At 76.6% G+C, this 50,463-nt stretch carries 48 protein-coding genes; 27 read left to right on the top strand and 21 right to left on the bottom strand.

The annotated features are described in order from the left end of the window. Window positions 1-91 precede the first annotated feature (91 nt). From ACI8AA_RS20460 to tatC, 5 genes are all read left to right on the top strand, one after another. Entirely contained in the window at window positions 92-661 is a 570-nt protein-coding gene (locus ACI8AA_RS20460) for a helix-turn-helix transcriptional regulator (protein WP_457046209.1), read from the top strand. Further along, entirely contained in the window at window positions 658-1,623 is a 966-nt protein-coding gene (locus tag ACI8AA_RS20455; protein WP_457046207.1) for a helix-turn-helix transcriptional regulator, read from the top strand. The genes ACI8AA_RS20460 and ACI8AA_RS20455 overlap by 4 nt, the downstream gene beginning before the upstream one ends. Window positions 1,624-1,646: 23 nt before the next feature. Continuing rightward, window positions 1,647-1,856: a hypothetical protein gene (locus ACI8AA_RS20450; protein WP_457046206.1), complete on the top strand. Its 210-nt coding sequence runs from the start codon at window positions 1,647-1,649 to the stop codon at window positions 1,854-1,856. Between the two features lie 85 nt (window positions 1,857-1,941). Continuing rightward, window positions 1,942-2,244, top strand: coding sequence for a Sec-independent protein translocase subunit TatA (tatA, locus tag ACI8AA_RS20445; protein WP_457046205.1), 303 nt, complete (start codon window positions 1,942-1,944; stop codon window positions 2,242-2,244). Between the two features lie 19 nt (window positions 2,245-2,263). Further along, complete coding sequence (gene tatC / locus ACI8AA_RS20440; protein ID WP_457046204.1) at window positions 2,264-3,199, top strand: twin-arginine translocase subunit TatC; 936 nt, start codon at window positions 2,264-2,266, stop codon at window positions 3,197-3,199. Here the strand turns inward: tatC and ACI8AA_RS20435 are convergent. Continuing rightward, window positions 3,187-4,596, bottom strand: a complete 1,410-nt coding sequence (locus ACI8AA_RS20435) for an FAD-dependent oxidoreductase (protein ID WP_457046203.1) — start codon at window positions 4,594-4,596, stop codon at window positions 3,187-3,189. The genes tatC and ACI8AA_RS20435 overlap by 13 nt on opposite strands. Window positions 4,597-4,849: 253 nt before the next feature. On the opposite strand from ACI8AA_RS20435, the gene ACI8AA_RS20430 reads away from it, so the two are divergent. From ACI8AA_RS20430 to ACI8AA_RS20420, 3 genes are all read left to right on the top strand, one after another. Next, window positions 4,850-5,749 (top strand): diacylglycerol kinase family protein, encoded by a 900-nt coding sequence (locus tag ACI8AA_RS20430; protein ID WP_457046202.1) that lies wholly within the window; start codon window positions 4,850-4,852, stop codon window positions 5,747-5,749. 274 nt (window positions 5,750-6,023) lie between these two features. Further along, window positions 6,024-8,870 carry a DEAD/DEAH box helicase gene (locus ACI8AA_RS20425; RefSeq protein WP_457046201.1) on the top strand — a complete coding sequence of 949 codons (2,847 nt, stop codon included), beginning with the start codon at window positions 6,024-6,026 and terminating at the stop codon, window positions 8,868-8,870. A 151-nt stretch (window positions 8,871-9,021) separates the two neighbouring features. Beyond that, a complete protein-coding gene (locus ACI8AA_RS20420) occupies window positions 9,022-9,651 on the top strand; it encodes a DUF4333 domain-containing protein (RefSeq protein ID WP_457046200.1) in 630 nt (209 codons plus the stop codon). A 33-nt stretch (window positions 9,652-9,684) separates the two neighbouring features. On the opposite strand, the gene ACI8AA_RS20415 is transcribed toward ACI8AA_RS20420, so the two are convergent. Beyond that, a complete protein-coding gene (locus tag ACI8AA_RS20415; protein ID WP_457046208.1) occupies window positions 9,685-10,602 on the bottom strand; it encodes a 5'-3' exonuclease in 918 nt (305 codons plus the stop codon). Window positions 10,603-10,678: 76 nt separating this feature from the next. On the opposite strand from ACI8AA_RS20415, the gene ACI8AA_RS20410 reads away from it, so the two are divergent. The 5 genes from ACI8AA_RS20410 (at window position 10,679) to ACI8AA_RS20390 (ending at window position 14,935) form a co-directional block, all read left to right on the top strand. After that, on the top strand, window positions 10,679-11,818 hold the full coding sequence (locus ACI8AA_RS20410) for a M24 family metallopeptidase (protein ID WP_457046199.1): 1,140 nt from the start codon (window positions 10,679-10,681) through the stop codon (window positions 11,816-11,818). Continuing rightward, on the top strand, window positions 11,793-12,260 hold the full coding sequence (locus ACI8AA_RS20405; protein ID WP_457046198.1) for an Lrp/AsnC family transcriptional regulator: 468 nt from the start codon (window positions 11,793-11,795) through the stop codon (window positions 12,258-12,260). Before ACI8AA_RS20410 ends, ACI8AA_RS20405 begins: the two co-directional genes overlap by 26 nt. A gap of 15 nt (window positions 12,261-12,275) precedes the next feature. Then, a complete protein-coding gene (locus tag ACI8AA_RS20400) occupies window positions 12,276-13,160 on the top strand; it encodes a DMT family transporter (RefSeq protein ID WP_457046197.1) in 885 nt (294 codons plus the stop codon). A gap of 127 nt (window positions 13,161-13,287) precedes the next feature. Continuing rightward, entirely contained in the window at window positions 13,288-14,412 is a 1,125-nt protein-coding gene (locus ACI8AA_RS20395; RefSeq protein ID WP_457046196.1) for an Rv2578c family radical SAM protein, read from the top strand. Between the two features lie 226 nt (window positions 14,413-14,638). Further along, entirely contained in the window at window positions 14,639-14,935 is a 297-nt protein-coding gene (locus ACI8AA_RS20390) for a DUF1540 domain-containing protein (protein ID WP_456929657.1), read from the top strand. Window positions 14,936-15,008: 73 nt separating this feature from the next. Here the strand turns inward: ACI8AA_RS20390 and ACI8AA_RS20385 are convergent, their stop codons facing one another. Both ACI8AA_RS20385 and ACI8AA_RS20380 read right to left on the bottom strand, forming a co-directional pair. Beyond that, window positions 15,009-15,863 (bottom strand): hypothetical protein, encoded by an 855-nt coding sequence (locus tag ACI8AA_RS20385; RefSeq protein WP_457046195.1) that lies wholly within the window; start codon window positions 15,861-15,863, stop codon window positions 15,009-15,011. Between the two features lie 265 nt (window positions 15,864-16,128). Further along, the gene (locus ACI8AA_RS20380) at window positions 16,129-17,679 is read right to left on the bottom strand and encodes an acyl-CoA synthetase (protein WP_457046194.1); all 1,551 of its coding nucleotides are present in this window, start codon (window positions 17,677-17,679) and stop codon (window positions 16,129-16,131) included. A 122-nt stretch (window positions 17,680-17,801) separates the two neighbouring features. Between ACI8AA_RS20380 and ACI8AA_RS20375 the strand changes: the two genes are divergently transcribed. Together ACI8AA_RS20375 and ACI8AA_RS20370 are read left to right on the top strand one after the other, a co-directional pair. Beyond that, a complete protein-coding gene (locus tag ACI8AA_RS20375; protein WP_457046193.1) occupies window positions 17,802-18,941 on the top strand; it encodes a carboxylate-amine ligase in 1,140 nt (379 codons plus the stop codon). 30 nt (window positions 18,942-18,971) lie between these two features. Continuing rightward, complete coding sequence (locus tag ACI8AA_RS20370) at window positions 18,972-19,832, top strand: lysophospholipid acyltransferase family protein (protein WP_457046192.1); 861 nt, start codon at window positions 18,972-18,974, stop codon at window positions 19,830-19,832. Here ACI8AA_RS20370 and ACI8AA_RS20365 read toward each other — a convergent pair whose 3' ends face one another. Further along, window positions 19,833-20,366: a GNAT family N-acetyltransferase gene (locus ACI8AA_RS20365; RefSeq protein ID WP_457046191.1), complete on the bottom strand. Its 534-nt coding sequence runs from the start codon at window positions 20,364-20,366 to the stop codon at window positions 19,833-19,835. It abuts the gene before it with no gap. 83 nt (window positions 20,367-20,449) lie between these two features. Here ACI8AA_RS20365 and ACI8AA_RS20360 point away from each other — a divergent pair, with 83 nt between their 5' ends. From ACI8AA_RS20360 to ACI8AA_RS20345, 4 genes are all read left to right on the top strand, one after another. Then, window positions 20,450-21,973: an amidohydrolase gene (locus tag ACI8AA_RS20360; RefSeq protein WP_457046190.1), complete on the top strand. Its 1,524-nt coding sequence runs from the start codon at window positions 20,450-20,452 to the stop codon at window positions 21,971-21,973. 183 nt (window positions 21,974-22,156) lie between these two features. Further along, the gene (gene lnt / locus ACI8AA_RS20355; protein WP_457046189.1) at window positions 22,157-23,800 is read left to right on the top strand and encodes an apolipoprotein N-acyltransferase; all 1,644 of its coding nucleotides are present in this window, start codon (window positions 22,157-22,159) and stop codon (window positions 23,798-23,800) included. Next, window positions 23,797-24,588 (top strand): polyprenol monophosphomannose synthase, encoded by a 792-nt coding sequence (locus tag ACI8AA_RS20350; protein WP_457046188.1) that lies wholly within the window; start codon window positions 23,797-23,799, stop codon window positions 24,586-24,588. The genes lnt and ACI8AA_RS20350 overlap by 4 nt, the downstream gene beginning before the upstream one ends. Window positions 24,589-24,627: 39 nt before the next feature. Further along, window positions 24,628-25,128: an FxsA family protein gene (locus ACI8AA_RS20345; RefSeq protein WP_457046187.1), complete on the top strand. Its 501-nt coding sequence runs from the start codon at window positions 24,628-24,630 to the stop codon at window positions 25,126-25,128. 4 nt (window positions 25,129-25,132) lie between these two features. Here the strand turns inward: ACI8AA_RS20345 and ACI8AA_RS20340 are convergent, their stop codons facing one another. From ACI8AA_RS20340 to ACI8AA_RS20315, 6 genes are all read right to left on the bottom strand, one after another. Next, the gene (locus ACI8AA_RS20340) at window positions 25,133-25,687 is read right to left on the bottom strand and encodes a dihydrofolate reductase family protein (RefSeq protein ID WP_457046186.1); all 555 of its coding nucleotides are present in this window, start codon (window positions 25,685-25,687) and stop codon (window positions 25,133-25,135) included. A gap of 176 nt (window positions 25,688-25,863) precedes the next feature. Then, window positions 25,864-26,208 (bottom strand): RNA polymerase-binding protein RbpA, encoded by a 345-nt coding sequence (locus tag ACI8AA_RS20335; RefSeq protein ID WP_093578861.1) that lies wholly within the window; start codon window positions 26,206-26,208, stop codon window positions 25,864-25,866. 193 nt (window positions 26,209-26,401) lie between these two features. Beyond that, a complete protein-coding gene (locus ACI8AA_RS20330; protein WP_457046185.1) occupies window positions 26,402-27,127 on the bottom strand; it encodes a thymidine kinase in 726 nt (241 codons plus the stop codon). After that, entirely contained in the window at window positions 27,124-28,470 is a 1,347-nt protein-coding gene (locus tag ACI8AA_RS20325; RefSeq protein ID WP_457046184.1) for an MFS transporter, read from the bottom strand. Before ACI8AA_RS20325 ends, ACI8AA_RS20330 begins: the two co-directional genes overlap by 4 nt. 182 nt (window positions 28,471-28,652) lie before the next feature. Then, window positions 28,653-29,552, bottom strand: coding sequence for a lysophospholipid acyltransferase family protein (locus tag ACI8AA_RS20320; protein WP_457046183.1), 900 nt, complete (start codon window positions 29,550-29,552; stop codon window positions 28,653-28,655). After that, window positions 29,549-30,325 (bottom strand): glycerophosphodiester phosphodiesterase, encoded by a 777-nt coding sequence (locus ACI8AA_RS20315; RefSeq protein WP_457046182.1) that lies wholly within the window; start codon window positions 30,323-30,325, stop codon window positions 29,549-29,551. Before ACI8AA_RS20315 ends, ACI8AA_RS20320 begins: the two co-directional genes overlap by 4 nt. A 105-nt stretch (window positions 30,326-30,430) precedes the next feature. Between ACI8AA_RS20315 and ACI8AA_RS20310 the strand changes: the two genes are divergently transcribed. Next, window positions 30,431-30,856: a hypothetical protein gene (locus ACI8AA_RS20310; RefSeq protein WP_457046181.1), complete on the top strand. Its 426-nt coding sequence runs from the start codon at window positions 30,431-30,433 to the stop codon at window positions 30,854-30,856. A gap of 33 nt (window positions 30,857-30,889) precedes the next feature. On the opposite strand, the gene ACI8AA_RS20305 is transcribed toward ACI8AA_RS20310, so the two are convergent. Both ACI8AA_RS20305 and ACI8AA_RS20300 read right to left on the bottom strand, forming a co-directional pair. Beyond that, complete coding sequence (locus ACI8AA_RS20305; RefSeq protein ID WP_457046180.1) at window positions 30,890-31,129, bottom strand: hypothetical protein; 240 nt, start codon at window positions 31,127-31,129, stop codon at window positions 30,890-30,892. Window positions 31,130-31,659: 530 nt separating this feature from the next. After that, entirely contained in the window at window positions 31,660-32,613 is a 954-nt protein-coding gene (locus ACI8AA_RS20300; RefSeq protein WP_457046179.1) for an ABC transporter permease, read from the bottom strand. Window positions 32,614-32,683: 70 nt separating this feature from the next. Between ACI8AA_RS20300 and ACI8AA_RS20295 the strand changes: the two genes are divergently transcribed. Together ACI8AA_RS20295 and ACI8AA_RS20290 are read left to right on the top strand one after the other, a co-directional pair. Continuing rightward, on the top strand, window positions 32,684-33,541 hold the full coding sequence (locus ACI8AA_RS20295; RefSeq protein ID WP_457046178.1) for an ABC transporter permease: 858 nt from the start codon (window positions 32,684-32,686) through the stop codon (window positions 33,539-33,541). A gap of 661 nt (window positions 33,542-34,202) precedes the next feature. Then, complete coding sequence (locus ACI8AA_RS20290) at window positions 34,203-36,158, top strand: MFS transporter (RefSeq protein WP_457046177.1); 1,956 nt, start codon at window positions 34,203-34,205, stop codon at window positions 36,156-36,158. A gap of 69 nt (window positions 36,159-36,227) precedes the next feature. On the opposite strand, the gene ACI8AA_RS20285 is transcribed toward ACI8AA_RS20290, so the two are convergent. Continuing rightward, a complete protein-coding gene (locus ACI8AA_RS20285; RefSeq protein WP_457046176.1) occupies window positions 36,228-36,875 on the bottom strand; it encodes a LysE family translocator in 648 nt (215 codons plus the stop codon). Window positions 36,876-37,002: 127 nt separating this feature from the next. Then, window positions 37,003-37,605: an antibiotic biosynthesis monooxygenase gene (locus ACI8AA_RS20280; RefSeq protein ID WP_457046175.1), complete on the bottom strand. Its 603-nt coding sequence runs from the start codon at window positions 37,603-37,605 to the stop codon at window positions 37,003-37,005. 185 nt (window positions 37,606-37,790) lie between these two features. Between ACI8AA_RS20280 and ACI8AA_RS20275 the strand changes: the two genes are divergently transcribed. Then, the gene (locus ACI8AA_RS20275) at window positions 37,791-38,492 is read left to right on the top strand and encodes a M50 family metallopeptidase (protein WP_457046174.1); all 702 of its coding nucleotides are present in this window, start codon (window positions 37,791-37,793) and stop codon (window positions 38,490-38,492) included. Between the two features lie 6 nt (window positions 38,493-38,498). On the opposite strand, the gene ACI8AA_RS20270 is transcribed toward ACI8AA_RS20275, so the two are convergent. Together ACI8AA_RS20270 and ACI8AA_RS20265 are read right to left on the bottom strand one after the other, a co-directional pair. After that, entirely contained in the window at window positions 38,499-40,871 is a 2,373-nt protein-coding gene (locus tag ACI8AA_RS20270) for a glycoside hydrolase family 65 protein (RefSeq protein WP_457046173.1), read from the bottom strand. Beyond that, complete coding sequence (locus tag ACI8AA_RS20265) at window positions 40,868-41,599, bottom strand: beta-phosphoglucomutase family hydrolase (RefSeq protein WP_457046172.1); 732 nt, start codon at window positions 41,597-41,599, stop codon at window positions 40,868-40,870. The genes ACI8AA_RS20270 and ACI8AA_RS20265 overlap by 4 nt, the downstream gene beginning before the upstream one ends. A gap of 140 nt (window positions 41,600-41,739) precedes the next feature. On the opposite strand from ACI8AA_RS20265, the gene ACI8AA_RS20260 reads away from it, so the two are divergent. Continuing rightward, complete coding sequence (locus ACI8AA_RS20260) at window positions 41,740-42,285, top strand: YbhB/YbcL family Raf kinase inhibitor-like protein (RefSeq protein ID WP_457046171.1); 546 nt, start codon at window positions 41,740-41,742, stop codon at window positions 42,283-42,285. A 56-nt stretch (window positions 42,286-42,341) separates the two neighbouring features. Here ACI8AA_RS20260 and ACI8AA_RS20255 read toward each other — a convergent pair whose 3' ends face one another. Beyond that, window positions 42,342-43,145: a GNAT family N-acetyltransferase gene (locus ACI8AA_RS20255; protein WP_457046170.1), complete on the bottom strand. Its 804-nt coding sequence runs from the start codon at window positions 43,143-43,145 to the stop codon at window positions 42,342-42,344. Between the two features lie 113 nt (window positions 43,146-43,258). Between ACI8AA_RS20255 and coaA the strand changes: the two genes are divergently transcribed. Together coaA and ACI8AA_RS20245 are read left to right on the top strand one after the other, a co-directional pair. Further along, window positions 43,259-44,221 (top strand): type I pantothenate kinase, encoded by a 963-nt coding sequence (gene coaA, locus ACI8AA_RS20250; protein WP_457046169.1) that lies wholly within the window; start codon window positions 43,259-43,261, stop codon window positions 44,219-44,221. 271 nt (window positions 44,222-44,492) lie between these two features. After that, window positions 44,493-44,696 carry a DUF5999 family protein gene (locus ACI8AA_RS20245; RefSeq protein WP_457046168.1) on the top strand — a complete coding sequence of 68 codons (204 nt, stop codon included), beginning with the start codon at window positions 44,493-44,495 and terminating at the stop codon, window positions 44,694-44,696. Window positions 44,697-44,769: 73 nt separating this feature from the next. Here ACI8AA_RS20245 and ACI8AA_RS20240 read toward each other — a convergent pair whose 3' ends face one another. Further along, on the bottom strand, window positions 44,770-45,639 hold the full coding sequence (locus ACI8AA_RS20240; RefSeq protein WP_457046167.1) for a hypothetical protein: 870 nt from the start codon (window positions 45,637-45,639) through the stop codon (window positions 44,770-44,772). 110 nt (window positions 45,640-45,749) lie between these two features. Here ACI8AA_RS20240 and ACI8AA_RS20235 point away from each other — a divergent pair, with 110 nt between their 5' ends. Next, window positions 45,750-46,388 carry a DUF5701 family protein gene (locus ACI8AA_RS20235; protein ID WP_457046166.1) on the top strand — a complete coding sequence of 213 codons (639 nt, stop codon included), beginning with the start codon at window positions 45,750-45,752 and terminating at the stop codon, window positions 46,386-46,388. Window positions 46,389-46,486: 98 nt separating this feature from the next. Here the strand turns inward: ACI8AA_RS20235 and gcvP are convergent, their stop codons facing one another. Both gcvP and ACI8AA_RS20225 read right to left on the bottom strand, forming a co-directional pair. Further along, on the bottom strand, window positions 46,487-49,474 hold the full coding sequence (gene gcvP, locus ACI8AA_RS20230; RefSeq protein ID WP_457046165.1) for an aminomethyl-transferring glycine dehydrogenase: 2,988 nt from the start codon (window positions 49,472-49,474) through the stop codon (window positions 46,487-46,489). A gap of 134 nt (window positions 49,475-49,608) precedes the next feature. Beyond that, on the bottom strand, window positions 49,609-50,184 hold the full coding sequence (locus tag ACI8AA_RS20225; RefSeq protein ID WP_457046164.1) for a MerR family transcriptional regulator: 576 nt from the start codon (window positions 50,182-50,184) through the stop codon (window positions 49,609-49,611). Window positions 50,185-50,463 lie beyond the last annotated feature (279 nt).

Below are 50,463 nucleotides of genomic sequence, written 5' to 3'. Positions count from 1 at the left end.
GCCGCCGGCCGCCCCCGCGCCGCGGCCCCGCCCCCCCCCCCCCCCGCGCCCCCCCCCCCCCCCCCCCCGCCCCCCCCCCCCCCCCCCCCGGCTGCCGATCCAGCCGCGGCTGGACTCCGACGAGCCGGCGTTCGAGCCCTGTTACGCCGCCGCCCGCGACCGCCGGGTGCTGACCTTCGACTACCGCCGTCCCGACGAGGACGCCCCGGCCCGCCGGCACGTGCAGCCCTGGGGCGTGGTCGCCTGGCACGGCCGCTGGTACCTGGTGGGGCTGGACCTGGACCGGCAGGCGCCGCGGGTGTTCCGGCTGTCCCGCGTGGTCGGCACGCCGCGGGCGACCGGGCCGGAGAACGCCTTCGAGCCGCCGCCGGACCTCGACCTCGCCGGGATCGTCGCCGGCCAGTTCGGCGGCGGGGGCGAGGAGCAGCTGGTGGTCGTGCGCGCCCGCCCGGGCACCGCGGTCGGGCTGCGCCGCTGGGCCACCCCGCTGGGCGCCGGCCCGGACGGGGAGGACCGGCTGCAGCTGCGCACCACCGAGCCGTGGCGGCTGGCCGACCAGCTGGCCGCCTACGGTCCCGACGTCGTCGTCGAGTCCCCGGCGGCGGTCCGCGACGCGGTCGTCGAGCGGCTGACCCGCCTCGCCGCGATGGGGGAGCGATGACGAGCCCGGCCACCAACGAGCGGATGACGCGGCTGCTGTCGCTGGTCCCGTACCTCACCGCCCGGCCCGAGGGCGTGCCGCTGGCCGAGGTGGCCCGCGACTTCGGCGTGCCCGAGCGGCAGCTGCGCCGCGACCTCGAGCTGCTGTGGATGTGCGGGCTGCCCGGCTACGGCCCCGGCGACCTCATCGACCTGTCCTTCGAGGGCGACCGGGTGCGGGTCACCTTCACCGCCGGGATGGTCCGCCCGCTGCGGCTGACCACCGACGAGGCGGTCGCGCTGGTCGTGGCGCTGCGCACGCTGCTGGACCTGCCCGGGCTGGCCGAGCAGGAGGCGGTGAGCCGGGCGCTGGCCAAGGTGTCGGCCGCCGCCGGGCACGCCGCCGAGCGGGTCACCCCGGTGGCGCTCAGCGTCGACGCCCGCGAGCAGGCCCTCGCCGTCGTCCGGCAGGGGCTCGAGCGCGGCCGGGCGCTGCACCTGCACTACTACGTGCCCACCCGCGACGAGCGCACCGAGCGGACCGTCGACCCGATGCGGCTGCTGCTGGTCGACGGCCGCTGGTACCTGGAGGCGTGGTCGCGGGAGGTGGCCGGCGTCCGGCTGTTCCGGCTGGACCGCATCGACGACGTCGAGGTGCTCGAGGAGCCCGCCGCCCCGCCGCCGCAGGCCGCGCCGCGGGACGTGGAGTCCGGCCTGTACCAGCCCGCGCCGGGCGCGCCGGTGGTGCGGCTGCGGCTGGCCCGCACCGCCCGCTGGGTGGCCGAGTACTACCCGGTGGAGGACGTCCGCGAGGTCGAGGACCCGGCGGGCGGGCTGGCGGTCGCGCTGCGCACCCACGACCTGGCCTGGGCGCGCCGGCTGGTCGCCTCCCTGGGCGGCGCGGCCACCGTCGACGAGCCGGCCGAGCTCGCCGCGGCGGTCGCCGCCGACGCGCGCGCCGCCCTCGCCCGCTACGGCGCCTGACCCCCGGCGCCTAGGCTCCCGTCGTGCTGCTCGTCGTGTGGATCGCCGCCGTCGTCGTGTCGCTGGTCGTCCTCGGCGCGATCGGGTACGGCCTGCTCGGGGCGTTCCAGCGGCTGGGCCGGGAGCTGCAGGCCGCCGAGCGGGAGGTGCGGCCGGTTCTGGAGCAGGCCGCGGCCACCGCCGTCCGCGCCGCCGCGCTGCAGGCCGGTGAACGGCCCGCGGACGGCCGCTGAACCGACGGCGACCGTCCGCCGGGCGCCCCGGGGACGATCACCTCCCGGCGTAGCATCAGGCACGCCTGCTGAACCTGGAGGACACATGTCTCTCGGTGCGCCCGAGATCATCCTGATCATCCTCGCGATCCTGCTGCTGTTCGGGTACAAGAAGCTCCCCGACGCCTCGCGCTCGCTGGGCCGCTCGCTGCGCATCTTCAAGGGCGAGATGAAGGGCATGAAGGACGACGACCGCACCGCGGCCCCGTCCGCGCCGTCGCCGGCCGCGCTCGACGCCGCCGACCGGGACCGGCGCGCCCAGCTCGAGGCCGAGGCGGCCCCCGCCGAGCCCCGCGCCGCCGAGCTGCGGGCGCGCGCCGCGCAGCCCGGCGCCGCCGACGCGCGCTGACCGCACCAGGGGCAGGAACGTGAGCGGTCCCTCCCTGCGCCGCCGCCGGCGGCGGGCCCCGCGGGACCCCGAGGCGACGATGACCCTCGTCGCGCACCTCACCGAGCTGCGCAACCGCGTCGCCAAGGCCCTGCTGGCGCTCGCGCTGGGCACCGTCGCCGGCTTCCTCTGGTACGACCACGGGCTGCTGACCTTCCTCAGCGAGCCCTACTGCTCGCTGCCCGCCGACCTGCGCTTCCAGGGCGACGAGAGCTGCTCGCTGGTGGTCCTCGACGTCTTCGGCGGCGTGCTGCTGCGGCTGAAGATCGGGCTGATCGCCGGGGCGGTGCTGTCCAGCCCGTTCTGGCTCTACCAGCTGTGGGCGTTCATCACCCCCGGGCTCAAGCGCAACGAGAAGCGGTACGCGATCACCTTCGTCGCCGTCTCCACGACGCTGTTCGCCCTCGGCGCGGTGCTGGCCTACGTCACCCTCTACAAGGGCCTGGAGCTGCTGCTGGAGCTCGCCGGTGACGAGGTGGCCTTCCAGCTCACCGCGCCGGACTACCTGGGCTTCGTGATCAGCCTGCTGGTCGCCTTCGGGCTGAGCTTCGAGCTGCCGCTGATCGCGGTGGCGCTGAACCTGGTCGGCGTCCTCTCGCACGCCGCGCTGGCGCGCAGCCGGCGGTGGATCTTCTTCCTGACCATCGTGTTCGCCGCGTTCGTCACGCCCACCCAGGACCCGTTCACCATGCTCGCCATGGCGCTGCCGATGGTGGTGCTGTTCGAGCTGGCCATCCAGGTCGCCCGCTTCGTGGACCGGCGGCGGGCGCGGCGGGAGGCCGTGGAGCACTTCCACGACGTGCCCGACGACGAGGCCTCCCCGCTGGACGCGCGGCCCTCCGACCTCGACGCGGACCCGACCCGGCGCGAGGACCTGCTGCCCGGCGCCGCCCCGGCGGACACCTACCCCGGCTGAGCCGCCCGGGGCCCGGCCGCGGCCAGCGCCTCGACCAGGTCCGCCCGCGGCGGCGCCGGCGGGGGGCCGCCGTCGCCGGGGGTGGGGGGGCCGGGCCGCCAGCCGCGGGCGAGCAGCCCGGCCACCCGCGGGTGCACCGCGGCCAGCGCCGCCGGCGGGTCGACCAGCTGCGCGTGCCGCAGCACCGCCCGGCCGACCACCGGGTCGGCGCCGGCGGCGGCGAACACCAGCCAGCCCGGCAGCGGCGCCCCGTCGCCGGCGGGCCCGGAGGGCGGACCCCCGGCCGACCCACCGCCCCACCCGGTGCCGTCGCGGGCGGCCCGCCACATCCGGGCGCGGGCGAGGTCGGTCCGGCAGCCGTCGTCGAACCACTCCCGCAGCTCGCCCTGCACCCAGGCGTCCACCTGCGCGCGCCAGGAGCGGGCGTCGCCGGGCGCGGCGGCGACGGCCTCGGCGAGTCGCAGCGCGTGTGCCACCGCCAGCGCCGAGCCGCGGCCGAAGTGCGGGTTGCTGGTGCTGACCGCGTCGGCCAGCGGGTGCAGCCCCAGCGGCGCGTCGTCGGTGAGCACCCGGAAGGTGCTGCGCAGGCCGCCCATGACCAGCACCGGCGACACCGGGACGGCGCGGGCGGGGTCGGTCCACCGCGCGGCCAGCGGCACCGCCCGGGTGACCGCCTCGAAGCCGGGCAGCTCCTGCGAGCGGGCCAGCTGCGGGTCGTCGGGCAGCCGGGTCAGGCAGACGGTGAACGTGCCGGCGTCGTGCGGGAAGACGAGCACCGCGTACCCGTCGCCCTCGGCCACCGAGACCACCCCGCGCTCGACCGGCGCGAACCCGGCGCCGGGCAGCAGCCGGTAGCGGCGGGAGACGTACACCTCGTCGGCCGGGACGTCGACGGTGTCGCCCACCCACGGGCGCGACAGCCGCCCGCGCCGGCCGGTGGCGTCGACGACCAGGCCGGCGGGCAGCACGCCGCCGTCGGCCAGCCGGACCCCGGAGACCGCGCCGCGGGTCACCTCCACCCGCTCCACCCCGGCGCGCCACCGGGTGACGCCCGGCTCGGCGCCGGCGGTGCGCTGCAGCACCCACTCCAGCGTGCTGCGCCGGCACCACAGGGCGGTGAGCCCGTCGGGCAGCCGCACCGGCTCGGCGCCGTGCGCGACCAGCGCGTCGAGCACGTCGGGCAGGCCGGCGGCGAGCTCGGCGTGCAGCCGGGCGAGGAAGGCGTGCGGCTGGTGGAACTGCGCCACCCCGCGGCGCCGCCAGCCCGCGGCGGCGCCGACGTCGCCGGGCGGCTGCGCGCCGTCCCGGTCCACCAGCTGCACCCGGTGGCCCTGGCGGGCCAGCACGACCGCTGCGGTCAGGCCCGAGATCCCGGCCCCTGCGACGACGACCTGCACGGCGACCTCCGCACGACTCGACGGGGCCAGCGGGGTCGTCCGCGGGAAGGTGTTGCTGGGCAACCGACTGGCGGCGTCATCGAGCCACCGGCGGCGCGGGCGTGTCAAGGTCATCCCGGCACGAACCCGACCTCCGACCAGGGCGGTCTCCACCGCAGGGAGGGTGCGGCGGCCCCCGGGGGCGCGCCGGGGCCGTAGCGTGGGCCGCCGCTCGCCGGAGGCGTCGGGCCGGGGGGACAGGGGAGGAGACCGGGTGGACGTCGCCGTCCTCGTCAGCGCCGCCGCCGGCCGGGGCCGCGCCCGCACCGTGTCCGCGGCCGCCCTCGACGCGCTGCGCCGGGGCGGGCTCCCCCCCACGGTGCTCGCGGCCGGCACCCGCGCCGAGGCCGAGCGGGCCGCGGCCGGCGCGGTCGCGGCCGGCACCGGCGCGGTCGTCGCGATCGGCGGGGACGGCGCCGTGCACGCCGCGCTGCAGGCGGTGGGCGGCACCGGCACCCCGCTGGCCGTCGTCCCGGCCGGCACCGGCAACGACCTGGCGCTGGCCCTCGGGGTGCCGCCCGAGCCGGTCACCGCGGCCACCGCGGCCGCCGCCGACCTGCGCGAGGGCGCGGTGCGGGTCCTCGACGCCGGCCGCACCGCCGGGCGCTGGTGGGCCACCGTGCTGTGCTGCGGCTTCGACTCGGCGGTCACCGACCGGGCCAACCGGCTGCGCTGGCCGCGCGGACCGCGCCGCTACGACGTCGCGATCCTCGCCGAGCTGGCCCGGCTGCGGCCCCGGGAGGTCACCCTGACCCTCGACGGGGAGGCGCGGACGCAGCCGGTCACGCTGGTCGCCGTCGGCAACACCGCCTGGTACGGCGGGGGCATGCGGGTCTGCCCGGCCGCCGACCCCGCCGACGGCCGGCTCGACGTCACCGTGGTCGGGCCGGTGTCCCGCCGCGAGCTGGTGCGCACCCGGCCCCGGCTGACCGAGGGCACCCACGTCGACCACCCCGCCGTCACGGTGCACCGCGCCGCGCGGGTGGAGCTCGCCGGCACCGGGCTGACCACCTACGCCGACGGCGAGCCGGTGGCGGCGCTGCCGGTGCGCGCCGAGGCGGTGCCCGGCGCGCTGCGGATCGTGGGCTCCGGCCGCCCGCGCGTGACCGGCTGACCTGACGGGGACGGCCGGGCGGAGGAGTGTCACCGTCCGTGGCCGGGGTGCCAGGAATCCCGGGGATATATCCCGACGGTCGTGGCGGTGCGTGACGACGTCGCCCGTCGTCCCGCCGCGGGGACGCGGAGGCCGGCCCGCCGCCCCCGCGTGCCGCGCGGCTCCCTCTACCGTTATCCCCAACTTCGGGGCCGACCAGGGGTGGCCGGGGGCGCAGGGGGAGGAGCAACGACGCGGGGAGGTCCCGTCCGGGCTGAGCGCCTAACGTGGGGGCATGTCCAGCCCCGCCGAGCGGTACGCGGCTGCCCGGCGGCGCAGCGCGCACCCCACCCTCGCCGACTTCACCGCCGAGCTCGGCTTCTCCCTCGACCCGTTCCAGGTGGAGGCCTGCGAGGCGCTCGACGAGGGCGCCGGGGTGCTGGTGTGCGCGCCCACCGGGGCCGGCAAGACCGTCGTCGGCGAGTTCGCCGTGCACAAGGCGCTGGCCGAGGGGCGCAAGGCCTTCTACACGACGCCGATCAAGGCGCTGTCCAACCAGAAGTACAACGACCTGGTCGACCGCTACGGCGAGGCGAAGGTCGGGCTGCTCACCGGGGACAACGCGATCAACGGCGACGCGCCCGTGGTGGTGATGACCACCGAGGTGCTGCGCAACATGCTCTACGCGGAGTCCCCGGCCATCGCCGGCCTGGGCTACGTGGTCATGGACGAGGTGCACTACCTCGCCGACCAGTTCCGCGGCGCGGTGTGGGAGGAGGTGATCATCCACCTGCCGGCGTCGGTGACCCTGGTGTCGCTGTCGGCGACGGTGAGCAACGCCGAGGAGTTCGCCGACTGGCTGGTCACCGTCCGCGGGCACACGAAGGTCGTCGTCAGCGAGGTCCGGCCGATCCCGCTGTGGCAGCACATGCTGGTCGGCAACCGGGTGTTCGACCTGTTCAGCCTGCGCCCGGCGGCGCACGCCGCCGAGCAGGGCGAGGACCCGCGCGGGCAGTCCACCCGCGACCGGGGCGCCAGCGTCGTCGACCCCGAGCTGGTCCGGTACGTGCGCGAGCACGAGCGGCGGCTGGACACCTGGGGCGGCGGCAACGGCGGCTCGCGACGGGACCGGGACTGGCACAAGCCGCGGTACCGGCCGCCGGCCCGCCCGGAGGTGGTGGAGCGGCTCGACCGCGCCGGGCTGCTGCCGGCGATCACCTTCGTGTTCAGCCGCAACGGCTGCGACCAGGCCGTGCACCAGTGCCTGATGGCCGGGCTGCGGCTCACCGACGAGGCCGAGCGCGCCGAGATCGCCCGGATCGTCGACGAGCGCACCGGCAGCCTGCCCGACGAGGACCTGCACGTCCTGGGCTTCTGGGAGTGGCGCGAGGGGCTGCTCGCCGGGCTGGCCGCCCACCACGCCGGCCTGGTGCCGGCGTTCAAGGAGACCGTCGAGGAGTGCTTCGTCCGCGGCCTGGTCAAGGCCGTGTTCGCCACCGAGACCCTGGCGCTGGGCATCAACATGCCCGCCCGCACCGTCGTGCTCGAGCGGCTGGTCAAGTGGAACGGCGAGGCGCACGTCGACGTCACGCCGGGGGAGTACACCCAGCTCACCGGGCGGGCCGGGCGGCGCGGCATCGACGTCGAGGGGCACGCCGTCGTCGTCTGGGCGCCGGGCATGGACCCCTCCGTCGTCGCCGGGCTGGCCAGCACCCGCACCTATCCGCTGCGGTCGTCGTTCCGGCCCAGCTACAACATGGCGGTCAACCTGGTCGGCTCCTTCGGCCGGGCCCGCGCCCGCGAGCTGCTGGGCTCCTCCTTCGCCCAGTTCCAGGCCGACCGCTCGGTGGTGGGGCTGGCCCGGCAGGCCGCCCGCTCCGAGCGCGACGCGGAGCGGTTCGCCGCGGAGATGGCCAGCGAGGGCGGCGACGTGCTGGCCTACGCCCGGCTGCGGCGGGAGATCGCCGACCGGGAGAAGGAGCTGTCCCGCGACTCGCAGGCCAAGCGGCGCATGGAGGCCGCCGACGCGCTGGCCGCGCTGCGCCCGGGCGACGTCATCCGGGTGCCCTCGGGCCGCCGGCAGGGCCTGGCCGTCGTCCTCGACCCCGGCGTCACCGACCTGTCCGACCCGCGCCCGCTGGTGCTCACCGAGGACAAGTGGGCCGGCCGGCTGGCCGGCGTGGACTTCCCGACGCCGGTCACCGCGCTGGCCCGGGTGCGGGTGCCGAAGAACTTCAACCACCGCAGCCCGCACGCCCGCCGCGACCTCGCCGCCACGCTGCGCACCGCGCGGCTCGAGAACGACCTGGGCGCCCGGCGGGTCAAGCAGCGCTCGGCCGCCGCCGACGACCCGGTGCTGCACGACCTGCGCCGCGCGGTGCGCAACCACCCGGTGCACGCGCTGCCCGACCGGGAGGAGCGGGTGCGCTCCGCCGAGCGCTACCTGCGCGCGGTCGCCGACGCCGAGGCCACCCAGCGGAAGATGGCCGAGCGCACCGGCTCGCTGACCCGGCAGTTCGACCGCACCTGCGACGTCCTCGAGGAGCTGGGCTACCTGGTGCCCGAGGCGGTGCCGCTGGTGCCGGCCGACACCGAGGAGCCCACCCCGGTCGACGACGCCCCGCGGGTCACCGAGGAGGGCCGGCGGCTGGCGCGGGTCTGGTCGGAGGCCGACCTGCTGGTCGCCGAGTGCCTGCGCGCCGGCGTGTGGCGCGGGCTGACCCCGGCGGAGCTGGCCGCGGCGGTGTCCACCCTGGTGTTCGAGGCCCGGCGGGAGATGCCCGGCCAGCCGGCGGTGCCGGCGGGGAAGGTGGCCGGGGCGATCGCCGAGATGCGCCGGATCCGCGCGCGGCTGCAGGACGTCGAGCTCGACCGCGGCCTGCCCGCCAGCCGCGACCTGGACCTCGGCTTCGCCTGGGCGGCCTACCGCTGGGCCGACGGGCAGTCCCTCGACCGGGTGCTGGCCGGCGCCGAGCAGGCGGGCACCGAGCTGTCCGGCGGCGACTTCGTCCGCTGGGCGCGGCAGCTGGTGGACCTGCTCGACCAGCTGGCCAAGGTCGCCGACGGGGCCGTGGCCGGCGTCGCGCGGGCCGCGGTGGGGCTGGTGCGGCGCGGGGTGGTCGCCGTGGCGGCCAGCGGCTGAGGCCGCCGTTCCCCGGGCGGGCGGCCGCGCCGCGGACGGGCTGTCAGCGGCCCTCGGTGGTGCACAATCTCCCCCGCTCCGGTGACGGACGGTCATCGGAGCGCGGGAACACGATCCGGCCCCCGCGGGGCCGCACCGGACGGGAGCGACGATGACCAACCCACCGCAGGGTGGCCAGCCGGGGCAGTACGGGCAGCCGGGGCAGTACGGCCAGCAGCCGGGACAGCCGGGCCCGTACGGGCAGCCGGGGCAGTACGGCCAGCCGGGTGGGCAGTACGGGCAGCCCGCCGCCCAGCCGGGGCAGTACGGCCAGCAGCCGGGGCCGTACGGGCAGCCCGGCCAGTACGGCCAGCCGGGGCAGTACGGCCAGCAGCCGGGCCAGTACGGCCAGCCGGGCCAGTACGGCCAGCAGCCGGGGCCGTACGGCCAGCCCGGGGGCTACGGCCAGCCCGGCTTCGGGCAGCAGCCGAAGAAGTCCCGGACCGGGCTGGTCGTCGGCCTGGTGGCGCTCGCCGTCGTGGTGATCGCCGCGGCGATCGTCCTGCCGATCGTGCTCGGCAAGGACGTGCTCGACGGCGCGCAGGCCGAGAGCGACATCGCGCAGCAGTTCGAGGAGACCTTCGGCGTCGCGATCGACGTCTCCTGCGACGACGAGATGGTCGTGGAGGACGGCGCCACCTACGAGTGCACCGGCACCACCGACGACGGCGAGGACGTGACCCTGCAGGTCGCGATCACCGACGCGGACGAGGCCGCCTACACCTGGGAGGTCGCCTCCTGAGGCCCCCGCGGCTGACCTCCGGCCGGCGTCCCCTCAGTCGAGGGCGCCGGCCGGCCAGCCCAGGGCCGCGCCCAGCCGCCCGAGCGAGGAGCGCAGCCCGTGCGCGTCGGCCAGCGCGGCCAGCGCCGCGGCGTCGGCCGGCCGGGACGGCAGCGCCCCCTCCACCGGCGGCAGGTCGATGTCGCGGGCCACGGCCACCACCACCGGCGCGGCGTCCAGGTACTCCCCGCCGGCGTGCAGCTTCTCGAGCACCCCGCGGGTGAGCGGCGCCCTCGGCACCGCGGTGCGCGCGGCGGCCGCGCGGATGCCGGCCAGGTCGCCGAACTCGGTGACCAGCGCGGCCGCCGTCTTCGCGCCGATGCCCGCCACGCCGGGCAGGCCGTCGCTGGGGTCCCCGCGCAGCACCGCGAAGTCGGCGTAGGCCCGGCCGGGGATGCCGTACTTCGCCGCCACCGCCGCCTCGTCGACCACCTCGATGTCGGCGATGCCGCGCGCGGTGTACAGCACCCGGACGCCGCGGGCGTCGTCGACCAGCTGGAACAGGTCCCGGTCGCCGGTGACGACGTCGACCGGCCCGCGCGCGCGGGTGGCCAGGGTGCCGATCACGTCGTCGGCCTCGTAGCCCGGCGCGCCGACCCGGGCGATGCCCGCCGCGGCCAGCACGTCCACCAGCACCGGCACCTGCGGGGACAGCTCGCCGGGCGTCTCCTCCCCGCCGTCGGGCGAGAGCCGGTGCGCCTTGTACGACGGCAGCGCCTCCACCCGGAACGCCGGGCGCCAGTCGTCGTCCCAGCAGGCGACCAGCCGGGTCGGGGCGTGCGCGGTGAGTAGCCGGGCGGTCATGTCCAGGAACCCGCGGACGGCGTTGACCGGGCGGCCGTCGGGCGAGGTCACGCTGGTCGGGACGCCGTAGAAGGCCCGGAAGTAGAGGCTCGCGGCGTCGAGCAGCATCGTCGTCACGGCCGGGACGGTAACGGTCCGGGAAACCCCGTCCGGTCCTGCCGGTGCCCGGGGTTAGTGTCCGGACGTGGGAGACAGCGCGGGGGCCCTCGTCAGCATCGACCGCGTGCACGCCGCACGCACCGTCGCCGGGGAGCTCGGCGTCGACGTCCTGGTCCTCACCCCGGGCTCGGACCTGCGCTACCTGTCCGGCTACCACGCCCACGCGATGGAGCGGCTGACCGCGCTGGTGGTCCCGCGCCGCGGGGAGCCGCTGCTGGTCGTCCCGCGGCTGGAGGCGCCGATGGTCGACGCCTCGCCGGCCGGCGCGCTCGGCCTGGACGTGCACGCCTGGGACGAGACCGACGACCCGTTCGCCGTCATGGCCCGGGAGGTGACCGCCCGGCTGGGCGCCGCACCCACCCGGGTCGCGGTGGGGGCGCGCACCTGGGCCGAGCACGCCCTCGGCGTGCACCGGGCACTGCCCGGCTCGTCCCTGGAGCTGGCCACCCCCGTGCTGGACCGGCTGCGGATGGTCAAGACCCCGGCCGAGGTGGAGGAGCTCGCCGCCGCCGGCGCGGCCATCGACCGGGTGCACGCCCGGATGGCGGAGTGGCTGCGGGTCGGGCGCACCGAGGCCGCGGTCGGCGCGGACGTCGCCGCGGCGATCCTCGCCGAGGGGCACGTGGGGGTGGACTTCACCATCGTCGGCTCCGGCCCCAACGGCGCCAGCCCGCACCACGAGCTCTCCGACCGGGTGGTGCAGGCCGGGGACCTGGTCGTCGTCGACATCGGCGGGGAGACCGCCACCGGTTACCGGTCGGACTGCACCCGCACCTACGTCGTCGGCGGGGAGCCGGACGCCGGGGTGGCCGAGTGGTACGCGGTGCTGCGGGACGCGCAGGAGGCCGCCGTCGCCGCCGTCCGGCCCGGGGTGACCGCCGAGCAGGTCGACGCCGCCGCCCGCGACCGGATCGCCGCCGCCGGGTGGGGCGGGCACTTCATCCACCGCACCGGGCACGGCATCGGCCTGGACACCCACGAGGCGCCCTACATCGTGGCGGGCAACGACCTGCCGCTGGAGGCGGGGATGGCGTTCTCCGTGGAGCCGGGCATCTACCTGGCCGGCCGCTGCGGCGCGCGGATCGAGGACATCGTGGTCTGCACCGACGACGGCGTCCGCACGCTGAACGAGGGCACCCGTGAGCTCGTCGTCCTCCCCGGCTGAGCCGGCGTCCGACGTCGACCGGGCGCTGCTGGCCGCCCTGGTGCGCGACGGGCGGGCCAGCTACACCGAGCTCGCCGAGCGGGTCGGGCTGTCGGTGTCGGCGGTGCACCAGCGGGTGCGCCGGCTCGAGCAGCGCGGGCTGATCACCGGGTACCGGGCGCGGATCGACGCGCGCCGGGTGGGCCTGGGGCTGACCGCGTTCGTGTCGATCACCCCGCTGGACCAGGCCCAGGCCGACGACGCCCCGGCCAAGCTCACCCACCTCGACGCGATCGAGGCCTGCTACTCGGTCGCGGGCATCGAGAGCTACCTGCTCAAGGTGCGGGTGGCCTCGCCCGAGGCGCTGGAGGCGCTGCTGCGCGAGATCCGCACGACGGCCAACGTGAGCACCCGCACCACCGTCGTGCTGTCCACCTTCTACGAGGACCGCCCTCCCGTCTGAGCCCGGAGGACCGGCGTGCCCGACGCCCTGGCCCGCGGGGTGGGCGACCACCTGCCCGGCACGCTGCTGGCGCTGCTCGCGGCGACGCTGTTCGGGGTGGGCTCGGTGCTGCAGCACGAGGCGGCGGTCCGCGCCACCACCGGCGGGCGGCTGCGGATGCGGGAGATGGTGCGCCAGCGCACCTGGCTGCTCGGCCAGGGGGCCACCACCAGCGGCACCGTCGCCCAGGTGGCGGCGCTGGCCCTGGCGCCGGTGGCGATCGTGCAGCCGCTGCTGGCCGGCGCGCTGGTGGCGGCGCTGGCGGTGCGGACCGTCCGGACGGGGCACCCGCCGTCGCGGACCGAGTGGGCGGGGGCCGCGCTCACCGTGGGCGGGCTCGTGGTCTTCGTGGTCGCCGCCCGCCCGGGCCGGGGCTCCGGGGACCCGCCGCCGGCCGCGGCGGCCGTGGTCGCCGTCGTGCTGGTGGTGCTGGCGGTCGCGCTCACGGCCCGGCTGCGCGGCGGCAGCGGCGCCGCGCTGGCCTGCGGGATCACCGGGGGCCTGGCCGCCGGCGTGGCGGCGGTGCTGGTCTCGGCCGGGCTCGCCGTGCTCGCGGCCGACGGGGTGGCCGGCGCGCTCGCCCGGCCCGAGCCGTGGGGCGCGGTGGTGGCCTCGGTGGCCTCCCAGGTGGGCGCGCAGCAGGCCTACGGCCGCGGGGCGCTGTCCTGGTCGCTGCCCGCGCTCGTGGTGTTCGACCCGCTGGCCGCGGTGCCCTCGGCCCGGCTGCTGCTCGGGGAGCACCTGGAGCCCGGGCGCGCGGCGGTGTGGGGGCCGGCCGCGCTGGTCGCCGTCGTCGGGGTCGTCCTGCTCACCCGCAGCAGCGGGCCGCCACGGGAGGCGGCGCCCGCCGCCGGGACCTGACCCCGCCCTCTGCGACCGTTATCCCCAACTCGGTAATCAAGCACTCGGTGGGACCGCCCAGGGGAGGGGAGTGGCGACGACGGCGGTGCGACTGGACAACGCCTCGAACACGTGTTCGCATCGGGTCGTGAGGTGGGACGCCCGGCGCCTCGACGCCGACGACGAGACGCTGCTGCCGGGGATGCCGAGCCTGCGCGGGCTGCTGCGCCGCGTGGAGGTGCCCGAGTTCCCGGGTGTGACGATGCACGAGGTGCTGTGCCGATCGGCCCTCAACCCGGTGCCCGAGGGCTCGCGGATGCCGTTCTCCCACACGGTCAACCCCTACCGGGGCTGCCTGCATGCGTGCACCTACTGCTTCGCCCGGTCGACGCACGAGTGGCTGGACCTGGACGCCGGCCGCGACTTCGACACCCAGATCGTCGTCAAGACCAACCTGGTCGAGGTGCTGCGCCGGGAGCTCGCCAGGCCGTCCTGGAAGCGCGAGCACGTGGCGCTGGGCACCAACACCGACCCCTACCAGCGGGCCGAGGGCCGGTACCGGCTGATGCCCGGCGTCATCCGCGCGCTGGCCGACTCCGGCACGCCGTTCTCGATCCTCACCAAGGGCACGCTGGCCCGCCGCGACCTGCCGCTGCTCGCCGACGCCGCCCGCGACGTCCCGGTGGGCTTCGGCGTCTCGATGGCCATCTGGGACGACGACCTGCACGCGAGCCTCGAGCCGGGGGTCCCCTCGCCGCGGGCCCGGCTGGACCTGGTGCGGGCGGTCGCCGACGCCGGGCTGCCGTGCGGGGTGTTCCTCGCCCCGGTGCTGCCCGGACTCACCGACCGCCTCGCCGACCTCGACGCCGCCCTCGGCGCGATCGCCGCCGCCGGCGCCACCGGGGTCACCGTGGTGCCGCTGCACCTGCGCCCGGGTGCCCGGGAGTGGTTCTCCGCCTGGCTGGCGCGCGAGCACCCGTCCCTGGTGGGGCGCTACCGGCAGCTCTACCGCGGCGGCGCGTACGTGCCCCCGGAGTACCGGGCCTGGCTGGCCCAGCGGGTCGCGCCGCTGCTGCGCCGGCACGGCCTCGACGGCCGGTCCGGCGGCGAGGCCCGGGGGGCCGGGACGCCGTCGGGGGTCCCCGGGGACGACGAGGCCGCCTTCCCCGCCGGCAGCCTGCCGCCGGCCCGGGACGCCGTCCCGCGGGGCCGGGCCACCCGGGCGCGGCGGTCCCGGGACGACGCCGTGCCGGGCCAGCTGGCACTGATCTAGAAATGGTCAGGCAAGCCTTCCCTGACCATTGGGTGCCGCAACGAAATGGCCGCAGCGAAGGGCAGCCTTCCCTTCCCGCGCGCCGCTGACGTGCAGGTTCTCAGGCCAGGCTGACCTAACAGAATGGCCAGGCAAACGACACGCGGAATGCATTCCGGGGTCGAGCTCGACGCCATTCTGCGGCACACTGGGACCAGCCGAACCGTCCGAGCCCGGAGGACCCCCGATGACCGCCGTCGTGCCGCCTGTCGCCGAGTGCACCGTCACCGGCTGTTCCTACAACGACCACGAGCACGGCTGCCACGCCTTCGCGATCACCGTGAGCAGCCACAACGGCAGTGCCGACTGCGGCACCTTCATCCCGCTCACCGTCCGCGGCGGCCTGCCCCGGGCCGAGGCGCTGGTGGGTGCGTGCCAGCGGACCGACTGCGTGCACAACGACGCCCTCGAGTGCCGCGCCGAGGGCATCCGGGTGGGCTTCGACCACGACACCGCCACCTGCATGACCTACTCGCCGGCCTGACGGGACCCGCGGTACCTCGCCACGACGGCCCGGGCCTCCGCCCGGGCCGTCGTGGCGTCGCGGGGAGGGGCGCTCAGGCGGGGGGTGCAGCCGCGGCCTTGTTCGCCCGGGCGGCCCGCTCGGCCCGGACCGCCCCGCGGGCGGCCACCGGCTCGGCGCCGGCCGCCAGGGCCAGCCGGCGGTAGGAGTCGTAGGACAGCGTCTCGTAGACGGCGGCCAGCGCCTCGGCCCGCTGCCGGCGCGCCCCGGTCGAGGTGGCGCGCAGGTACAGGGCGGTGCGCACGGCGTGCTTGGCGAACGTCACCTGCAGCGCCTGGCTGGACAGCCGGCCGCCGACGTGGGAGGCGAAGCCGGGGCCGCGGCGCAGCGCGGGCAGCACCCACGGGCTGTCGGCCAGCGCGGGGAAGCGGTTGCGCACCGCCTCCCAGGCGTGCCACGCGGTCAGCGCCCCGGGCACCGACCACTCTCCGTCGTCGGTGCTCACCACCAGGCGGCGGGCGGTGGCGTGCACCTGGTCGCGGCGCAGGTCGCGGAAGCTGCCCACCGGCGCCGGCCAGCGCAGCGCGATCGCGCACCAGACCACCGTGCGCAGGTGCTCGGGCTCCTCGCTGCGCACCTCGGTGAGCGGCCGCAGGTCCAGCGTCCGCGGATCGGGCTCCGGCGTCGCGGGCACCGGCAGGGGCACCCCGCCGTACCGGGCCACCTTGCTGTAGAGGGTGACGGTGGCGGGCTTCCAGCCGCGGGCCGCCGCGACGTCGTCCATCCCGCCCTCGGCCAGCTCGTCGGGCCCGAGACCCAGCTCGAGCGCGGCGTCGATCAGCCGGCGCCACTGCACCGCGTAGCCCTCCGGGGGCTCCAGCCGCGCCCACGCCTGCGCCGCGGGCGGTGACGGCATCTCCGGGAGCGGCCCCTGCCAGCCCTTCGCCATGGCCTCACCATACCCGTTATCCCTAACTAGCGGCGAAATTCTCAGGAACACGCCACACCCAACAACAACGGTGGAAGGGGTGCTCCAGGGCCGGTCGGGCGAGCCCGTCGAGGGGCCGCCGCCTGGCGAGCTCTCGGAGCGGGGCAGGCCGCCCGCGGCGGCACCGCGGGCCGTGCGCGCGGGCGGGGGAGCGCCCCCTCCGCGTCCACCGCCCGGGAGGGGCGCCGTTCCGTCACGGGCCGGCAGGGGAGGGCGGCAGGAGGCCTCACGCGCCTCCGGCGGTCAGCAGGTGCGCCCGCACGTCGCCCTTGAGCACCTTGCCCACCTTGGAACGCGGCAGGTCGGCCCAGACGAGGACGTCCTTGGGCGCCTTGACGCCGCCGATGCGGGCGCGGACGAACGCGCGGACGTCGGCGGGGTCCAGCGCCTCCCCGGCCCGCGGCTGCACGACGGCGACCACCCGCTCGCCCCACTTCTCGTCGGGCACGCCGACCACCGCGCAGTCCTGCACCGCCGGGTGGGCCATGACCGCCTGCTCGACCTCGGCCGAGTACACGTTGAAGCCGCCGCTGATGATCATGTCCTTGGCGCGGTCGACGAGGTACAGCCAGCCGTCGGCGTCGAGGTAGCCGATGTCGCCGGTGTGGTGCCAGCCGTACCGGCTCGCCTCGGCGGTGGCCTGCGGGTCCCGGTGGTAGCCGTCCATGACCAGCGAGCCGCGGACGACGACCTCGCCGCGCTCGCCGGCCGGGAGCAGTCGCCCGTCGTCGTCCATGACCGCCACGGTGGTGAGCGGCGTCGGCCGGCCGGCGGAGGTGAACCGCTCCCGGGCGGGGGAGCCGTCGGGGTGCAGGTGCTCGGCCGGCGCCATCGTCGAGATCATCATCGGCGCCTCGGACTGGCCGAACAGCTGGCCGAGGACGGGGCCGATGCGCCGGACCGCCTCCTCGAGGCGGTCCGGGGACATGGGCGCGGCGCCGTACCAGAGGCACTGCAGGGCGGAGAGGTCGGTGCCGTCGAGGTCCGGGTGGGCCAGCAGCAGGTAGACCAGCGTGGGCGGCAGGAAGGCGTGCGTGACCCGGTGCCGCTCGGCGAGGGCGAGGAACCGCCCGAGGTCCGGCGCCGGCATGACGACGATCTCGCCGCCGAGGGCCATCACCGGGAAGCACAGCACCCCGGCGGCGTGGGTGAGCGGCGCGAGCGCCAGGTAGGTGGGCCGGCCGGTGAACGGGTAGCTCATCAGCGTCAGCGCCGTCATGGTCTCGAGGTTGCGATCGGTGAGGCGCACGCCCTTGGGCCGGCCGGTGGTGCCGCCGGTGCCGACCAGCATGACCAGCCCGCCGGGCGGCTCGGCGTCGCCGGCCTCGGGCGCGCCGGCCAGCCACTCCGCCAGCGCCGGGTCGCCGCCCTCGCCGTCGTCGCCGTCGCCGTCGAGGCAGACCAGGGTGGTCAGCCGCGGCAGGCGGTCGCGGATCGCGGCCACCAGCGGCGCGAAGGAGCGCTGGTAGAGCAGCGCGGTGCAGCCGAACAGGTCGAGCAGCTCGCGGTTCTCCCCGGCCTCGTTGCGGGGGTTGACCGGGCACCACACCGCGCCGGCGCGGGCGATGCCGAAGACGGCGGCGAACGCGGTGGGGTCGTTGGCCGACAGGACCGCCACGGCGTCGCCGGGCCGGACGCCGGAGCGGGCCAGCGCCCCGGCGACCTGCCGGCTGAACCGCTGCACCTCGCCGTAGGTGAGCGACCGGTCCGGGCCGGTCAGGCACGGGGCGTCCGGGCCGAGGGAGGCGCCCTTGTCCAGGTAGGCGGTGAGGCTCACCGGTCCACCCGCCGGCCGTCCGCGCCGCCGGGGGCCCTGCGTTCGGTCATGCGGGGATCGTGCCCGACCCGGGGGCCGGTGTCCGCCCTGCGGCGGCGTCCCCGCGCCCCCAGGATGTGCCGGTGCGCACGGTGGGTGTCGAGGAGGAGCTGCTGGTCGTCGACCCGTCGGGGACGCCGGTGCCGCGCGGTCCCGAGGCGCTGGCGGTGGCCGCCCGCCGCGGGGAGGGGGAGACCCCGGAGCAGCACGAGCGGGCGGCGCAGGGGGACGACGGCGGCTCGCCGGGGCATTTGGTGCCCGAGCTGAAGCGGGAGCAGGTGGAGCTGGGCACCCGGGTGTGCACCGGGCTGGCCGAGGTGGAGCGGGAGCTGCGGTACTGGCGCGGGCGCGCCGACGCCGCCGCCCGGGTGGTCGGGGCGCGGGTGGCGGCGCTGGCGACCTCGCCGGTCGGCGTCGAGCCGGAGACGACGCCCGGCGAGCGCTACGCGGAGATGGCCGAGACCTTCGGCCTCATCGCCCGCGACCAGCTCACCTGCGGCTGCCACGTGCACGTGTCGGTGGACGGCGACGAGGAGGGCGTGGCCGTCCTCGACCGGATCCGGGTGTGGCTGCCGGTGCTCACCGCGCTCACCGCCAACTCGCCGTTCTGGCTGGGTGCCGACTCCGGGTACGCCAGCTTCCGGTCCCAGGCGTGGAACCGCTGGCCGTCGTCGGGCCCCACCGAGCTGTTCGGGGACCCGGCGACCTACCACCGGGTGGTCGCCGACCTGGTCGCGACCCGCACGATCGTCGACGCCGGGATGGTCTACTTCGACGCCCGGCTGTCCCGGACCTGGCCGACGGTCGAGGTGCGCAGCGCCGACGTCGCGCTGCGGGTGGAGGACGCGGCCACCCACGCCGGGCTGGTGCGCGCGCTGGTGGAGACCGCCGCCCGGGAGTGGCGCGCGGGCGTCCGGGCCCCGCGGGTGCGCGGCGAGCTGCTGCGGGTGGCCGCCTGGCGGGCCGGGCGCTCGGGCACCACCGGCGACCTGGTGGACCCGCGCAGCGGGGCGCCGGCGCCGGCCGCCGCGGTGGTCGCGGCGCTGCTGGAGCACGTCGGGCCGGCGCTGGAGGCCACCGGCGACCACGCGCGCGTCGCCGACGGCGTGGCGGCCGTGCTGGAGCGCGGCACCGGCGCGGACCTGCAGCGCCGGGTGCACGCCGGCACCGGCGACCTGGGCGCCGTCGTCCGCGCGGCGGTGCAGCTCACGACCGGCGGGTGACCTCCCAGGGAAGGCGGATATCGTCCCGCCATGTACACCGCGAGCTGGCGTGACGTCGTGCGGCGCGACCTGTTCGGGCCGGCCCCCGACCGCCGGGACCGCCCCTACCGGTTCGTCGTGCGGCTGGCGCTGGTCGTCTTCCGGCTGCTGCAGCTGCAGTTCGACGTGCGCGGCTCCGAGCACGTGCCGACGTCGGGCGGCGCGGTGGTCTGCAGCAACCACGTCAGCTTCCTGGACTTCACCTTCCTCGGCCTGGCCGCGCTGCCGCGGCACCGGCTGGTCCGGTTCATGGCCAAGGCCTCGGTGTTCGCGCACTGGTTCGCCGGGCCGTTCATGCGCGCCATGCGGCACATCCCGGTGGACCGCACGGCCGGCGCGGCCGCGTTCGACGCCGCGGTGCGGGCGCTCAAGGACGGCGAGGTCGTCGGCGTGTTCCCCGAGGCGACGATCAGCCAGAGCTTCACCGTCAAGGACCTCAAGGCCGGCGCCGCCCGGATGGCCATCGACGCCGGGGTGCCGATCGTCCCGGCCGCGGTGTGGGGTGGGCACCGGGTGGCCACCAAGAAGCACCCCGTGGACCTCACCCGCGGCCGCGCGGTGACCGTGCTGCTCGGCGAGCCGGTCGCCCCCCTGCCCGGCGAGCAGCCCGCCGAGCTGCTGGCCCGCACCCGCGCGGCCATGGAGGCGCTGCTCGACGAGGCGCAGCGCACCTATCCCCAGCAGCCCGCGGGCCCCGAGGACCTGTGGTGGGTGCCGGCGCACCTGGGCGGGACCGCGCCCACCCTGGAGGAGGCCACCGCCCGCGACGCGCAGGACGCCGCCGGGCACCGGGTGAAGGCGCGGACCTCGCGCCGCGCGCGGCTGGCCCGCCGCCTCCGCCGCCGCCGCTAGCTACTCGACCACCACCGGCGCCATCAGCCGGAACGCCTCCAGCTCGACGTCGTACCAGCGGCGCAGCCGGCCCAGCGGCTCCATGCCCAGGCGCCGGCACACCGCCAGCGACGCCTCGTTGCCGGGCCGGACGACGGCGTACACCTCCGGCACCCCCGCGCCGAAGGCGTGGTCGACCACCGCCCGCGCGGCCTCGGTGGCGTAGCCGCGGCCCCAGCACTCCGGGTGCAGGTGCCAGCCCACCTCGACCTCCCCGACGCCGTCGGGCAGCGGCTTGAGCAGCACCGTGCCGGCCACCACCGGCCGCCGCCCGCGCACCTCCACCGCCCAGCAGCCGTGCACCGGGTCCGCGCGCCGGATCTCCGCCCACCGGGCCACCAGCTCCACCGGGCCCACCGACGGCGGGCCGCCCAGCCAGCGGGTGACCTCCTCGCGCCGGTAGATGTCGGTGAGCCGGGCCAGGTCGTCGCGGCCGGTGGTCCACGGGCGCAGCCGCAGCCGCTCGGTGAGCAGCTCCCCGTCCGGCACCGTCATCGCGACTGCCTACCCGGCGCGCCCCGCGCTACCCGCGGACCCGGCGCCGGAGCGGCCCGGGCGCGCCGTCATGCTCAGGGGCCGTGACGTCCCCGACCGACCTGCTGCTCACCGACGTGACCGTCGGCGACCGTCCCGGCCGCGCCGTGCACGTCGTCGACGGGCGGATCGCCTGGACCGGCGCGGCCGGCGACGCGCCGCGGGCCGGCCGGGTGCTGGCCGGGGAGGGCGCGCTGCTCACCCCGGCGTTCGTGGACGCGCACGTGCACGCCACCGCGACCGGCCTGGCGCTCACCGGTCTCGACCTCCACTCGAGGTCGAGCCTCGCCGCGGCGGTGGCCGCGGTCGCCGAGGCAGCGCGCAGCGCGCCGCCGGGCATCCTGCTGGGCACCGGCTGGGACGAGACCGGCTGGCCCGAGGGCCGCGGGCTCACCCGCGCCGACCTCGACGCCGTCGTCGGGGACCGGCCGGCCTACCTCGCCCGCGTCGACGTGCACTCCGCGACCGTCTCCACCGCGCTGCTCGACCTGGTGCCCGGCGTCCGCGACCTGTCCGGCTTCGCGCCCGACGGGCAGCTGCGGCTGGACGCCCACCACGCCGCCCGGCAGGCCGCCTACGGGGCGGTGACGGCGCCGCAGCGGGCCGCCGCGCAGGCCGCGACGCTCGCCGAGGCGGTGCGGCTGGGCATCGGCAGCCTGCACGAGATGGCCGGGCCCGAGGTGTCCAGCGCGGCGGACCTGCGCGCGCTGCTGGACCGGGCCGGCCAGGCCCCCGGGCCGCGGGTGACCGGCTACTGGGGGGAGCTGGCCGAGCGCGGCGGGCTGGACCTGGTGCGCGAGCTGGGCCTGGCCGGCGCCGGCGGCGACCTGTTCTGCGACGGCGCGTTCGGCTCGCACACCGCCGCGCTGCACGCCCCCTACGCCGACCGGCCGGGCACCGCCGGGGCGCTGCGGTTCGCCACCGCCTCCCTGGTCGACCACGTGCGCGCCTGCACCGCCGCCGGGATCCAGGCCGGCTTCCACTGCATCGGCGACGCCGCCGTCGACCAGGTGCTGGACGCGGTCGGGACGGTGGTGGCCGAGCTCGGGCTGCCGGCCGTCCGGGCCTGCCGGCACCGGCTGGAGCACGTGGAGATGGCGGGCCCGGAGGCGGTCGAGCGGATGCGGGCGTGGGGGATGGTGGCCAGCGTCCAGCCCGCCTTCGACGCGGCCTGGGGCGGCCCGGCGGGCATGTACGCCGAGCGGCTGGGCCCCGGGCGGGCCGCCGGGTGCAACCCGTTCGCCGACCTCGCCGACGCCGGCGTCGCCCTGGCGCTGGGCAGCGACGCCCCGGTGACGCCGATGGACCCCTGGGGCGGCGTGCACGCGGCCGTCGACCACCGCACCGCCGGCGCCGGGCTGCGCCCCTTCGACGCCTTCGACGCCGCGACCCACGGCGGCTGGCACGCCGTCCGCGCCGAGACCGCCGCCGGGCCGCTGGCGCCGGGCGCGCCCGCCGACCTCGCGCTGTGGGCCACCGACGCCGGCCTGTCCCGGGTGCTCGACCGCCGGGACCGGCCGGAGTGCCGGCAGCTGGTGGTCGCCGGCCGGCCGCTGCCGTCGCTGTAACCACCCGGTGCCGGGACGGCACGGACGGGGGACCCCGCGCAGGTCGCGTCCCGGAGGACGGGGCGCGGGGTGGGATGCTCGGAGGTGGACCACGACCGTGGTCCGCACGCCGTCCGCCGCGGACGGGTGCAGCCGGACGCCCGGGCGCGCTGCCCGCGGCAGGACGTCGCGGGGAGGTCGTGGGTGCCGCCAGCAGCCGTGACGGAGGAGCGGGACACCGGCTCCGGCGCGCCCGCGGGGACCGGCAGGCGCCGGGCCCGCCGCCTGCCGTGGCGCACCGCGCTCGCCGCCACCGGCGGCCTGGCGATGCTGCTGGCCTTCCCCGGCTGGTCGCTGCCCCCGCTGGCGGTGCTCGGCCCCGCCGCGCTGGCGCTGGCCGTCCGCGGGCAGCGGGCCCGCTCCGGCGCGTGGCTGGGCCTGGTGTGCGGCCTGGCGTTCTTCGTGCCGCTGCTGTCCTGGACCGGCGTGTTCGTCGGCGCGTTCCCCTGGCTGGCGCTGGCGGTCTCCCAGGCGCTGTTCCTCGCCCTGCTCGGCGCGGCCTCCGCGGCGGTGTCCGGCCTGCGGCTGTGGCCGCTGTGGACCGCGGCGCTGTGGGTGGCCGACGAGGCCCTGCGCGGCCGCCTGCCGCTCGGCGGCTTCCCCTGGGGCCGGCTGGGGTTGAGCCAGACCGACGGCGCCTTCCTCTCCCTCGCCGCCTACGGCGGGGTGCCGCTGGTGTCCTTCGCCGTCGCGCTCACCGGCACCCTGCTGGCCGCGGCGCTGCTCGCGCTGGCCCGGGCCTGGCGCGCGGCCGGTGAGGGCGCGGCCCGCGGGCCGGCGCTGCGCACCGCGGCCGGCCTGGTCGCCGCCGTCCTCGCCGTCCCGCTGCTCGGCGCGCTGGCCTGGACGCCGCTGCCCGGCCCCTCGCTCACCGACGGCGGCCCCACCCGGACCGTCGCCGTCATCCAGGGCGACGTGCCGGAGGCCGGGCTGGAGTTCAACGCCCGCCGCCGGGCGGTGCTGGACAACCACGTGCAGCAGACGGTGCGGCTGGCCGCCGCGGTCGCCGCCGGGGACCAGGCGCAGCCGGACCTGGTCGTGTGGCCGGAGAACAGCTCCGACATCGACCCCTACCGCAACGCCGACGCCGCCCGGCAGATCAGCCGCGCCGCCGAGGCGATCGGCGCGCCGATCCTGGTCGGCGCGGTGGTCGAGGGGCCGGGCCGGTACCTGAGCAACACCGGCATCGTGTGGGACCCCGGGACCGGGCCGGGCGAGACCTACGTCAAGCGGCACCCCGTCCCGCTGGCCGAGTACGTGCCCGCGCGGTCGTTCTTCCGGTTCTTCAGCGACAAGGTCGACCTGGTCCGCCGCGACTTCACCCACGGCACCGAGGTCGGCGTGCTGGACATGGGCGGCGCGCGGGTCGGGGACGTCATCTGCTTCGAGGTGGTCTACGACTCCCTCGTCGCCGACACCGTGGAGGCCGGCGCCGGGATGCTCGTCGTGCAGACCAACAACGCCACCTTCGGCTACACCGACGAGAGCGAGCAGCAGCTGGCCGCCAGCCGGCTGCGCGCGGTCGAGTTCGGCCGCACCGTCGTGGTCGCGGCCACCAGCGGCATCTCCGCCGTCGTGGCGCCGGACGGGTCGCTGGCCCGCCGCTCGGAGCTGTTCACCCCCGCGGTGTTCGTCGAGGACGTCGCCCAGCGCGACTCCACCACCGTCGCCGAGCGGCTGGGCGCGGCCCCCGAGTGGGTACTGACCGCCCTGGGCGCCGGCGCGGTGCTCGCGGTCGCCGCCCCGGCGCTGCGCCGCCGGCAGCGGGCCCGCCGGGCCGCCCGGTGAGCGCGGCGCGGGTCCTCGTCGTCGTCCCCACCTACGACGAGGTGGAGAACCTCGAGCCGATCCTCGACCGGCTGCACGCCGCCGTCCCCACCGCGCACGCCCTGGTCGTCGACGACGGCTCACCCGACGGCACCGGCGAGCTGGCCGAGAAGCTGGCCGCGCAGGACGACCGGGTGCACGTGCTGCGCCGCACCGAGAAGGCGGGCCTGGGCCCGGCCTACGTCGCCGGGTTCCGCTGGGGCCGGGAGCGCGGCTACGAGGTCCTGGTCGAGATGGACGCCGACGGCTCGCACCACCCCGAGCAGCTGCCGCTGCTGCTGGCCGCCCTCGACGACGCCGACCTCGCGCTGGGCTCGCGCTACGTGCCCGGCGGCCGCGTCGAGGACTGGCCGCGCCGGCGGCTGCTGCTGTCCCGGCTGGGCAACGTCTACACCCGCCGCGCGCTGCGCCTGCCGCTGGCCGACGCGACCGGCGGGTTCCGCGCCGTCCGCGGGGAGCTGGTGGACCGGCTGCCCTTCGACCGGGTGGCCAGCCAGGGCTACTGCTTCCAGGTCGACTGGGCCTGGCGCGCCTGGCGGGAGGGTGCCCGGGTGGTGGAGGTGCCGATCACCTTCAGCGAACGCGAGTTCGGCAGGAGCAAGATGACGTCCTCGATCGTTGGAGAGGCGTTGGCACGGGTCACCCTCTGGGGCCTGCAGGACCGGCTGGCCGACCGCCTGCCGGGCCGGGTCCCACCGCCCGTGCCGGGACGGGTCCGCGAGCGCGGGCGGTCCAGCGAGGTCCGGTAGGCGGACCCGGGCCGCCCGCGAGCCGGGCCGGGGAGTGCCGTGGGACACCGGGTACGGGTGCTGGCGGGGCTGTGGGCCCTCGCCGAGGTCGTCGTCTTCGCGCTGGTCGCCGCGTGGATCGGCGTGGGCTGGACGCTGCTGGCCGCGCTGGCCACCACCGTCCTGGGCTGGACCCTGCTGGCCCGGCAGGGGACCCGGGCGCTGGACGAGCTGCGCGCCCGCGCCCGGGAGCACCGCGCGCCGGGCACCGCGGCCACCGACGCCGGGCTGGTCGCCGTCGGCGGCGCGCTGATGGTGCTGCCCGGCTTCCTCGGCGACGTCGTCGGCCTGCTGTGCCTGCTGCCGCCCACCCGGCCGCTGGTGCGCGCCGCCGTCGGCCGCGGGCTGGCCGCGCGGCTGGGCCTGTCCACGCCGGTGCGGGTGCGCAGTACCCGGGTGCCCGGCCCGGTGCACGCCCGGCCCGACGGCGGGGTGCGGGTGATCGAGGGCGAGGTGGTCGAGGGCCCGGTCGTCGACAGTGGTGCCGGCCCGCGCGCCTGACGATTCAGTCCCGGCGGACGGGCCGGAACCGCAGGCAGGTGCGCTCGCCCACCCGCTCGACGCCGATCACCTCGAGCCGGCCGGGAGCGACGCCGTCGAAGGCCCGCAGACCCCCGCCGAGCAGCACCGGCACGACGTCGACGCGCAGCTCGTCGAACAGGCCGGCGTCGAGCAGCTGCCGGTTGAGGTCGGCACCGCCGACGACGGTGACCGCCTTGTCCCCGGCCAGCTCCCGGGCGGTGTCCACCGCCTCGCGGAGGTCGCCGCAGAAGGTGACCCACAGCCGGTCGTTGCGCCGCGGCGGGGTCGCCGGCGGGCGCGAGGTGAGCACGACGATCGGCACCTGGTACTCGTAGTCGTCGGCGTAGGAGTCGGGGTCGGGCGCGCCGTCGTAGGTGCGCCGGCCCATGAGCACCGCGCCGGTCTCGGCCTGGGAGGCCGCCAGGTACTCCTCCCCGGCAGGGGTGCCGAGGTCGGCGTAGAGCATGCCGAAGTCCCCGGCGGGGTCGGCGACGTAGCCGTCCAGGGACATGGTCGTGCCGGCGATCAGGTGTGCCACGGGGTCCTCCTCGGTCGGGTCCTGCGGGGCAGACCGGGGGAGGGGGCGGGAACTCATCGGTCCCCGGACGCGGAACGGCCCCGGTGGGGAGTCCCACCGGGGCCGTCGACGCTCCTGGAACGGCCCGCCTCCAGGGCCGCCGCGAGCTCGCGAGCGGTGGGGAGGCGGGTCCTTCCTCAGCTGGCGCGGGTCCGCCGGCCGCGCAGCACCTCGAGACGCTCGGCGAGGACCTCCTCGAGGTCCTCCACGGAGCGGCGCTCGAGCAGCATGTCCCAGTGCGTCCGCGGCGGCTTGACCTTCTTGGGCGCCGGCTCGGAGCCGCCGACCAGCTTGGCCGAGGCGCCGTCGAACTTGCACTCCCAGGTGTCGGGCACCTCGGCGTCGTCCGCGAACGGGACGGTGAACTGGTGACCCGAGGGGCACTTGTACTCGACGTACTGCCGCTCGATCGGCGCGGTGTTCCGCTCGGTCTCGTAGCTCACGCTGCCCAGTCGGCTGCCCCGCAGGGAACGCTCGCCCATGGCACACCGTCCTCTCGTGCTGGTGGTGTCGGTCAGGACTCCTCGTCGCGGCAGGGGGTACCCACTGCGGGAGGGTGTCGAAAGAGACCAACGGCGGATTTCGCGGAGAGATTCCGCTGAGTCGGTTCCCCATCATCGCATGGGGTGGTATTGGGCCGTGCGCGGCCCCCTCGGCCGGGGGAGACCGGCCGGCTCAGGGCAGGGCGAGCTGCCCCGGGCCCGCCGCGGCCGGGCCCAGCTGGCCGAGCACGTGGTGCCGCCGGCACAGCACCTGGTAGTGCACCTCCGGGCCGGGCTCGGGATCGGTGTCGGGTGCCGGGGTGGGCGCGGTGTCGGCGACGACGACGGTGGCGCCCTCGCGCACCATCTGCCCGTCGACGACCCGCGCGTTGAGCAGGCCGGGCAGCCCGCACCAGCACAGCACCTCGACCTGGATCCGCTGCACGTCGTCGGCGACCTCGAGCAGCCGCTGGGTGCCCGGGAACAGCCGGGCGCGGAAGTCGGTGGTCAGCCCGAAGGCGTAGACGTCGACGTGCGAGGCGTCGACGAGCTCGGCGAGCTGGTCCACCTGGCCGGGGGTGAGGAACTGCGCCTCGTCGACGATCAGGTAGTCCACCCGCCGCCCGTCGGCCCAGTGGCTGCGCACCAGCAGCAGCAGGTCGGTGCCCGGGTCGACCTCCACGGCGTCGCGGCACAGCCCCACCCGGGAGCTGATCCGCGGCTGCGCCGACCGGTCGCCCTGGGTGAGCAGCAGCCCCGAGCGGCCCTGCCGGCTCTGGTTGTGGTCGACCTGCAGCGCCAGCGTGGACTTGCCGCAGTCCATCGGCCCGTGGAAGAACCGCAGGTGCGCCGGGGCCGGGGCGCGCCGCCGGTCCCCGGCCGCCGGGACCGCCACCAGCGGGGCGGACGGGTCGCTCACAGCCGCTCCGGCGGGGTGTTGCCCGCGGCCTGCACGGCCCGGCGCATCGGCAGCCGCAGCAGCAGCAGGAATCCGGCGACGAAGAACACCACCAGGCTGATGATCGCGTACCGGTAGGAGCCGGTGAGCTGGTAGGTCAGGCCGAACGCCAGCGGCCCCAGCCAGCTGGTCCCGCGGTCGCTGATCTCGTAGAAGCTGTAGTACTCCGCCTCCCGGCCGGCCGGGATGAGGTGGCTGAACAGCGACCGGGACAGCGCCTGCGTGCCGCCCTGCACCAGCCCGATGACCGCGGCCAGCGCGTAGAACTGCGCGACCGCGCCCTCCTGCAGCCAGTACGCCGCCACCAGCACCGCCGTCCAGGCGACCAGGCAGCCCAGCACGGTCCGCTTGGCGCCGTAGCGGGCGGCCACCCGGCCCAGGCCCAGCGCCCCGAACACCGCGACCACCTGGACCATGAGGATCGCGCCGGTGAGCACCGACTGGGACAGCCCCAGCTCCTCGCTGGCGTAGGTGGCGCTCAGCGAGATGACGGTCTGCACGCCGTCGTTGAACAGCAGGTAGGCGCCGAGGAACCACAGCGTGAGCGGGAACGCCCGCATCCCGCGCAGGGTGGCCCACAGCTGGCGGAAGCCGCTGGTGGTGGCGTGCGCGGCGGCCTGCGGCGGCCGGTCGCGCAGCAGCGAGACGGTGACCAGGGTGAACAGCCCCCACCACAGGCCCGCGGTGGCCAGGCAGATGCGCACCGCCTCGCCCTCGGTGAGGCCCAGGGACTCCGCGCCGAGGAACAGCCCCAGGTGGACGGCGAGCAGCAGCGCCCCGCCGACGTAGCCGAACGCCCAGCCGCGGCTGGAGACCGCGTCGCGCTCGTCGGGGCCGGCGAGGTCGGGCAGCCAGGAGTAGTAGACGACGGTGGCCGCGCCGAAGGCGACGTTGGCGACGACGAACAGCGCCGCGCCCAGCAGGTAGCGGCCGTCGGCGACGAAGAACAGGCAGGTCGCGGCGAGCGCGCCGAGCAGCGCCAGCCCGCCGAGGAGGTGCCGCTTGCGCCCGGTGCGGTCGGCGACGGCGCCGGTGAGCGGCAGCACGACGACCTGCAGGACCACCGAGAACGACAGCACGTAGGAGAACCAGCTGCCCGGCGGGATGGACAGGCCGAGGAAGGGCAGCCGGCCGTCGGCGCCGGCGGCGTCCTCGGCGACGGTGGTCAGGTACGGGCCCAGGAAGACCGTGGTGACGCTGGTGTTGAACACCGACATCGCCCAGTCGTAGGAGTACCAGCCGAAGCGCTCGCGGCGCAGGGCGCGGTCGACGGGCTGCGCGGCGTCGACGTGGGGGGCGGTCACGGGCGCAGGGTGTCAGCCCGGCTCCGTCCGTTCCAGCACCGGGGGGGTCACGGGATGTCCCGTCACGGGAGGCCTCGTCACGGGAGGCCTCGTCACGGGAGGCCTCGTCACGGGAGGCCTCGTCACGGGAGGCCTCGTCACGGGAGGCCTCGTCACGGGAGGCCTCGTCACGGGAGGCCTCGTCACGGGATGTCCGGGGGGACGACGCCGCCGGGGAACGCCGCGGCGCCGTTGGTGGGTCGGGTGGGGTCCGGGTGCAGCGGCCGGCTGGCCGCGCGCAGCGGCACCAGACCGCGGGTGATCGCCGCGGCGATCCGCATCCGCGCCCGGTTGGCGTCGCCCACCCGGCCCAGGCGCAGGTCCGCCAGGTACACCGGCGGGCCGACGTGCACCCGCAGCACCGGCCGCTGCACCAGCGAGCGGGCCAGGGTGCGCAGCTTCCCCCAGTCGTTGCCGTACTGCAGCACCTCCTGGGCGCCCCACTGGCTGACCGGGATCACCGGCACCCCGACGCCGAGCGCCAGCCGGGCCATCCCGGTGCGGCCGCGCTCGGGCCACCCGTCGGGCGCCAGCCCGACCCGCCCCTCGGGGTAGGCGACGACGTGCCCGCCGTGCACCAGCGCCACCTCGGTGACCCGCACCGCGTGCCGGGCGACCTCGGTGCCGCGCTCCACCCGGATGCCGCCGGCGCGCTCCAGCAGCGGCCCCACCACCGGCGCGGAGACGATCCCGCCGGTGGCCATGATCCGCGGCACCACGCCCAGCCGGTGCAGCGCGACGGCGATCAGGAACGGGTCGAAGTCGCCGACGTGGTTGGCCGCCAGCAGCAGCGGCCCGCGGCGCAGCTCCTCGGGGATGCACCCGGTGACCTCCACCCGGCCGAACAGGTCGACCAGCCAGGAGAACCGGCGCAGCAGGAGCAGCCACACGTCCCACGGCGGCGCGGCGGCGATGGCCAGCTCGCGGGCGAACCACTCGGGGTCGCCGTCGTGCAGCACCGCCTCGAGGTGGTCGGGCAGCGGCGGCGGGGTCGGCCGCCACTCCCTCACCCCCGTGGCCAGCCGCTGGAGCAGACCGGTCACCGGCCCACCCACTGGCCGCGCGCCTCGAGGATCTCCTTCAGCATGGCCGGGCGGTCGGTCATGATCCCGTCCACGCCGAGGTCGAGCATCGCCGTCGCCTCCTCCGGGGTGTCCACGGTCCACACGTGCACCTGCAGACCGCGGGCGTGCGCGGCGGCGAGGAACCGCTCGTCGACCAGCGCCCGGCCACCCAGCTGCAGCGGCACCTGGGCGCAGCCGGCCTGCATGCGCACCAGCCCGGCCGCGCGGGGGGAGTAGGAGGACAGCCGCAGCGCCGCCACGCCCCGCGGGCCCAGCGACGTGCACACCGTGGGGCCCAGCAGCCGCCGGGCGGCGGCGACGCGGGCGTCGGAGAACGAGGCCAGGCAGACCCGGTCCAGGACGTCCATCCGGCGCAGCACGCGCACCAGCGGCGCGAGCACGCCGGCGGCCTTGATGTCGAGGTTGAACCGGACGTCGGGCCAGGCGCCGAGCAGCTCCTCCAGCCGCAGGATCGGCTCCCGGCCGCCGATGCGGGCCGCGGCGACCTCCGCCCACGGCAGCTGCTCGATCCGGCCGGTGCGGTCGGTGACCCGGTCCAGCGCCGGGTCGTGGAAGACGACGACCACCCCGTCGGCGGTCACCCGGACGTCGGTCTCGATGTACCGGTAGCCCATCTTCACGCAGGCCTCGAAGGCCGGCATGGAGTTCTCCAGGTGCTCGATCGCCCCGCCCCGGTGCGCCATCGCCAGCGGCGCCGGCGCGTCGAGGAAGGCGAACCGGGCGGGGGGCACGGGCGACACGCTAACCGGCCGCCGCGACGCGCTCACCAGCCCCTTCTCCCGGCGGGTCGGGCGTGTCCGCCGGGACTGTCGGTACCGGCGTCTAGCGTGCCCGGCGTGGGCAAGCAGCACGCCGACCGCGTGGTCGGGACCGACGGGACGGCAGGGAAGGCGGACACGACGGCGGGACGGCAGGGGAGCGGGGCCGAACGGCGCTGCGGGTGGTGCCGGCGGGTGCTGCCCCAGGCGGGGTCGGTCGGCCGCCCGCGGATGTACTGCGGCCAGGCGTGCCGGCAGCGCGCGTACGAGCAGCGCACGGCGGTCGCCAAGGCCGGCCTCTCCGACGACGTCGTCCTCGTGCGCCGCGCCGAGCTCGACGGGCTGCAGGACCGGCTGTTCCAGCTGCGCTGCGCGCTCGAGGACGTCCAGACGCTGCTCGGCGAGCGGCACACCAAGGCCGAGCTCGAGCGGTCGCTGGCCGACCTGGTGCACTCCACGGGCCGGCTCGACAAGCTCTGGGTCTCCGAGCGCGCCGCCGGCTGACCCGGGTGTCCGGGCCGGCCCGTCAGCGCCGGGTCAGTCCGGGTCCTGGGTGTCGTCGTCCTGGTCCTCGGGCGCGTCCTGCTCCGGGTTGCTGTTGTCCGGCAGGTTGTCCTGCGACTCGCCGGCCGGGTCGTTGCCGCCGGTGTTCTCGCTGTCGTCGGTGGTGCCGTCGTTCTGGGTGTCACCGGCCGCGTTGCAGGCGGTGAGCGTCGCGCCCCCTCCGAACAGCGCCAGCGCGGTCATGAGTGCGGCGATCGGGCGTCGGAGTTCCATGTCCTCGACCCTAAGCAGGCACCGGGCGGGCCGCCCGTCGAAGCCGCCCACACCACCGGCATAACGTCACAGTGACGAAATGACAGGGGTGTCGCCGGGTGCGGGCAGGAGGGGATCCCGGCCGGAGCGGGGCCCGGATCGGCCGTCGACGAGCACCCGGGCGATCACCGGGACGTCGGGGGCACGGCCGGGCCGGGACGCACAGGTGGCCGGCCGACGGGTGACCGGGCGGCGACGGGGGTCGCGGAGTCGTGCACGAGGTCCGGGTGGAGGAACCGACGGGGACGCCTGGGTGCGGGCCGACACGACGTCGCGTGCGCAGGCGACCCGCCGCGGCACGACGACACGAGCACGACGACACGAGCACCTTGTCGGCGCACGCGACGACCGGCCGCCGACGGGCGGACCGGACACCTGGACCGAGGCGGCAGTCCGGCGTCCGGACGGCCCCTCTCGAGCTCCTGAACCCATCGCCGATAATGCACATTATGTCAACTAGCGTGGAGAGGGACCCCTCCCCACGCGCCTGATCAGGTCGCCGGACCCAGCCGGACGCGCGGGTCCACCGCCGCCGCGGCGACGTCGGCGACCGCGTTCGCCACGATGACCGCGGCGATGACGACCGTGGTCAGCCCGACCAGCAGCGCCCGGTCGTGCGCCTCGATCGCGCCCAGGATCGCCGCCCCCACGCCGGGCATGCCGAAGACGCCCTCGACCACGATCAGCCCCACGAACAGCTGGCCCAGGTTGGCCGCCACGAACGTCACCACCGGCGTCAGCGCCGGCCGCAGCGCGTGCACGCCGACCACCCGGGACCGCGACAGCCCGCGGCCGCGCGCGGCCTGGACGAACGGCGACCGCAGCGTGTCCCCGACCTCGGCGCGGGTGATGAGCGCGACGTAGCCGGTCGACAGCGCCGCCAGGGCCAGCACGGGCAGGACGTAGGCCGCCGGCTCCCCCGTGCGGCCGTCGAACGGCGCCCAGCCGAGCTCGGAGACGAAGACGAACCGCAGCAGGTAGGCCGCGACGACGACCGGCGTGCCCACCAGCACCGTGGCGACCGCGTAGACGCCCGTGCCCGTCCACCGCCCGCTCGTGGCCAGCGCCCCGGCGACCACGCCCACCACGAGCTGCACGACCACCGCGCCGGCCAGCAGGGCCGCGCTCACCGGCGCGGTCAAAGTGACGACGTCGAGCACGGCCGGCCCGGGCACCACGGCGTCGCCCCGGAGGGAGGGCAGCCCGCGCCCCCAGTCGCCGGTCAGCAGGTCGCGCAGGTAGAGCCCGTACTGGACCGGCAGGGGCTCGTCGAGGCGGTACTCGCTGCGGATGCGGGCGTGGAGCGCCGGGGGCGGCGGCTGGAACCCGAACAGCGCCCGCACCGGGTCCCCGGGGAGTTGCGTCACGGCGACGAACACCAGGGTCACCGCGGCCCACAGGCTGAGCAGCATCTGCCCGGACCGGCGGGCGGCGAACGCGACCACGGGCGACATCGTGGCAGCACGGTGATCATCCCGGTCGACGGCGCGGCACCCGCTCGGTCAGACTCCGCCGGTGCCGTCCTCGTTCCCCGGGCCCCAGGAGGTCCGGCCGGCGGCGGGGCGCTGGAACGCACCACTGGTCGTCGCCGTCGCCGTACTGGGGCTGCTCGCCGCGACGGCGCTGGCGCCCGGCGCCTTCACCGACGCCGACCCCCGCTCCTGCGACCTGGCCGACTCCCTGGTGGCGCCGTCCTGGGACCACCCCTTCGGCTTCGACCTGTTCGGCTGCGACCTGCTCGCCAAGACGGTGCACGGCGCGCGGACGTCGCTGCTGCTCGCCGTCGCCGTCATCGTGCTCAGCGGCCTGCTCGCCGTCGTGCTGGGGACGGTGGCCGGCGCGGCCGGGGGCTGGGCCGACGGCGTCGTCTCGCGGCTGACCGACGTGTGGTCGGGCATCCCGCTGGTGCTCGGCGGCGTCGTCCTGCTCAGCGCGACCGACCGGCGCGGGGTGTGGCAGGTCGTCGCCGTGCTGGCGGTGTTCAGCTGGCCGCCGATGGTGCGCGTCATGCGGGCCGCCACCCGGCAGGTCCTGGCGCTCGAGTACGTCACCGCGGCACGCGCTCTGGGCACCGGGTCGCTGCGGCTGGTCCTCCGGCACGTGCTGCCCGACGCCGTGCGCCCTCTGCTGGTGTTCGCCAGCGCCTACGCGGGCGTGCTGATCTCCGCCGAGGCGGTGCTCACCTTCGCCGGGGTCGGGCTGCAGCGGCCCACCGAGTCCTGGGGCATCCTGCTGCAGCAGGGCGGCGAGGCGGCGTCCCGGGCGCCGCACGCCCTCGTCGCGCCGAGCCTCGTCCTCGTCGTCGCGGTGGCTGCGTTCGTCCTCCTCGGCGAGGGCCTGCGTGCGGCCGGCCGGACGTCCCGCGGGCACTGAGCCCGCTCCCCCGACCCGTGCCGGGGCTACCGGCCCGGTCCCCGGGTGCCACACCGCCCTCCCCCGGCGCGGTGGGAGGCCCGGAGGGACCCCCGGCCGGGGAGCCCCTGTCCTCCAACTGTTTCCTCACGGGTCTTGCCACCGTCTGGGTCGACAAGAAGTTGGGGATAACGGAGCAATGTGCTCCTCGTGGAACGGCGCTTTCGGGTCCGTTCGCGCCGACCCACCCTGGCCGCCGTCGCCGGGCTCGAGCGCCCGGCCGCTGCCCCGTCCAGCCCGGGCGCCGGCGGCGGACAGTCTCGCCCGGCCCCAGCAGCGGGCCCGCGATCCCCGACGGCGTGTCGGCAGCACCGCGGGGTCGACCACCCCGACGCCGGGGCGGCCCGGGCCTCGGGTGCCGGGCGACCACTCCCCCGGCACCCGCCACCCGGAGCCCTCCCGTCGTCGTCGCCGGTTCCCCCAGCCTTCCTTCTCAGCTCGTGAGTTCGGGATAACGGTTCGATGGAAATCGGTCACGGTCCGGTGACGACACCTCCCGGTTCCGTTGACCCCTGCAACAGTCCGCCGCTACGTTCCGCGCCGGTGTGCTCCGCGCCACACCGGCGGCCCGACCGGGCCGTCTCCTCCCCGTGCTCGGCGCTGCGCCGGGAAGGGACCGCACGTGACCGCTACCGACGTCCGACCGAGCGAGACGCCCACGCCACCCGGCGGTGGGGGCCTGCGCCGGATGTGGGACCGCAAGCTCGACCGCTATCCCGACACCGGTCCCCGGTCGCTGTACCTGGGCATCACCGTGCTGGCCACGGTGGTCCTGTACTACGAGCTCTACGTCGGCGGCGCCGTCGCGACGCAGATCATCGCCGAGCTCGGCTACTCGTTCACCGGCTACGTCTTCGTCTCCGTCATCGGCAACCTGGTCGGCGCCTTCGCCTCGCTGTTCGCCGGCCTCGCCGACCGCTGGGGCCGCGCCAACCTCGTCGTCGGCGGCCTGCTCATCACCGGCCTGATCCTCCTGGTCGGCCTGCCGCACGCGCCGGACAAGACCGCCTTCACCGTGCTGTTCGCGGTGCTGAGTTTCGTCGAGGGCGTCGTGCTGGTGGCCACCCCGGCGCTGATCCGCGACTTCTCCCCGCAGGTCGGCCGCGGCGTCGCCATGGGCTTCTGGACCCTCGGCCCGGTGCTGGGCAGCCTCGTGGTCACCACGGTGTCCAGCAACACTCTCGACGACCACCCCGACTGGCGCTGGCAGTTCTACGTCTGCGGCGTCGCCGGCCTGGTCGTCTTCCTCGTCGCGCTGGTCGGGCTGCGCGAGCTCTCCCCCGCCCTGCGCGACCAGCTCATGGTCAGCATGCGCGACCGCGCGCTGGTCGAGGCCCGGGCCCGCGGCCTGGACACCGAGCAGGCGCTGAAGGGCCACTGGCGGCAGATGCTGCGCTTCGACGTCGTCGGGTCGGCCTTCGCCATCAGCATCTTCCTGCTGCTCTACTACATCCTCGTCGGCTTCGCGGTCGTCTACTTCGCCACCGTGTTCGGCTACTCCGAGCAGCGCGCCAACGCGCTGGCCAACTGGTACTGGGTGACCAACGCGATCGCGCTCGTGGTCACCGGCGTGCTCACCGACCGGTTCCGGGTGCGCAAGCCGTTCATGGTCGTCGGGACGCTCGTCGGCCTGGTGGGCTCGGTGCTGTTCGCGCTGTCGGCGACGAAGCCGGAGACCGGCTACTACACGATCGCGGTCTACTTCATCCTGTCCGCGGCCGGCGGCGGCATGGCCTACGTCGCCTGGATGGCCTCCTTCACCGAGACCGTCGAGCGGCACAACCCGGCCGCGACGGCCACCGGCCTGGCCATCTGGGGCTGGCTGCTGCGGATCGTGGTGACGGCGTCGCTGGCGGTCTTCACCCTCGTCGTGCCGGCCACCTCGGTGCTGGTCGACCAGGGGTCGCGGGTCACCGAGATCGTCGAGGCGCACCCGCAGGAGGTCGCCGTCCTGTCGGCCGTGCCGCCGGAGGCGTCCGAGGCGCTCGCCGCCGACCCCACCGACGTCGAGGCGCTGGCCACCGCCCTCGGCGCCGTGGCCACCCAGCAGGGCGCCGACGCCGACGAGGCCGCCGCGGTCTCCACGGCGGTGCGCGACCGGGCGCCCCAGCTGGCCGCCGCCCAGGCGGTCGACCCGGCCACGCTGGCCGCGCTGCAGGAGGACCCGGCCGACGCCGCGGCCGGTGCCGCCGCCGTCGGGCAGATCGCGCAGGCCCTCGGCGTCGACGCCGGCACCGCCACGCAGCTGCTGGTCAGCCTCGGCGACCCGGCGGTGCAGGCCGACCTCGCGCTGGTGCAGCGCTACGCGACGGTGCTCACCGACGCGAACGCCGCGATCCCCGCCGACGACCTCGCCTACCTCGCGGCCCACGGCGACGAGGTCGCCACGGCCGCCGAGGAGAACCCGCACCAGTGGCAGCGCTGGTGGTGGGTGTGCGTCGCCGGGCAGGTGCTGTTCCTGCCGTTCGTCTTCGTGATGGCCGGCCGGTGGAGCCCGCGCCGGGCGCGCCAGGACGAGCAGGCGCACGAGGAGATGGTGGCCCGGGAGCTGGCGGCGCTGCAGCGCACGGACGCCTGACCACCGCCGCACGACGGGCCGGGGAGCGCACGCTCCCCGGCCCGTCCGCGTTCCCGGCCCGTCGGGCTCTCAGCGGGAGGCGGCCGCCACCCGCACGCCCAGGCCCACGAGCACCGCGCCGGAGGTCGCGTCGAGGCCGCGGCGCACCCGGGGACGCCGGAACCAGCCGCCGGCCCGGCCGACGGCGGCCGCCAGCCCCAGGTACAGCGCCGTCTCGACGGCGACCTGCAGCAGCCCCAGCAGCGCCGCGGTCGGCAGCGGAGAGCTGCCGGCCGGGACGAACTGCGGGTAGAAGGCGATCATGAAGACGGCCAGCTTCGGGTTGGCCAGCTGCACGAGCAGCCCCTCGGCGAACGCGCCGGGCCACCGCCGGCGCACCGGCCCCACCGCGGTGCCGGGCTCCGGCCCCGGACCGCCGCGCAGCGCCCGCCACAGCGCCCGGCCGCCCAGCCACAGCAGCACCGCCGCCCCGACGGCCCGCAGGACGAGGAAGCCGGCCTCCGAGGCGGCGACCGCGGCCGCGACCCCCGCGCCGGCCAGCAGCGCCCAGACGAACAACCCGGCCTCGAGCCCCAGCACCGTCGGCACCGCGGCGACCGTCCCGCGCAGGGCCGCCCGGCGCACGATGAGTGCGACCGCCGGCCCCGGGGTCGCGGCGATCAGCAGCACCGCGCCCAGGAAGGCGGGCAGCGCGAGCAGCAGCGCCGGGAGGTCCACCCGACCAGCGTGGCAGGGGTCCCTCCCGGCGTCGCCGGCTTTTCCCTCTCCCGTCGTACCCAGCCGTATGGGGCGCGGTTAGTTGGGGATAACGGTCGAAGGCGGGACGGGACGGGTCCCGGGCCGCTCAGCGACGGCGGTCGCGCCAGGAGCGGCCGTGCAGCCACCACTCGAGCCGGCGGGTGATCCACGGCAGCAGCAGGTAGGTCATCACCGGGGTGAGCGCCAGCGTCACGACCAGCACCCGCAGCGCCACGGGCACGGCGGCCAGCAGCGCCCCGAGGGTCACCGTGGCCAGCAGGTTGAGCGGGTAGAAGACCAGCCAGATCGTCGTCGCCTGCTTCCACCGCGGCGGCGCCGGCGGCCCGGCCGGGGTGGCGACCTCGGCGCTCACCGGCTGGTCGAACCAGCCCTCGATGCCGGTGCGGCGCTCGGTGCGGGTCACCTCGGCCAGCCCCTCCGCCGAGCGCAGCCACCAGGCGCGCTCCGCCGAGACCTCCCAGGCGTCGAGCGCCTCCTGGTCGGCGAAGCGGCAGAGCATGTGCCACTCGTCCGAGCCGCCGCGCGGGCGCACCCATCCAGCCCCGAGGAAGCCCGGGAAGGACTCGGCCATCGCCAGGCCGGCCCGGATCCACGCCGTCATCTCCCGGGTGTGCGCCGGATCGGCCCGGCGGGTGAAGGAGACGGTGACCGGGAGGCGTGCGGCGGCGACCGGGAGCGACGTCGTCATACCGCCAGGATCGGCGACCACCCGGGGGGCGCGCAGGCCGCGGGGACGTGATCTGCCCCGCCCTCGCCGCCCCCCTCCCCCGCCGGGCCGCCGTCCGGTACGCCCGAGGAGTGGGGGATAACGGACGACACGTCGGTCCGTCGGCCTCCGGGCTCCTCCCGGGTCCGTGCGGTTGACTCGCCGGGATGGACGCCGTCGACCGCCTGTGGACCCGCGTGACGGCCGAGGCGCCCCTCCCGCCCACCGTCCTGGCCGGGGCCGCCGCCGTCGCGCTGCTCGTCGTGGCCGCCCCCGCGCTGTGGCGGCCGGCGCGGACCGTGGTGACCATCGCCCACGAGGGCGCGCACGGCCTGGCCGCGCTGGCCACCGGCCGCCGGCTGGCCGGCATCCGGCTGCACTCGGACACCTCGGGGCTCACCGTCTCCCGCGGCCGGCCCACCGGCGCCGGGATGGTGCTCACCTGCGCGGCCGGCTACGTCGGGCCGGGCCTGTTCGGGCTGGGCGCCGCGGCGCTGCTGGCGGCCGGGCACGCCGTCGGGGTGCTGTGGGCGCTGCTGGCCCTGCTCGCGCTCCTGCTGCTGCAGATCCGCAACCTCTACGGCCTGTGGGCGGTGCTGGTCACCGGCGCGGGCCTGGTCGCCGTCACCGCGTGGCTGCCGCCGGCCGGACAGGCCGCCGTCGCCGCGGCGGTCACCTGGTTCCTGCTGCTGGCCGCGCCGCGCACCGTGCTCGAGCTGCAGGGCGCGCGCCGGCGGCGGGCCGCGCCGGACTCCGACGCCGACCAGCTGGCCCGGCTCACCCGGCTGCCCGCGCTGCTGTGGGTGGGCGTGTTCCTGCTGGTCGACCTCGCCGCGCTCGGCCTCGCCGCCCGGTGGCTGCTCCTCTGACCCCGCTCAGGACGAGTACGGGCTGCGCCGCCGCGGCTCGGCGCCGTGCGGCTGGGTGACCTTCCCGGTGTCCGGCGCCGGCGGGACGTCGACCACCAGGTCCTCGTGGTCCACGGTCACCCGGCGGCCGTGGTGGTGCACGTCGAGCGGGTCGCCGTCGAGCAGCCGGTAGGTGGCCTGCTCCCGGGTCACGGTGACCTGCAGGACGCGGCCCTGGTAGGCCAGCCGGAAGCGCAGCCGGGTGATCCGCTCGGGTAGCCGCGGCGCGAACAGCAGGTGCCCGTCGTGGTCGCGCATCCCGCCGAACCCGGCGACGGCGACCGTCCAGCCGCCGGCCATCGAGGCGATGTGCAGCCCGTGCCCGGAGTTGCCGTGCAGGTTCTGCAGGTCGGTGAGCGCGGCCTCGGCCCAGTAGTCGTAGGCCAGCTCCAGGTGCCCGGTCTCGGCGGCCACCACGGCCTGCTGCGCCGCCGACAGCGAGGAGTCCCGCACCGTGCGGGCCTCGTAGTAGGCGAAGTCGGCGACCTTCTCCTCGAAGGTGAACGCGTCCCCGCGCAGGTGCAGGGCCATCACCAGGTCGGCCTGCTTGACCACCTGCTTGCGGTAGATGTCGAAGTACGGGTAGTGCAGCAGCAGCGGGTAGCACTCCCGCGGGGTGTTCGCGAAGTCCCACTCCTCGTGGTGGGTGAACGCGTCGGACTGCATGTGCACGCCCAGCCGGGTGTCGTAGGGCACGGCCATCAGCCGCGCCGCCCGCCGCCAGGTCTCCACCTCGTCCTCGGTGACCTCCAGCCGGCCGGCGACGTCGGGCTGCCGGTCGGCCGCCACGGCCGCCTCGCGCAGGTTCCGCTGGGCCATCAGGTTCGTGTAGACGTTGTTGTCCACCACGGCCGTGTACTCGTCGGGGCCGGTGACGCCGTCGATGCGGAAGCCGTGCTCCTCGTCGAAGTGGCCCAGCGACGCCCACAGCCGGGCGGTCTCGATGAGCAGCTCCGCGCCGAAGTCGCGGTCGAACTCCTCGTCCTCGGTGGCGTGCAGGTACCGGACGACGGCGTCGGCGATGTCGGCGTTGATGTGGAAGGCCGCCGTCCCCGCCGGCCAGTACCCGGAGGTCTCCTCGCCGCGGATGGTCCGCCACGGGAAGGCCGCGCCGTGCAGGCCGAGCACGCGGGCCCGCGCCCGTGCCTTGTCCAGCGTCGAGTACCGCCAGTGCAGCGCGTCGCGGGCGGCGTGCGGGGCGATGTAGGTGAGCGCCGGCAGCACGTAGGTCTCGGTGTCCCAGAAGGTGTGCCCGTCGTAGCCGGGGCCGGTCAGCCCCTTGGCCGGGATGGGCTGCCGCTCGGCGCGCAGGCCGGCCTGCAGCAGGTGGAAGACCCCGACCCGGACGGCCTGCTGCAGCTCGTCGTCGCCGTCGATCTCGACGTCGGCGCCGGCCCAGAACTCGTCGAGGACCTGCCGCTGCTCGTCGGCCAGCCGGGCGAAGCCGGCCAGCTTGGCGGTGGCCAGCGCGCCCTCCACCTGGTCGCGCAGCGCCGCCGCCGACCGCCGCGACGACCAGCCGTAGGCGAGGAACTTGACCAGCTTCACGCCCGACCCGTGGCCGGGCAGCCGCGCGGCCAGCGTGTAGCGGGCGAGGTCCTCGCCGGCCTCCATGTCCTCGGTGGCGGTGTCGGGCACGTCGACGACGTGGTCCATCCCCGCGGCCATCCGCAGGTGGCTGCGCCGGGTGCGGTGCACCATGACGGCGCGCCGCCCCCGGGCGACGCTGAACTCGTTGGCCAGCGGCCGGCGCAGCGCCGCCGCCGCGCGCGGGTCGTCGCCCTCGCTGCCGCTGTCGACCGGCTCGTTGGCCAGCAGGTCCGACTGCAGGGCGATGTAGAGGTCGCCCCGGTCGTCGGTGCACTCGACCTGGTACTCGATGGCGGCGATCGAGCGGCGGCGCAGCGACACCAGGCGGGTGCTGGTCACCCGCACCGTGCGGCCGTTGGGCGAGCGCCACTCGGTGACCCGGCGCAGCACGCCGCGGCGCAGGTCCAGGGTCCGGCGGTGCTCCACGATCTCGCCGTAGTCCAGGTCCAGCGGGGTGTCGCCGACCAGCAGCCGGACCAGCTTGCCGTCGGTCACGTTGACGACGGTCTGCCCCTGCTCGGGGAAGCCGTAGCCGGCCTCGGCGTAGGGCAGCGGCCGCTCCTCGAAGAAGCCGTTGAGGTAGGTGCCGGGGACGACGACCGGCTCCCCCTCCTCGAACGAGCCGCGCAGGCCGACGTGCCCGTTGGCGAGCGCGAACACCGACTCGTGCACGCCCAGCGACGAGTGGTCCAGGCCGATCTCGGTCAGCGACCACGGCTCGACCGGGAAGGTCGCTCTCCCCTCCGTCACGTGCGGTCCTCCAGCAGCTGGTCGAGGTCGGTCACGACGACGTCGGCGCCGTTCTCCTTCAGCGCGCCGGCCTGCCCGACCCGGTCCACGCCGACGACGAACCCGAAGTGCCCCGCCCGCCCGGCCGCGACACCGGCCAGCGCGTCCTCGAACACCGCGGCGGCCGCGGGCTCGACCCCGAGGGCGCGGGCGCCGGCCAGGAAGGTGTCGGGGGCGGGTTTGCCGCGCAGCCCCTCCCGCGCGGTCACCACGCCGTCGACGCGGGCGTCGATGAGGTCGGCGAAGCCGCCGGCGGCGATGACCTGCTCGCCGTTGGCCGAGGCGGTGACCACCGCGGTGCCCAGGCCCGCGTCCTTGACCGCGCGCAGGTACGCCATCGACCCGGGGTAGACCTCGACGCCGTGCTCCTCGAGCTCGGTGAGCAGCAGCTCGTTCTTGCGCCGGCCGACGCCGTGCACGGTCTGCGCGTCCGGCGGGTCCTGCGGCGAGCCCTCGGGCAGCGTGATGCCGCGGCTGGCGAGGAAGTCGCGGACGCCGTCGGCACGTGGCTTGCCGTCGACGTAGCGGTTGTAGTCGAGCTGGGTGAACTCCGGCGCCTGCGGCTCCCGGCCGCGGAGGAACTCGTCGAAGGTCCGCTTCCAGGCGGCCATGTGCACGGTGGCGGTGCGGGTGAGCACGCCGTCCATGTCGAAGAGGCACACGCGGATGCCGTCGGGGAGTCCGAGCACGCTGCGGACGCTACCCACGCCCGCCCCCGGCGACCCGTCGGGACCACGCGCGGGATCCGGGGCGCGCGGCGGGGACCGGCTGCCTAGGGTCGGCGCCGGGACGGCACCGGCCGCCCCGCACGCCCGATGGGAGGACCCCGATGCCCGACCGGCCCCAGCCGCCCAGCCCCTACGACTTCCTGCCGCCCGTCCCGTCGTTCACCGTCACCAGCACCGACGTCACCGACGGCGAGGTGCTGCCGGCGCACTGCGTCAGCGGCGTCATGGGCGCCGGCGGCGAGGACCGCTCCCCGCAGCTGTCCTGGTCGGGCTTCCCCGAGGAGACCAAGGGGTTCGCGGTCACCGTCTACGACCCCGACGCGCCCACCGCCTCCGGCTTCTGGCACTGGATCGTCACCGGCATCCCCGCCGACGTCACCGAGCTGCCCGCCGGCGCCGGCACCCGGGACGGCGCGGGCCTGCCCGCGGGCGCCCGCCAGCTGCGCAACGACGCCGGCTTCCCCGGCTACGTCGGCGCCGCGCCCCCGGCCGGCCACGGCCGGCACCGCTACTTCACCGTGGTGCACGCCCTCGACGTCGAGGACATGGGCGTGCCCGACGACGCCAGCCCCGCCTTCCACGGCTTCAACCTCTTCGGCCACACGCTGGCCCGCGCCGTCCTGGTGCCCGTGTACGTCCAGGACTGACCTCCCGCGGGGGCGCCCGGGGCCCGACCGAGCCGCCCCGGGCGCCCCGCGGCGGCTCAGGCCGGCGGGCGGGCGGCGACGCCGGTCGAGCCGAGCCAGGCGAAGCCGACCCGCTCGTACACCCGGGCGACGTCGTCGTCCCCGGCGGTGAGGAACACCAGCTCCGCGGTCTCCCGGGCCTGGGTGACCAGCGCCGAGGCCAGCGCCGCGCCGACCCCGCGGCCGCGGCGGCGCGGCGAGCTGGCCACCCCGACCACCTCGCTGATCTCGGCGCCGTCGACGTCGACCGGCTGGTGCGAGCCGACGGCGACCGGCTCACCGTCCTCGACGGCGACCATCACCACGGTGCGCCCGCTGGCCACCCGCTCGCGCAGGACGGCGGTGCGCGCCTCGTCCGGCGGGCCGGTGTCCTCCGGCACCCCCGCGCCGCCCTCCGCGTGCGGGGCGAAGCCGCTCTCCAGCAGGTGCTGGTAGTGCGGCAGCCGCGGGTCCTCGCCGCCGACCAGGTACAGCCGCACCCCGTGCGGGAGCAGCAGCTCGACCGGCTCGTCGGCGACCAAGAGCGGGAACTCGGTGACCAGCAGCCCGGCCTCGCGGGCCGCGGCGCCCAGCGTCGGCGTCCGCTCCACCACCCACTCGACGGCGGCCGGCAGCCCCGCCTCCTCCTGCAGCGCCACCGCGGCGCGGACGTCGTCGGCGGTCACCCGGCGGGTGCCCGGGCGCGGGCGGGCCGGGAACGGCCAGGCGGGCGGGCCGATCGGGACGTCGAGCGGGCCGGCGGCGACCGGCGGGGCGTCGGGCAGCGACGCGGCGGCGGCGTACTGCTCGACGCGGTCGAGCAGTACGGGACGCGTCGGCACACCGGCACCCTAGACGCGGGCGCCTGCGACGGCGCCGGCCGAGCCCGGCCGGGGCCGGTTCCCCACCCCCGCGGGTGACCCGGCGGCGAAGGGCCGCGGACCCGGGCGGCACGATGGGAGCCGTGACGGCCGGCACCCGCCCCTCGATCTCGCCCTACGCGGCGTTCGACCGCGATGCGTGGCGGTCGCTCGCCGCCACCCGCACGCTGCCGCTGGACGAGGCCGACCTGCGCGCGCTGCGCAGCCTGGGCGACCGCATCGACCTCGACGAGGTCGCCACCGTCTACCTGCCGCTGGCCGAGCTGCTCAACCTGCACGTCACCGCCAGCCAGCGGCTGTGGGCGGCGCGCAACCGGTTCCTCGGCGACACCACCGCCAAGGTCCCCTACGTCATCGCGGTCGCCGGCAGCGTCGCCGTCGGCAAGAGCACCACCGCCCGGCTGCTGCAGACCCTGCTGGCCGCGGCCCCCGGCTCCCCGCGGGTGGACCTGGTGACCACCGACGGCTTCCTGTGGCCCAACTCCGTCCTCGAGGCCCGCGGCCTCATGGCCCGCAAGGGCTTCCCCGAGAGCTACGACCGGCGCGCGCTCATCCGCTTCCTGTCCGACGTGAAGTCCGGTCGCGGCGAAGTCAGCGCGCCGGTCTACTCCCACCAGTCCTACGACGTGCTGCCCGGCCGGCGGCAGGTGGTCGACCGGCCCGACGTCCTGGTGCTCGAGGGGCTCAACGTGCTGCAGGCCGGCCGCCGCGACGACGGCCGGCTGCCCGAGGTGTTCCTCTCGGACTTCTTCGACTTCTCCGTCTACGTCGACGCCGCCGAGGCCGACATCCAGCAGTGGTACGTCGAGCGGTTCCTCGCCCTGCGGCGCACCGCCTTCGCCGACACCTCCGCCTACTTCCACCGCTACGCCGACCTCAGCGACGACGACGCCCGCGCCACCGCGCTGTCGATCTGGGCCGCGGTCAACGGCCCCAACCTGCGGCAGAACATCGCGCCCACCCGCTCCCGCGCCCGGCTGGTGCTGCAGAAGGCGGCCGACCACTCGGTGCGCCGGGTGCTGCTGCGCAAGCTCTGACCCCCTCCCCTCGCCGCCGTCTTCCCCCGGCTGCTCCCTCCGGCGGCTGAGTTGGGGATAACGGTCACAAGGGGTCGGGCGGCGGGCATGGTGCGCCGCCCGGCGCCGGTGCCGCCATGGCGAGGACTGACGACCCGATCGGGTCAGGTGGTGAGGTTCGTCACCGGACACCACCTCCGGGGCGGCGCACACTCGGAGGCGTCCTGTCACCGGACACTCACCGTCAGTGATGGCGGTGGTCCCGCCGCCGGCCCTATCCGGAGTCCTCCTGATGTGCGTACACCCCACCCCCTGCCCCGACGCCAGCACCGACGCGCGTGACCTCGCGGTCGTCGTGAGCAGCCACCCGGAGCAGGGCTGGAGCCTGCTGTGCAACGGCGTCGTCCTCTTCGACGACGACGGCGAGCTGCTCCCCGACGGCCGCGCCGTCGCCGACCACCACCAGTGGCGGACCGCCGGGCTCGTCCCCGCCTAGGGCGCCCCGCACGCGACCGGGCGCCCGTCCCCTCCGGTGAGGGGACGGGCGCCCGGTCGTCCATCCGGGGGACTCAGCCGAAGGCGGCCGCCCCGGCGTCGCCGAACAGGCCGGCGAAGGCCGCGGCGTCGGGCGCGGGGTCCCCGGGCCCGGCGGTCTGGGTGAGGAACAGCCCGCGCGACCCCTCCACGGCGACGCCGACCAGCATGGTGACCGTGTCGCCCCAGCCCTCGACCGTGACCTGCAGGCCGGCGCTCCCGCCGCCGACCGCGGGCAGGTCCAGCGGCGCCAGCTGCGCGGTGGCGTCCCAGCCGAACGGCGCGGTGACCGTCACCGACGAGCAGGCGCCCAGCAGCTGGTCGACCGGCAGCGTCAGCCCCGCGAGCTCCGGCGACTCGGCCACCACCTGGTAGGTGTGCACGTCGCCGCTGCGGGCGGCCTGCGCGGCGACGACCGGGTCGGCGGCGTCCTCGGCGGGCTCCGGCAGCGCCTCCAGCACGTCGGCGCACGCGGCCGGCTCCACGCTCACCCCGTCGGGCAGGCCGTCGTGCTCGCCGTCGTCGTCATGGTCGTGCCAGCCACCCCAGCCCCAGCCCCAGCCGCCCCAGCCGCCGTGCCACCCGCCGTGCCACCAGTCGTCGTCGCCGTCGTGGTCGGGGTCGTCGAGCCGGACGACGGACGCGTCGGGGCCGAACGCCTCGGCGGGCAGCAGCCGGTCGCCCAGGTCACCGGCGGCCGGCGTCTCCGCGGGGGTGCCGGGGTCCTCCGCCGGCGCGGGACTCGGGGTGGGGGCCGGGGCCTCCTCGGTGGCCGCCGCCGGGCTCACGTCCCCGGGACCGGCCGCCTCCTCCCCGCCCTCCCCGCACGCGGCGAGCAGCGCCGCCCCCGCGGCCAGCACCGCCGCGCACGCCGTCCGCCGCACCCGTCCCGCCCTCACCGCCATGGGGTGATCGTCCACCCGGGCGGGGAGCGGCGTCGACGGGCCAGAGGTCGGAACCGGACCACGCCCAGGGGCGTTGGTCCGCCGTCCGTCCCCGTCGCCGGAGGTGCCCCGTGCCGACTCCCCTGCTGTCCCTCCCCGCCCCCGCCGAGCAGGCCGAGCGGCTGGTCGCCGCCGGCGCCCACGAGCGCGCGGGCCTGTCGGCGACGGAGCTGCGCGCGCGGGCGGCGGGCGTCCCGGACGACGGGCTGCTCGTCCTCGCGCCGTCCCTGCTGCCGGCCACCGCCCTGGTGGAGCTGGTGTCCTGGCGGGACCGGCCGGTGTTCGTGGTCGTGGACATGACCGACCTCGACGCCTTCGCCCCGCTGGACGACGCCGCCCCGCCCGCCGGCGTCTACGCCCTCTCCGCCCCCGAGCGCGGCGACGCGTACCGCAGCTGCACGCCCGACGAGTCGCTGCCCCGCATCCGCGCCGCCGGCCGGACGCCGCTGACGGTGACCGAGGGCCTCACCTGGCTGCTGCAGCGCCCGGACCTGCTGGAGCGCAACGCCTGCACGATGACCGTCGGCTCCCGGCTGCGGCGGGCGAACGGGTCGCTGGACGCCCGCACCCCGGCGCTGTGGATCAGCAACGGCACCGGCCGCGACGGCCCCGGACGCCGGGGCACCGCGAAGGTCGGCTGGTGCTGGGCGGGCAACCGGCACACCTGGCTCGGCATCGCCTCCGCCGCCGGGCGGACGCCGCTCCCCTGACGCGGCTGCCCTGGCGCGACTGTCCGGGACGCAACGAGATCAGCGGTGTCGTGGCCGTCAGCGGCTGATGGCCACGACACCGCCGGTCTCGTGCGGGATCACGCCTGGGCGCCCACCACGTCGGCGGTGGTGCCGAGGTCGTCCGGGGCGCCCTCGCCGCGGTCGGGCACGTGCGTCCGCGGCGCGTGCGCGGGCTCCGGCTCGGCGAACGCCTCCGGCGGCGGGCAGGAGCAGACCAGGTTGCGGTCGCCGAAGGCCTGGTCGATCCGGCGCACCGGCGACAGGTAGCCGCGGGTGACCAGCGAGGGCACCGGGAACACCGCGGCGCTGCGCGGGTAGGGCCGGTCCCAGTCGCCGGCGAGCATCTTCAGCGTGTGCGGGGCGTTGCGCAGCGGGTTGTCCGCCCTGTCGTACTCCCCCGACGCCACCTGCTCGATCTCGCCGCGGATGGTCACCATCGCCTCGACGAACCGGTCGAGCTCGGCCTTGTCCTCGCTCTCGGTGGGCTCGACCATCAGCGTGCCCGCGACCGGGAAGCTCATCGTCGGCGCGTGGAAGCCGAAGTCGACCAGCCGCTTGGCGATGTCGTCGTTGGTGATCCCGGTGGCCCGGGTCAGCGGCCGGATGTCGAGGATGCACTCGTGGGCGACCAGCCCGCCGGCGCCGGTGTAGAGCACCGGGAAGTGCTCGCGCAGCCGGGCGGCGAGGTAGTTGGCGCCCAGCACCGCGTGCTCGGTGGCCCGCCGCAGCCCGTCGGGGCCCATCAGCCGCAGGTAGGCCCACGAGATCGGCAGGATCCCGGCCGACCCCCACGGCGCGGCCGACACGGCCGGGCCGGAGCCGCCGGTGTCGGCCAGCGGGTGGCCCGGCAGGAACGGCACCAGGTGCTCCCGGACGCCGATCGGGCCGACGCCGGGCCCGCCGCCGCCGTGCGGGATGCAGAAGGTCTTGTGGAGGTTGAGGTGGCTGACGTCGGAGCCGAACCGGCCCGGCCGCGCCAACCCGACCATCGCGTTGAGGTTGGCGCCGTCGACGTACACCTGCCCGCCGGCGTCGTGCACCGCGGCGCAGATCTCGCGCACCTCGGTCTCGAACACCCCGTGCGTCGACGGGTAGGTGATCATGATCGCGGCCAGCCGCTCGGCGTGCTGGTCGATCCTGGCCCGCAGGTCGGCGACGTCGACGTTGCCCGCCTCGTCGCAGGCCACCACCACGACGCGCATCCCGGCCATGACCGCGCTGGCGGCGTTGGTGCCGTGCGCCGAGGACGGGATGAGACACACGTCGCGGTGCGACTCGCCGCGGGAGGCGTGGTAGCCGCGGATCGCCAGCAGCCCGGCGAACTCGCCCTGCGAGCCGGCGTTGGGCTGCACGCTCACCGCGGCGTACCCGGTGATCTCGGCCAGCCACGTGCACAGCTCGTCGATCAGCCGCCGGTAGCCGCGGGCCCGCTCGGCCGGGGCGAAGGGGTGCAGCCCGGCGAACTCCGGCCAGGTGATCGCGGCCATCTCGACGGCGGAGTTCAGCTTCATCGTGCACGAGCCCAGCGGGATCATCGTGCGGTCCAGCGCCAGGTCCTTGTCCGACAGCGAGCGCAGGTAGCGCATCACCGCCGTCTCCGAGCGGTGCGCGGAGAAGACCGGGTGGGTGAGGAACGGCGTGCGCCGGCGCAGGGCGGCGGGCAGCGCGTCCGGACCGTCGTCGTCCAGGGCGGACTCGTCCGCGGCGACGCCGAACGCCTCGGCCACCTGGCGCAGCACAGCGGGCGTCGTCGTCTCGTCGCAGGCGACGGCGACGGTGTCGGCGTCCACCCGGCGCAGGTCGATCCGCCGGGCCGCGGCCGCGGCGACCACCTCGTCGGCCCGGCCGGGCACCCGGGCCTGCACGGTGTCGAAGAACGACTCGTGCACGACGTCGACGCCGCCGGCGCGCAGCCACCCGGCCAGCGCCAGCGCGCTGCGGTGCACCCGGGCGGCGATCGCGGTCAGCCCCTCGGGCCCGTGGTAGACGGCGTAGGCGCCGGCCATGACGGCGAGCAGCACCTGCGCGGTGCAGATGTTGCTGGTCGCCTTCTCCCGGCGGATGTGCTGCTCGCGGGTCTGCAGCGCCAGCCGGTAGGCGACGTCGCCGTCGGCGTCGACCGACACCCCGACCAGCCGGCCGGGCAGCTGCCGGGCCAGGCCCTCGCGCACCGACAGGTAGCCGGCGTGCGGGCCGCCGTAGCCCAGCGGGACGCCGAAGCGCTGGGTGCTGCCGCAGGCGACGTCGGCGCCCCACGCGCCCGGCGCCTCGAGCAGGGTGAGCGCCAGGACGTCGGCGGCGACGACGACCGCCGCGCCGGCGGCGTGCGCGGCGTCGGCGAGCGCCCGGTGGTCGCGGACCGCGCCGCTGGCGCCCGGGTAGGACACCAGCACGCCGAACGCGCCGGCCTCGGGCAGGTCGGCCGGCCAGCCGGCGGACAGGTCGGCCACGTGCAGCCGGATGCGCAGCGGCTCGGCGCGGGTCTCGAGCACCGCGAGGGTCTGCGGCAGCGTGTCGGCGTCGACGACGAACACCGCGTCGGGCTTCGCGCGCCCGGCACGGCGGACCAGCGTCATCGCCTCGGCCGCGGCGGTGGCCTCGTCCAGCATCGAGGCGCCGGCGACCGGCAGGCCGGTGAGGTCGGCGACCATCGTCTGGAAGTTCAGCAGCGCCTCGAGCCGGCCCTGGCTGATCTCGGGCTGGTACGGCGTGTAGGCGGTGTACCAGGCCGGGTTCTCCAGCACGTTGCGCTGGATGACCGCCGGGGTGACCGTGCCGGAGTAGCCCAGCCCGATCATCGGGACGGTGACCTGGTTGGCCGCGGCCCGCTCGCGCAGCTCGGCGAGCACGGTGGCCTCGTCGGCGGCCGGGGGCAGCGAGAGCTCGTCGCGGTCGCGCACCGCCTCGGGGACGGTGGCGTCGACCAGCGACTGCAGCGAGTCGTGGCCGACGGCCTCGAGCATCGCGGCGGTCTCGTCCGCCCGAGGGCCGATGTGCCGGCCGGCGAAGGAGCCCGCGGGGCTCAGGGAGCGCAACGAGGGGAGGGAGTGAGCAGCGTCCGCCACTGCCACGACGCTACCAGCGCCTCCCGCGTGCGAACGGCGGACTGCGCACGGCCGCCGGGCGGGCCGGGTCCCCCGGACGCGCGGGAGGGGCGTCCCGCACTGCGCGGGACGCCCCTCCCGGACGTGCGGGTCGGCTACGCGGTCTGCGCGCGGCGCCGCCGGCGCAGGGACAGCTCGTCGTCGGCCGCGTGCAGCGGCGCGCCGTCCAGCCGCTCGGCGGGCAGCTCGGCCAGCTCACCGGACAGCTCGCGCAGCGCGCCGGACACCGCGATGCCGAAGACGCCCTGCCCGCCGGCGAGCAGGTCGACGACCTCCTCGGCCGAGGTGCACTCGTAGACCGTCGCCCCGTCGGAGAACAGCGTGACGTTGGCGAGGTCCTTGATCCCGCGGTTGCGCAGGTGGTCGACGGCCTTGCGGATGTTCTGCAGCGACACCCCCGTGTCGAGCAGCCGCTTGACCACCTTCAGCACCAGGATGTCGCGGAACGAGTACAGCCGCTGTGTCCCCGACCCGGTGGCGCTGCGCACCGAGGGGGCGACCAGACCGGTACGGGCCCAGTAGTCCAGCTGGCGGTAGGTGATCCCGGCTGCGGCACACGCCGTCGGGCCGCGGTACCCGACGAGGTCGGTGTCGACCTCGTCGTAGTCCGTCACCCCCACGGCGGCGTCGCTGAAGAGCTGACCCTGGGAGCCCTCGCTCTGGTCGCTCACGTCAGCGTCCTCCTTCGAGTCCCGCCACGGGCGCGGCGGAGCGTCCCGGAGTGCTCTCGCTTCCCCACGAGTCACACCGGTGTTGTCCGCGACCGTAAGCCGGGCCCCCAGGGCGGTCAACTGACGCGGGCGGCGTGTCGCCCCACTCACCCCGAGAGAGTGGTATCGGCACCTCCGCGCGCGACTCCAGCGTTCTGTGACTGGTGTGACGAGGGAGACGCCCGGGGTCCCACCCGTCCCGTGCGTACACGCACGGCAGCGGGACGCCGGCCGGCCGGC

The organism is Geodermatophilus sp. SYSU D01180, assembly GCF_054050415.1.
This window is presented reverse-complemented; position numbering and strand designations above follow the sequence as displayed.

Coding starts and splice junctions, on each gene's coding strand:
- ACI8AA_RS20455 (WP_457046207.1), top strand. CDS start 658: ATGACGAGCCCGGCCACCAACGAGCGGATGACGCGGCTGCTGTCGCTG.
- tatA (WP_457046205.1), top strand. CDS start 1,942: ATGTCTCTCGGTGCGCCCGAGATCATCCTGATCATCCTCGCGATCCTG.
- ACI8AA_RS20425 (WP_457046201.1), top strand. CDS start 6,024: ATGTCCAGCCCCGCCGAGCGGTACGCGGCTGCCCGGCGGCGCAGCGCG.
- ACI8AA_RS20420 (WP_457046200.1), top strand. CDS start 9,022: ATGACCAACCCACCGCAGGGTGGCCAGCCGGGGCAGTACGGGCAGCCG.
- ACI8AA_RS20415 (WP_457046208.1), bottom strand. CDS start 10,602: ATGCTGCTCGACGCCGCGAGCCTCTACTTCCGGGCCTTCTACGGCGTC.
- ACI8AA_RS20390 (WP_456929657.1), top strand. CDS start 14,639: ATGACCGCCGTCGTGCCGCCTGTCGCCGAGTGCACCGTCACCGGCTGT.
- ACI8AA_RS20385 (WP_457046195.1), bottom strand. CDS start 15,863: ATGGCGAAGGGCTGGCAGGGGCCGCTCCCGGAGATGCCGTCACCGCCC.
- ACI8AA_RS20370 (WP_457046192.1), top strand. CDS start 18,972: ATGTACACCGCGAGCTGGCGTGACGTCGTGCGGCGCGACCTGTTCGGG.
- ACI8AA_RS20365 (WP_457046191.1), bottom strand. CDS start 20,366: ATGACGGTGCCGGACGGGGAGCTGCTCACCGAGCGGCTGCGGCTGCGC.
- ACI8AA_RS20335 (WP_093578861.1), bottom strand. CDS start 26,208: ATGGGCGAGCGTTCCCTGCGGGGCAGCCGACTGGGCAGCGTGAGCTAC.
- ACI8AA_RS20305 (WP_457046180.1), bottom strand. CDS start 31,129: ATGGAACTCCGACGCCCGATCGCCGCACTCATGACCGCGCTGGCGCTG.
- ACI8AA_RS20280 (WP_457046175.1), bottom strand. CDS start 37,605: ATGACGACGTCGCTCCCGGTCGCCGCCGCACGCCTCCCGGTCACCGTC.
- ACI8AA_RS20275 (WP_457046174.1), top strand. CDS start 37,791: ATGGACGCCGTCGACCGCCTGTGGACCCGCGTGACGGCCGAGGCGCCC.
- ACI8AA_RS20260 (WP_457046171.1), top strand. CDS start 41,740: ATGCCCGACCGGCCCCAGCCGCCCAGCCCCTACGACTTCCTGCCGCCC.
- coaA (WP_457046169.1), top strand. CDS start 43,259: ATGGGAGCCGTGACGGCCGGCACCCGCCCCTCGATCTCGCCCTACGCG.
- ACI8AA_RS20245 (WP_457046168.1), top strand. CDS start 44,493: ATGTGCGTACACCCCACCCCCTGCCCCGACGCCAGCACCGACGCGCGT.
- ACI8AA_RS20240 (WP_457046167.1), bottom strand. CDS start 45,639: ATGGCGGTGAGGGCGGGACGGGTGCGGCGGACGGCGTGCGCGGCGGTG.